The sequence below is a fragment of the Sphingobium sp. ZW T5_29 genome (assembly GCF_044987515.1).
Taxonomy (GTDB): Bacteria; Pseudomonadota; Alphaproteobacteria; order Sphingomonadales; family Sphingomonadaceae; genus Sphingobium.
In genome coordinates this window covers 115,344-169,840 of record NZ_JBJDRM010000010.1, presented here as the reverse complement: position 1 = coordinate 169,840, position 54,497 = coordinate 115,344, and the positions used below count along the sequence as shown (strand labels likewise).

The window sequence follows — 54,497 nt, the reverse complement described above, 5'->3', positions numbered from 1 at the left end:
GTCCCGCCCGCCCCCGCCGGGCGAACCGGGCGAACTGGTTTTCGCCGGACCGCAGATCATGAAGGGCTATTGGCAGCGGCCCGACGCGGACAAGGATGTTTTTCTGGACGGTGGCTGGCTGCGTACTGGCGACGTCGGCGTCATCGACGCGGACGGATATGTAAAGATCGTCGACCGCCTGAAGGACATGATCTCGGTCGGCGGGTTCAAGGTGTTCCCCAGCGAAGTGGAGGCGATCCTTTATCATCATGAAGCAGTAAAAGAGGCGCTGGTGATCGGCATACCGGATGCCTATCGCGGCGAATGTCCCAAGGCGTTTGTCACGCTTCGAGACGGCGTTGGCATCGACGGCGACGCGCTCAAGCAATGGCTCAATCCGCAGTTGGGCAAGCATGAAAGGGTTTGCGACGTCGAAGTGCGGCTGACCCTGCCCAAGACACTGGTGGGCAAATTGTCCCGCAAGGAACTGGTGGCGGAAGAACGGGAAAAGGCGGAAAGATTGTCCCGCCAGTCTGGAAGCGCAGCCTGATCCTTCCTATGTCTGCCGCCAATCAGGATAAGGAATGTTCGATGGCGGCGGAAATCGCGACCCTGGCTGGCGGCTGTTTCTGGTGCACGGAGGCGGTTTACCAGAATCTGAAAGGCGTTCAGTCGGTCGAGAGCGGCTATATCGGCGGAAACAACGCCAATCCCACCTATGAGCAGGTTTGTTCCGGGACGACGGGCCATGCCGAAGCGATACGCATCACTTATGATCCTGCCATGATCAGCTATGCCGACCTGCTCGACATTTTCTTCGCCACCCATGACCCGACGACCCTGAACCGACAGGGCAATGATGTGGGGACGCAATATCGTTCCGCAATTTTCCCGCACTCCGACGAACAGGAAGCTGAAGCGAAGGCAGGGATCGCGCGGGCGCAGGGCGACTATGGCAGCCCGATCGTCACCACGATCGAACCGGACGCGCCCTGGTATCCGGCGGAAGATTATCATCAGAAATATTGGGAGCGGGTAGGGGATCGCAATCCCTATTGCATGGCGGTCATCCCCCCCAAACTGGCAAAATTGCGCAAGGGCTTTGGGGATCGCATCAGCGGCTGAACCCTTGCCCAACCGGCGACCTGTGGAGGATTTTCCGCGGCTTAGGCTTTGGTTCATCTTGCCCATGCCATGGCTGGGGCTGTAAGGGGTCAGGCAATGCATAAAATCTGTCTTATAGGTGCGCCGGTGGCGATGTTGTTGTTGCCGGGGTGTATCGCCAAGACGGCCCTTGACGTCGCGACCATGCCGGTTCGCGCAGGCGCTCAAGCTGCTGACTGGGCAACCACGAGTCAGGACGAGGCGGATCGTAACTATGGCCGCCGCATGCGTGAGCAGGAAGCGCGTGACGCGCGTGAACAGAAAAAGGCTGAAAAACAACGCCGCCGCGAATGTCGCCGTGCCGGATATGATAACTGCTGATCGCTGACGTCGGCAATCAAGGGCAGGCTGGTTTTAGGCCGCCGCTCTACGCAGCCTGTCGTTGATCGCAGCGCCAATGCCGTCGCCGGGAATGGGAGCCACCGCGATCCGCGCGGCGGCGCTGGCGTCCGCCAGATGGAGCGCGGCGAACAGGTTGGCCGCTGCTTCCCCAACGTCAGCTTCCGCGCTCAGGTTCATGTGACAGGGCATCAGGCCAAAACCGATCAGATATTCGTCCTTTTCCGCGTTCAGGGCATTCAGGCGAACGGGTTTGGAGGGGGCATAATGGCTTTCCAACTGTCCTGGAGCCTCGATCTTGGCATCCGTGCCGCTGATCACCGGCAGGCCAGTTGCTTCCTCCAACATGGCTGCAGTGACCGGGCCGGGGCGCAGCAGGCGGATGCGATCCTGCTCCGGTGCGGCGATGGTCGATTCCAGGCCTTCACTGGTCGGGCCTTCATCCAGGATCAGCCGGATTTTGCCGTTCAGGCTGGCAAGGACATGGTCCGCCCGCGTTGGGCTGATCGATCCGCTGCGGTTCGCGGATGGCGCGGCCAATGGGCGACCGCTTTCACGGATCAACGCCCGCATCGCGGGATGGGCGGGCAGGCGTAGCGCCACCGTGGGCAGTCCCGCCATGACCAGAGGGGACAATCCGCTATCTTCGCGGACCGGTAACACCATCGTCAGAGCGCCGGGCCAGAATCGGTCAGCCAGCCCGTTCGCGCTGGGCGAAAACAGCGCAAGCCCTTGCGCCATTTCCCGGTCGGCAACATGAACGATCAAAGGATTGAAACTGGGCCTTCCCTTCGCGGCATATATGGCGGCCACCGCATTGGAATCGGTGGCGTCGGCTGCCAGTCCGTAAACCGTTTCGGTGGGAACGGCGACGGGCTCGCCCGCACGGATAAGCAGCGCCGCTTCACGTAGCGCTTCGGCGTCGTAGCGGCATATTTTGGTGGAAAAGATTGGGTTTGAGATGGTCACGACCCCCGCGATATATAGGCCCCCGTCATTGAGTAAAAGGCCATTGCTACATGGGAATGACAGATTTCCTGCGCTTGCCCGGTTGGTGGGGCAGGGGTAAGCCGGTCGCATGAATGACGCCCTATTGACCCGCATCGCCGACGCTTTGGAGCGGATCGCGCCGCCGCCATTGTCCAGCGCAGACCTTGCCACAGGTCCCGCCTATGTCTGGAATGGATCGACCATCGACGCGGTCGATGCGTTCAGCCCGGTCGATTATGCATTGTTGACCGGCATCGATACGCAAAAGCAGACGTTGCTGGACAATACGCGCCGTCATGCCGCCGGGCATGCCGCCCATGACGTCCTGCTTTGGGGGGCGAGGGGCACGGGCAAATCCGCCGTCGTCGCGGCTGTAGTGCGCAAGCTGCAACAGGAAGGGCAGGACATCGCGTTGCTGCAATGCGCGATCGACGAACTGGCCAGCCTGCCGCGCCTGTTTTCCATCCTTCGGGAAGCCCGGCGGCCCTTCATCCTGTTTCTGGATGACCTTGGCTTCGATGAGAATGGCGTGGGCGACGCCAGGTCGTTGCGGTCGCTGCTTCAGGGCGGCACCGCCGCTCGCCCGGCCAATGTCCGCCTGTATGTGACGTCCAACCGCCGTCACATCGTCCCCCGGCATCTTTCCGAACAGGACGACCCCGTCAATCCGCGCGATGTGGTGGATGACAAGATGGCGCTGTCGGATCGGTTCGGGCTGAGCCTTGGTTTTCACGCCATGGACCAGCAAGCCTATGTCGACATCGTTTCGGGCTACGCGGCAAGCCTTGGCCTTAGCTTCGATCCGCTGGAGGCGATCCAATGGGCGACTCAGCGGGGCAGCCGGTCAGGCCGCGTGGCCTGGCAATATGTTGTCGAGCTTGCCGGGCGGAACGGCATGGCGGTCTGATCACGTCGGTCGAAAACGGGGCGAAACTCTATTTCGCGCCCGTGACGCGCCATACGATCCCGGCCACATCGTCGGTCACCAGCAGCGCGCCCTTGGCGTCCGCGGTGACATCCACTGGCCGTCCGCGCGCATCGCCGTCCCCATTCAGAAAGCCGGTCAATATGTCGATCGGCTTGGCGCGGCTGGCTTCACCATCGGCGGCGAAGGGCACGAAGACGACTTTGTAACCAGCCGCCGGTTTACGATTCCAGCTGCCATGCAAGCCGACGAACGCGCCGTTCTGGAAAGGCGCGCCCAGCTTCACCTTGTCGGCGAAAGCCAAGCCCAGCGGCGCGACATGATTGCCCAGCGCATAGTCGGGCCGCTTGGTATATTCACGAACTTCCGGCCGCTGCGGCTGTACCCGGCGATCTTCATAGCCGCCCCAATAATTCCATGGCCAGCCATAGAAGGCACCGAATTCGATCCGGGTGAGATAATCCGGCACCAGATCGCTGCCCAGCATGTCCCGTTCGTTGACGACGCCCCAGAGCGCGCCGCTATTAGGTTCGAAGGCGAGGCCCACAGGATTGCGCAGGCCCGAAGCAAAGATGCGATAGTCGCCGGTCTTGGGGTCGACCTCCAGCACGGCGGCGCGATTTACTTCGCTGCCCAGGCCATTTTCGCCGATATTGCTGTTCGATCCGATGCCAACATACAGAAGGCCGGTCGGGCCTGCGGCCAGGCTTTTGGTCCAATGTTGATTGGGCGCCTGCGCGGGCAGGTTCAGGATTTTGCGGCCCTTCGCTGCTATCCGGGTCTCACCTGTCTTGTAGGGAAAGGCCAGCAACGCATCGGTGTTCGCGACGTAGAGCGTGTCACCGACCAGCGCCATGCCGTAGGGCGAGTTGAGGCCGGTGAGGAATGCGGTCTTCACTTCGGCCCGGCCATCTCCATCGGCGTCGCGCAGCAGGCTGATGCGATTGGCCGACGGCACGCCCGCACCCGCCTTGTCCATCAGATAGCCCATGACGCGGTCCACGATCCCGCCGACCGGCCGGGGCGGGCTGTTGGTTTCGGCGACTAATATGTCCCCGTTGGGCAGCGTCAGCATCGATCGCGGATGGGCCAGTCCTTCGGCGAAACGTGCAACCGTCAGGCCCTTGGCCGGGACGGGTTTTTCGCCCGCTCGCCATGGCACCACTTCGGCGACGTTGATCGTGGGAAAAATTTCAGTGCGGGGGGAGGTGAGGACCGGCTCCCGCCCGGTGTCCGCTCCGGCAGCCAGCTTGGCCGTATCACCCCGTGCGAAGTAGAAGACGACGCCCGCGATGAGGGCCAGCACGATAAGGCTGATGGCGATCAGATGCTTTTTCATGGTCCCTGTCTATGCTGCCAGCCACTGCCGGGCAAGAAGAGGGAGGGCCGAAAGCTGTCCTATTTTCCACGTTCCCAAAGCCAGAGCAGCAATGCGACCAGCGCGCCCAGCACCGCACCTGCAATCAGCCCGGCGCTAGGTTGGCCGATCAGTCCGCCCACGATCGTGCCGCCCAGGATCAGCAATGCGATGAAGGCGCCTGCGCCTGTTGGGTTCTTTTTGCCTTTGGTCATGTTGCGTCAGCCTTGCCACGCGAAAAGCGGTGACGCCAGCGCCTTATGCCGCGTCACTTTGAAACGCATCGCGTCCCGTTGCGGGATGGTTGTATCGGTTCGGGACTTGGATAACCGCCTGTTCACCTTCGTGACCGGCTGGCGGCCATCAGAATGGCAAAGTGGCACGGGGATTGAAAGGCTTGGCCTGACGGCGGGACGCAGTGCGGGGGGTTCAAATGCAGGTGCCATATCTTTCGGATCGAAAGAGCTACGAGGATGCCGCCGAACTCATTGCGACCTTTGGCGTCAATGCGGGCTATGAAGCGTCTGCACGTGCCGACCGAAGCCGGGACCTGGGCAACCACATCCATTTCTGCCGCTGGCGCCAGATCGAACGGTTGATCGTGCTGCTGACGCAGGACGCGCCCGCAGGCACTGTCCACTGACGGGCCAGAGCGTCAGAGGCGCAGGCCCGCTGTTTCCGGCAACCCCGCCAGAATGTTGAGGTTCTGGACAGCCGCGCCAGCCGCGCCCTTGCCCAGATTGTCCAGCGCCGCGACCAGCCGCACCTGACCGGTCTGTTCATTGCCGAATATGAACAGGGCCAGCCTGTCGGTGGCGCCCACCTGCTCCAGGCTTATTTGGGTCATGGCATTGGCGTCTGCCAACGGCGCGACCTGCACGACTGCCGACCCTTCATAGGCTTTCGTCATCGCTGCATGGATGTCAGCCACCGTAGGCGCGCCCGGCATGGCGTGCAACTGTAGCGGTACTTCCACGATCATGCCGCGATAGGCGTTTGCGACTGCCGGTGCGAACAAGGGCGGATGCTGCAAGCCGGAATAAAGCTGCATTTCCGGGCCATGCTTGTGCGCCAGGCCAAGGCCATAGGGACGAAAAGCGCTGGGCGCTCCGTTCGGGCCTTCAAACTCGGCGATCATAGCTTTGCCGCCGCCCGAATATCCCGATGCGCCCGATACCGTCACCGGCCAGTCGGCAGGCAGCAGCCCGCCAAGCACAAGGGGACGCACCAGCGCCAGAAAGCCGGTGGGCCAGCAGCCGGGATTGGCCACGAACCGCGACTGCGCCAGCTTTTCGCGATGCCCCGGCTCCAGTTCGGGAAAGCCATAGGTCCAGCCGTCAGCTACGCGATGAGCGGTGGACGCGTCGATCACTCGCGTGCGGTCGTTGTCGATCAGCGCCACGGCTTCGCGCGCAGCGTCGTCGGGCAGGCACAATATCACGATGTCGGCGGCGTTGAGCGCCTCTTTCCGCGCGCCCGCATCCTTCCGCCGATCCTCGTCCAGCGTCATCACCGACAATTCAGGGCGACCTGACAGCCGCTCCACGATTTCCAGGCCGGTGGTGCCGACGCCGCCGTCGATAAAGATATTGTGGGTCATGCGCTGATCCTCCGCCGCGCGATGATGGGCTGATCATGGCTTTCCGCCAAGCGCGCAACCACGTCCGCCAGCGGCTCGACTACCGCCGCCATCCAATGGGCGTTGGCATGCAGCAGATTGTCGCCATCGACCATGATGCCGACATGGCCAGGGAAGAAGATGAAGTCGCCACGCTGTAGCGCAGCATCGCCCGGCAGCGGCGACCCGATCCCGTCGCGTTGCAGGTCCGTGTCGCGCGGTGCCTTGATGCCGCACTGGCCCAGCGCGACCTGCACCAGGCCCGAACAATCGACCCCCCTATGGCCCCGTCCGCCCCATACATAGGGTTGGCCGAGATAACGGAGCGCCACCGCGACCCAATCGCTTTCCAGCGCGTCGGCGGCCACCGCGTGCCGATGATGGACATAGCCGTCACTGCACATCAGGAAATCGCCCTGCGCCTCTGCGCCGAACAATGCGCCGCCCGGCCAGTAATCGACGATCGACGCCTTTATGTCGGGTGCGCTGAACAGCGGGGCGGTTCCGGCGAAAATGCGGTGGCTCGTCTGTTCGCGGGTATCCAGTGCGTCGCGGCGCACATAGCCGACATAACCGTCGTGGCCACAAAAGCCCCATGTCCAGTCCGTCGTCACGTCCAGCGCGTGAAAACTCTCGCCGCGCAGCAGTTCACTCACCGCAGTTGCGGTCCCCGACGGCGCGGACAGGATGGGAGCGCCAGGCACTACGCAGGTCAGTTCGACGGCGCGGGCATAATGAGCGGAAAAAAGGACGCCTGCCAGAGACACGTCCGCCAAATCTCCGCGAGCCGCATGAATGCGGCTGTCGAGCTTAACGGAACGGCCTTCCAGTTTGAAACGGGTGCGTTCAGGCGGTGCGTTCCGCGGAGGGGTATTCATTGCTTTCATCGCGGCCGGTTCCTGCGATGAAATGGTGAAAGGCGTCAAGAAATTCCGCGCCTTTGGGCGTGCGAGTGATGAAAATATTCCGCCGGTCAGCCGCATCCCGCTCCCGTCGAAGATAGCCCAGCGCCGACAGCTTGTTTAGCGCGCGCGTGATTACCGGCTTGGAAACATTCAATGCTTCCGCCAGACCGCGCACCGTATGGGGACCTGCGCTGATATAAACGGTCATCATCAGCGCCATCTGGCGGTTGGTCAGGTCCGGCTTTCCCGACCGGACATAATCCACCAGCGTCCGCATCCATTGGCCGAGCTGCTTCAGGCCGGGACGGGTCAGCTCAGCGGCCATCTCGGGGGAGGATGTGGCGTTCATGCCCCCCTAACGCACAATGGCCAATGCGGTTGCGTAACGGACCAGTCCGAACCGATCATTTCTGCGCTGCTGCACCGTAACGTCGTTGCAAAAGATGGAAAACCGACCGCAGGCCAAGCGCCTCTCCGCCCTTCGGGCGTCCGGGGCGCGGGGTTGGACGCCATGCGAAAGTGTCCAGATGCATCCATTTCGTGTCTTCGGGCACAAAGCGCTTTAGGAACAGTGCGGCGGTGATCGCGCCGGCAAAGCCCCCTTCGCCAGCGTTGTTGATGTCGGCAATGTCCGATTTCAACATGTCGGCATAGCTGTCCCACAGGGGCAGTCGCCAGCTGGGATCGTCGGCCTCCTTGCCTGCATCCTCCATGTCCGTGGCCAGCCCGTCGTCATTGGTGAACAGGGCGGGCAGGTCCGGCCCCACCGCAACACGGGCCGCACCCGTCAATGTCGCATAATCGATGATCAGTTCAGGATGATCTTCGCCCGCCAGCGTCAGCGCATCGCCCAGGACCAGCCGTCCTTCGGCATCGGTATTGCCGATTTCCACCGTCAGCCCCTTGCGGCTGCGCAATATGTCGCCGGGGCGAAACGCGTTCGCGCCCACCGCATTTTCGGCGGCGGGTATCAACAGGTGCAGCCGCACCGGCAGTCGTGCGCCCATGATCAGGCGCGCAAGGGCCAGAGCATGAGCAGCCCCGCCCATGTCCTTCTTCATCAGCCGCATCGCGGACGAAGGCTTGATGTCCAGCCCGCCGCTGTCGAAACATATGCCCTTGCCGATCACCGCCAGACGCGGGTGGGCAGGATCGCCCCAGCGCAATTCGATCAGGCGCGGCGCAAAATCCTTGCCAGCGGCGCGCCCGACGGCGTGGATCATCGGAAAGCCCTGTTCCAGCACATCGCCCCGCGTCACGGTCATGCTGGCGTCAAATTCTTCCGCAACGGCGCGTACGGCATCCTCCAGTTGAGAAGGGCCCATGTCAGCGGCAGGCGTATTCACCAGATCGCGGACCAGTGCGACCGCCTGCGCGAGCCTGACCTGCCCGTCGATTTTCGCCACTTCTTCGGTCAACAGGACGCGGGGGCCAATCGCGGCCTCATCCTTGCGATAGCGGTCAAAACGATATTGCGCCGTCATCCAGCCCAGCGCGGCAGGGCCAGCATGGCCTTGCGCGAGGCGATAATGGCCTTCAGGCAATATCTCCGCCAGCTTGGCAAGGCACCAGGCGGAAAGGTTCGCCTGGTTCGCTACGCCCGCGACCACCGACCAATCCCCCGGTCCTTCGCCCGGAATGATCGCATGTTCATAGCCTTTGCCGCTAAATTTCTGGGCCGCGACAATCGTCCGCACGCGATCGGGTTGCGTCGCGAGCCATGGTTCAAAGCCAGTCGCGTCCACGATCTGGATCATATGCGCGGGTTGATTGTTGTCCGCTTTGAGCAGTTCGGCAAATTCGGTCATGTCCATGACTCTGAACAATGGCAGCAATGTTGGAAAGCGCAATTTTCGTCCCTGGTCAGGCTCATTCCGGCTGGCCGCCCTTTGCTAAATGGGCTGGCGGGTTTAGACTGAATTCAACGGCAAAAAAGGAGAGAAGCGATGATGCATAGCGAAGATGGCCGCCTTCAGGCGCTTCGTGCCCGCGCTTATGTGCTGGCTGAAAGCGGGCGCTATGACGGTGCTCATGCAGTCGAACGGGCTTTGGTGGCGGAAGGTTGGCCCAATGCGGGCTTGGCCCTTCAAAGCAGCTATACGCGCAAGGCTATCAGCGAACGTTGTCTGGCGGCTAAAGCGCATTGATGTCGGTATCGATGTGGCGAACAGGGCCGTTCTTGGGAGCGGTCCTGCTGCTTTGCGCCTGCTCGTCCGCTGACACTGTCGAAGTCTCCAATCAGGATGACGCCGCCGACGTCGCCGCCACCAATTTCCTCAATCGCATGGCCGGAGCGGAAGAGGAGCGCGCTGCTCCCGCCGAGCCGTTCGAAGAATCGAACAAGACCGAGGTGCTGGAATTTCTCTATGCATGGCCCGCGCAGGTGTCAGCCGTACCTGACCTGACGGCCAAGTTGCGCAAGGATATGACCGAGGGCAAGGCGGACGCGCTGAAAATGGCGGAGCAGGACAGGAAGTCCGCCCGTGAATCAGGCTTTCCCTTTCACACGCACAGCCTGGAAACCCGCTGGACCGTAAGCGCGGACACGCCCCGGTTCCTGGCGCTACAATCGTCGACCTACAGCTATACCGGCGGCGCGCACGGGATGACCGGCTACAAGGCGTTGCTGTGGGACAAGGCCCGACGCCGAGAAACCAGTTTTCAGGCGCTCATGACCTCACCCGAAGCCTTTGCAGACGCGATCCATGATCGTTTCTGCACCGGGCTGGACAAGGCGCGAGCCGTGAAGCGCGGCGGGCCGGTCGCACCGCGCGGCGATGATCCCTTCTCCGGCTGCATCGATCCGATGAAGGAGGTGCTGACCCTCACGTCAAAGGACGGCAAGCTGATCGAGGGCGTGACCGTGGTGATCGGCCCCTACAGCGCCGGTCCCTATTCGGAGGGCAGCTACGAAGTGTTCCTGCCCGTGGATGCGGCCATGCGGAAAACGATCAAGACCGAATATCAGGACGCCTTCGTCACCCGATAGCGGATCAGGCGTCGGCGGGCACGCCATACAGGTCGTGCTCGTCGGCGTCCTCGATCAGTGCGTTGAATATGTCGCCGGTCTTCCGTCCTTCGCCCACGTCGCGCAGGAAGACATTGCCGTCGATTTCCGGTGCGTCAGCCTGACTGCGCCCGGTAGCGCCGATGGCGCCATCTTCATCCGCTTCGCCCACTTCATCCAGTATCACCGGAAGTACGCGACCGACCTTTGCGCTCAGCTTGGCGGCGCTGATCGCGGCGGTCTTTTCCATGATGCGCTGGTAGCGTTCTTCCTTGACCTCTTCGGGCACAGCGCCCGGCAAGTCGTTGGCGGCGGCGCCTTCGACCGGTTCGAACCGGAATGCGCCCACACGGTCGAGTTGCGCTTCGTCCAGCCAGTCCAGCAAATATTGGAAATCCTGCTCCGTCTCGCCGGGAAAGCCGACCACGAAAGACGATCGGATGGCGATATCCGGGCAGATCGACCGCCAGTTGCGGATGCGATCCAGCACCTTGGCTTCGTTGGCGGGCCGCTTCATCGCTTTCAGCACATTGGGGGAGGCGTGCTGGAAGGGGATGTCGAGATAAGGGGTCAGCAGCCCTTGCGCCATCAGCGGAATGACATGGTCCACATGCGGATAGGGGTAGACATAGTGCAACCGCACCCATGGCGAAATGCCATCCGCGGTGCGCAGCTGCCCAAGTTCGCGCGCCAGGTCGGTCATGTGAGCGCGAACATCCCGCCCCTTCCACGACCGTGTTTCATGCCGGTTGTCGACGCCATAGGCCGACGTGTCCTGGCTGATGACCAGCAGCTCCTTCGTCCCGGCATGGACCAGCTTTTCCGCTTCACGCAGCACTGCATCCACACGCCGCGACACCAGGTCGCCCCGGATCGAAGGGATGATGCAGAAGGAACAGCGATGGTTGCAGCCTTCTGAAATCTTCAGATAGCTGTAATGGCGGGGCGTCAGTTTCAGGCCGCCTTCTGGCACCAGATCGACAAAGGCGTTGGGCACGGGTGGCGATGCTTCGTGCACCGCGTTCACCACCGCCTCATATTGATGCGCGCCGGTCACGGCCAGCACCTGCGGGAATTTCTGGCGGATCATCTCCGCCTCATTGCCCATGCAGCCGGTGACGATGACACGGCCATTTTCGGCGATCGCCTCGCCAATCGCCTCCAGCGACTCCTCCTTCGCCGAATCGAGGAAGCCGCAGGTGTTCACCAGCACGACGTCAGCGCCGGCATAGTCGGCGGACATCTGATAGCCGTCGGACCGCAGCTTTGTCAGGATGCGTTCGCTGTCGACCAGTGCCTTGGGACAGCCCAGCGACACCATGCCGACCTTCGGCGCTTCGGGAATTTTGGTTGCCATGATCGGCGCGCACATAGGGTTTTTTGCGCGCTATGTCACCAAAGCCTTTGTTGCGCCGGATTCAGGCGGGATTGTGCGCCTGATCATGCTCGACCCCAGCCACGATCTCAATGATCATGTCGCCATTGTGCAACTGGGCCGCTTCGGGTTCCCAGAAACCGATCACCCGGCCGCCGCGATAGATGCGCACGCCCAGCCCCGTCCGTATCGCCGACAAAGGCTGGCCGACTTCCTCCGCCAGCACGCAGCGTTCGTGCAGCCGCACCCGGCCACCGGTCGCGGCAAGGTCGGCCATATAGTCGGCGATATGCGGCCCGCTCGTGCTTCCGGCCAGCAACAGTCCGGCAAAGCTGACGGGATTGATCACCGTCGTTGCCCCCGCCTGGCGAGCGGGCAGTTCATTGTCTTCGTTGCGCACCACGATGCTGATGGGAAGGTGCGGGGCCAGATGTCGCGCGGTCAGCGTGATCAGGATGGACGTGTCGTCGCGTCCGGCTGAAACGATCATCGTCCGGGCGCGATGGACCGCTACGTCCTTGAGTGTCTTGTCGCGTGTTGAATCACCGCACAGGACATTGCAGCCCAGCTCTTCGGCCTTCGCCAGCGCCTTTTCTTCAGGGTCGACGACCACGATTTCACGCGGGTTCACGCCGCGCGCCAGCAATTCGTTGACGGCTTCGCTGCCGCTGGTGCCAAAACCTGTCACGATGATGTGATTATGAAGATCGGCCTGAATGCGAGCCATGCGCCACCTGTAAAGGATGTTGCGGAAAAACAGATGATAGGCCGTTCCCAGAAAGATCAGCCAAACGAACAACCGGATCGGCGTCACCAGCAATGCTTCGAACAGCCGCGCTTCCGGGCTGACGGGCACGATATCGCCATAGCCCACGGTCGTCACCGTGACCGTGGTGAAATAAAGGACATCGATAAAGCTGATATGGTTGTCCAGATTGTCCTTCAGACCATCGCGACCGATCCAGTGCAGGACAAGCACCAGCGCGATGAGGCCCAGGACCAGGGCCACGCGCCAGGCCATGTCCGCCCAGACCGGCATGGAAGACCGCCGTCGCAGGAAACCCGCCATGCCGAGTGGGGGGCGCAGGGGCGTGATCCTCACCCGTGGCAGGTCCGTGCGGGGTTGATGCGCGATCGGGAGCATTGGAAGTCGGAAAATCCTGACATCGCGGTCACTCCAGGGCAGCGCATCTTGGGACTCCTGATTTAGCGGGGTTCCAGCCGAACAATCCCGCCCATATAGGGCTTGAGCGCTTCGGGAACGATGACGCTGCCATCTTCCTGCTGGTAATTTTCCAGCACCGCGACCAGCGTCCGACCGACCGCCAGTCCCGATCCGTTGAGCGTATGCAGAAAGCGCGTCTGCTTTTCACCTTCTGGCCGATAGCGCGCGTTCATCCGCCGCGCCTGAAAATCACCGCAGTTGGAGATGGAGCTGATTTCGCGATAGGTCTTTTGGCTCGGCAGCCACACTTCCAGATCATAGGTCTTGGCGGCAGCAAAGCCCATGTCGCCGGTGCACAGAAGCACCCTGCGATAGGGTAGTTCCAGCGCTTGCAGGATACCCTCTGCCGCTGCACACATGCGTTCAAGCTCAGCTTCCGACTCATCCGGGGCGCAGATGGTGACCAGTTCGACCTTTTCAAACTGGTGCTGGCGGATGAAACCGCGCGTGTCACGGCCCGCCGATCCCGCTTCGGACCGGAAGCAGGGCGTCAGCGCGGTGAAGCGCAGGGGCAGGGCGGTTGTCGCCACGATCTGGTCGCGCACCAGGTTGGTCAGGCTGACCTCGGCGGTGGGGATGAGCCAGCGGCCATCCGTCGTGCGGAACAGATCGTCGGCGAATTTCGGCAACTGGCCGGTGCCGAACAGGGCTTCGTCGCGCACCAGCAGCGGTGGGTTTACTTCCTCATAGCCATTGTCGCTGGTCTGACGATCCAGCATGAATTGGGCCAGCGCGCGATGCAGCCGCGCCATCTGTCCGCGCAACGCCGCAAAGCGCGCGCCTGACAAAGCCGCCGCGCCTTCAAAATCCAGGCCCAGCGCGGGACCGAAATCGGCATGATCCTGCGGCGCGAAGGCGAAGTCGCGGGGAACGCCCCATTTTGCCACTTCGACATTGTCCGCTTCGTCCGCGCCCTGCGGCACATCGGATGCGGGCAGATTGGGCAGGGCAGCCAACAGGGTCTGCATCTGTTCATCCAGCGCCCGGTCGTCATTCTCCAGCGCAGGCATGCGGTCCTTCAACGCCGCGACCTCCGCCTTCAGCGCATCCGCCTGGGCCACATCCTTTGCGGCCATCGCCTGTCCGATGGCCTTGCTCAGTTCATTGCGGCGAGCCTGACCCTGCTGCAATTCGGTCTTGATCGCGCGACTGCGTTCATCGAGCGACAAAATCTCCGCACTTTGCGCAGTGAGGCCGCGCAGGGCGAGGCCCGCATCGAAGGCGTCGGGGTTTTCACGGATGAAGCGGATGTCGTGCATGGGTCAGCCCTATGCCGTTCCGCGTTGAACCGCGCAACCCTGCGCTCTCCCGTCCGTTGACCGAAAGCAAACCCAGGAAAGGAAGCTGCGATGTGGATCGATCATGGTGCGATGGTTTTGGTTGCCGATGGGCGCAAGATGCTGTTCTTTCGGAACAAGGGTGACCGATTTGCACCCAATCTGGAAGCGGAAAGCGTGAAGACGCAGGACAATCCGTTCGACCGCGAACAGTCAACCGACATGTCGGGCCGGGCGCCTTCTACTAATGGCGGCCAGGCGACCATGGGCAAGACCGACTATCATGAGCAGGAGGAAGCGCGCTTCGCCGCGGAGGCGAGCGACATGCTCAAGCAGCGGGCACTGGCGAATGATTTCGAAAAGCTGATCGTCGTTGCGCCGCCCAACGCCCTTGGTGAAATGCGCAAACATTATCACAAGGAAGTGCAAAACCGGCTGGTGGGTGAAATCGCCAAGGATCTGGCGAACCACCCGGTTCCTGAGATTGAGCGGATCATCGCCCAAAGCTGAAACGAAACGACATACGAAAAAAAGGGGCGGCGCCGCGAAGGAGCCGCCCCGTTTTTGTGAGCCCTGTTCAGGCCGTCTTGGCTTTGCGTTCGGCAAAGCGCCGACGCGCCACCAGCGCTACCGCTGCTGCGCCGAACAGCAGGACCATGGGCGGCGCGGGAACGTCGGTGCCTCCGGTGCTGGTCGAACTGCCGCCAGAGCTGCTCGAAGAACTGGATGACGAACTGCTGGACGACGTGGACGAGCTGGTGCTGCCAAAGCTGGATGAACTCGAAGAGCCGCCCGACGAGCTGGAAGAGCTGCTCCCGCTGCTCCCGCTCGATCCATGAGGTTTCCCGCCGGAGCTGCTGGAAGAGGAGCTGGAGGACGACGAGGACGAACTGGAGCTGGAACTGGAGGACGAGGAACTGCTCGTCACATTTCCGCTCGAAGTCGACACATTGCCGCTGGAAGTGGAAACGTTACCGCTGGAGGTCGACACATTGCCGCTCGACGTAGAAACGCCGCCGGTCGAAGTGGAGACACCACCGGTTGAAGTCGAAACGCCACCCGTCGTCGAACTGGTGGAACTGCTGATGCCCCCCGTCGAACTGCTGGTGGAGGAAATCACGACCGATCCACCGCTGCTGCCGCCGCCGCTACCGCCGAAGAAGCCACCGACAAAACCGCCGCCTCCGAAACCGGGACCGCCCGCCATCATGATTGGCCCACCGCCACCGCCGGACATCACCGGCATCTCGCTCGCCACCAGTGGAGGAGGCAGGGGCACGGGTGGAGCCTGGGTGGTGACAGAGATTGTCTGCGGGGCGCAGGCGGTTACAGTCTTCACCACCTTGCGCTTCACGGGCCGGGCGGCATAACGCCGGGGCGCGGCCTTGACGCTCTTTGTGCTCTGGACCCCTGCCGGTCGTGCGCTTTCAGCGACATGGACCGCGCCGCCGCCGATAAGGGCGCCGCCGCAGGTGCAGGCGCATAATTTAGCCAATGCCATCCGTACCGACATAGTGATCCACTCTTGTTTGTCTTCCTGTCGTTCAGACCAATCACCGCATGTCGGTGGCCGCTGAATGACAATCGCCTTCATGTAAAAAGGCAAAAGAACATGTTAACTTCAATGGCGTTAACTCTGATTATCGGGGTCACGTCGAGAGAAATTGTTGGAATGCCTCAATCACTATGGTTAACGTCCCATAGTGGAACGGCCCGCGGATCCACCTTTAGCTGGTTTTCGGCCGCCGCCTCTTTTGACAAGCAGGATCGCTGTGTTCCGGTCCCAGACGGGTCGGTGGGTGGTCCAGCGGCGTTTCTTTGATTGGAATGGGCGCTTGTGTCGCCTCGCGCCGCTGGCTATTAGGCGCGCTCAATCATAAGTCACGGCTCCCAAAGCAAAATGCAAAGGGGCCTATCGAGTCGGAGAGCCAGATGGCATCGGTCCTTAATTCCGATAATGACGGCCAAAATCCGCCAAAATCGGCTATATCCCTTCCCGCCGATTATCGACCTTCGCCTGACGAAGAGTTTATGAATCCCCTGCAGCTTGAATATTTCCGGCAGCGGCTGTGGGACTGGAAAAAGCAGATATTGACGGAGGCCGAGGGCACTCTGGCGGTTCTTCAGAACGAACCATTGCGTGAACCCGACCTCAATGACCGCGCGTCGAGCGAAACCGACTGGTCCATCGAGCTGCGCACCCGCGATCGCCAGCGCAAGCTGATTTCCAAGATCGACGCGGCGCTGCGGCGCATCGATGACGGCGAATATGGCTATTGCGAAGTGACCGGCGAACCCATTTCCCTGGGTCGTCTGGAAGCCCGGCCAATCGCCACCATGACGGTGGAAGCGCAGGAACGGCACGAGCGTCAGGAAAAGGTATCTCGCGACGATTAACCCTTTGTCCATCGACCCGTGGCAAGCCGTTGGAAACAGTGGGCATCGCAAGGGTTGATGATGGACAGCGAACAGGAATTGGGTGATCGGGGTCCGGCGCGGGCCGGGCCTAGGGACAGCCTGTTCCTGCTCACTACCCTCGAATCGACTGGCGGCGCTCCGTTGGGGCGCGCCCGCGTCCGTAATCTGTCTGCAACTGGCATGATGGCCGATTGCGAAAGACCTGTGCCGTCTGGCGTCGAGATTTTCATGGACCTGCGCGGTGTTGGCCGGGTGAAGGGCAAGGTCGTATGGGCGCGCGGGGACAAGATCGGCATTGCCTTCGACCGCGAAATCGACCCGCAGTTGGCGCGCAAGCCGGTCTCCGCCGGTAACACGACTCAGTTCCATGCGACCCGACCGCAAGCGCGGCAGCTAAAGCGCTGACATTATGTTTGTCAGGCCTTATGGGCCGACAGGGGTGCGCTCGATAAGCGATGGATGGGCAGGCGATGGCAAAGGGCCGGACGGCTGTCGCGCCGATCCGACCCCATTGCCTATGCGGGCTTAATTCCCGACCGACATTTCCTCTTTCAGCCGCAATTTCTGCTTTTTGAGCGAGGCGACAAGGATCGCATCAGGCATGGGCCGACTCGACTCCGCCTTTATGCGTGCCTCAAGCCCTGCATGTTTGGCCGAAAGTGCTGAAATGTGGCTATTTTCCATGACGTTCTCCTTGTGAAGGTGATGGACGAACGAGTAAATCATGATTCCGCTGCTTTGTCCCTAAGGCTGCATCGCTTTGCGACCGGATGGGCGAAAATTTGCGATGGTCCGATGACCCCGGCCAAGCTATCAGAGGCCTTCGGAAAAGCATGGCCTGGAAAGAGGGTGCGGATTGAGCCGGGAAGACATTATGCGTCGGCTGGAGTTGCTGCGAATCGAGCATAGGGATCTCGACCGCGCCATCGATGCATTGGTCGGCACCGGGGCGAGCGACCAGATGCAGGTGGCACGGCTGAAAAAGCGCAAGCTGCGCCTTCGCGATGAAATCGCCGTGCTGGAAGACGCGCTGATCCCCGACATCATCGCCTGAATCCCCGCCAATGCGGCATTCGTGGTTAATATCATGGCTGATCGGCCCTGAATGGGACAAGCTGGGAGATGGGCGCCACGCGGGCCTGACAAGGCGAATCTTTTATGTCAGGAATGAAGCATGTCTCCTGCGCTTTTCCTTGATCGTGGCCTTCACCGGCGACTGGTCGACGGCCTCTACCTGGAGGCCATGGTCATGGCGGATGAAGCGCGTGCCTATTTCGACCAGCGCGAAACGGAAGAGGGGGAAATGGACGATCCGCTGCGCCGGGTGTCCTTCGCATGCGAATCGCTCAAGGTGACGACCCGGCTCATGCACGTGATCGCCTGGCTGTTGAGCCAACGGGCATGGCAGAGGGGTGAGATTGCGGACGCCGACCTTGCCGATGAAAAATACCGCCTGGGTCGCGCGGCCAGCACCGAAGCAGATGTGGCTTTGGCCTTTCCCTTTGCTGCGCGCGCCCTGATCGAAGCCAGCCAGGAATTATATGACCGGGTCTCCAGGCTGCAGGACAGCATGGACAGGATGGCGCGCCCACCGGCTCAGCAGGCGGCGAACCCAGCGCGCGCATTGATGGATCGGCTGAACCTGGCATTTTGAGCGGTACGTCGTTCAGGCTCGCCGCACGATCCGCTCTGGCGCTCCCCTGCCCATATGGGCTAGATCATTGATATGAACACCGGTTTGCGGAACAACTGCCGCACTTCAGGCACTCCGCAAGCTGCCCGGCTGCTATTGGTGCCGTTGCTGCTGCTATCGTGGCCTGAAGCGCAGGCGCAGAGCGTTGCTCCGCCCGCTGTGGTTGCCGACGATCAACAGATGCCGCTCGACCCCATGCCCGATATCGGGGTCGCCTGGCCCGATCTGGATCAGCCCGACAGCGTCGACCCATTTCCTGCCGATGACATGGCTGACATCCCGGCCGATGACGGTCCCGCCGTGGCGGATGAAGGCGCAACGCCAGTGGAGGCGCAGGCCGCATCAGCCGCCATCAGTCCTCCCGGGGACTTCGCCGACCCGATCAAGGAAAGCCGCTATACCCTGCAGTTGAAGGGCGTGGAGCAGATCGCCGACGCGCAGTTCGACGCCCGCTTCCGCGACCTGTCGGTTTTGCGGCAGGGCGAAGACAAGTCGGCCAATCTGGCGCAGATCAACCGACGCATCGCGGAAGATACGGCGTTGCTGGACCGGCTGCTGCGCGCCAAGGGCTATTATGCGGCCCGCATTCGCTCGTCCGTCGCGCCCGCGGGCGAAGATCGCCTGTCGGTCACGTTCCAGATAGTGCCCGGAACGCTTTACCTGCTGTCCAGCGTGGATCTGGAGGGGCTGTCGGCCGCCGGTGAACGCGAGGCGAAGTTGCGAGCCGCTTTTCCGCTGAAACCCGGCGATGCAGTCGACGCCGATGCAATCCTGTCCGGGCAGGCGGACCTGGCGGTTGCGCTGGCCGAAAATGGCTTTCCCTTCGCAAAGGTTGGTGAGCCGCAAGTCCATATCGATCATGAAGAGCGCAAGGGCGATCTGGACATAGTCGTGACCCCCGGCGCCTATCGGACCTTCGGGTCCATATTATTGGCGAATGACAAGCTGTTCAGTGCCGACCACGTCCAGCGCATCGCCCGTTTCCAGCCCGGCGATACCTATATGGCGTCCGACGTGGAGGATTTGCGCAGCGCGATCATCGCTACCGGCCTCGTATCCTCGGTCAGCCTGACCCGGAAGGATGCCGGCGACGGGGAGCATGTCGATCTGCTGGTCGACGTGCGGCCCGCTCCGCTGCGGACCATCGCCGGGCAATTGGGCTATGGCACCGGCGAAGGGTATCGCGCCGAAGTCAGCTGGCAGCATCGCAACCTGTTTCCCCCGGAAGGGGCCGTGACATTTCGCGGCGTGCTGGGCACGCAGGAGCAGACCGCTTCCGCGACCTATCGCCGCAACAATTTCCGTCGGCGCGATCATGTGCTGACCGGGCTGGTTTCGGTCAGCAACATCAAGCGCGACGCCTATGACGCTCGCACCATCACCCTGTCCGGTGCGATTGAGCGGCAGACCAACATATTGTTTCAAAAGAAATGGGTCTGGCGCGTCGGGGCCGAATTCATTGCATCGGATGAAAAGGACGCCTTCAGCGGGGGCAATCGGCGCACCTTCCTGATCGGGGCCGTCCCGCTCAGCCTTACCCATGATGGTAGCGACGACCTGCTCGATCCGACCAGGGGCTTTCGCCTCGGTGGTCGTTTAAGTCCCGAACTGTCCTTCCAGAACGGCACCTTCGGCTATGCCCGTGTCCAGCTGGACGGCAGCGTCTATCAACCGATGGGTGATCGTGTCGTGCTGGCGGCCCGCGCTCGCTTCGGGACTATATTGGGGTCGACCGTGGATCGCATCGCGCCGTCGCGGCGATTCTATGCAGGGGGCGGGGCTTCGGTGCGGGGCTATGGTTATCAGGCCATCGGCCCGCGCGATTCCGGCAACGATCCCATCGGCGGCAAGAGCCTGGCCGAATTTTCGCTGGAATCGCGGATAAGGTTCGGCAATTTCGGCGTGGTGCCGTTCGTGGATGCAGGCAATATCTCGACCAGTTTCGTGCCTCACTTTCGCGATTTGAGGATCGGGGCGGGCCTTGGACTGCGCTATTATAGCAGTTTCGGGCCGATCAGGGTCGACGTGGGCACACCGCTCAACCCGCAGGAAGGCGATCCCAAGGTCGCGGTCTACGTCTCGCTGGGCCAAGCCTTCTGATGGCGGAAGAACAGGCCCAGTCGCGGTCCCACCCGGCAACCGACCGCCGCCGCGCCTGGGATGGGCCGTGGCAGCGGTGGATCGCTGGGTTGCTTGCTTTGCTGCTACTGGTGGCGGTGGGCGCGCTGGTCTGGCTGGATACGCCGTCGGGCCACCGTTTCCTGATCTCGCGCATAGATCGCATCAGCCCGCCGTCGGGCCTGCACATTCGTGTCGATCGGATAGAAGGCAGCATCTATCGCCGCGCCGTGCTGCATGGCCTGACCCTGTCCGACCCGAAAGGCGCATTTCTGGATGCACCGCGCGTCGAACTGGACTGGTGGCCCTTTGCATGGCTGTCCAATCGGCTGGACATCGACCGCCTGGTCATTCCCGTCGCCACCCTGCATAAATTGCCCAAGCTCAATCCAAGCCAGCGCGAAGGCCCGATCCTTCCGGGTTTCGACATTCGCCTGATGCAGTTTTCAATCGATCGACTGATGATCGACAAAGGCGTGACGGGACGTGCGCGGCAGGCAACCATCTCCGGCGATGCTGACATTCGCGATCGTCACGCCGTGATCGATTTGTCGGCACGGTTGCTGGATGGCGACGACGCGCTGAACATCGCACTGGACAGCCGCCCGGACGACGATCGGTTCGACCTGGACGTCACCGTCAATGCACCCAAAGGCGGGGTGCTGGCGGCGATGGCTGGCCTCAGCCAGAACGCCAATCTGCGCATCCGGGGTCAGGGCAGCTGGACGCAGTGGGATGGTCGGCTGTCCGGCACATTGGACAGCAACCCCGCTGTGGATCTGCGACTGGCGGCGCGGGGCGGGGCTTATTCGGCAACGGGTTCGATTGAAGGATCGGCCATCGCAGGGCAAGGGCTTGTCCGCCGCCTGTCGGCCCCGCGGCTGGCGGTGAGCGCGAAGGGCGCCATGGCCAACCGGCGGATCGACGGCCTTGTTTCACTGCGCTCCGACGCGCTGGAACTTAGCGCGGATGGCGCGCTCGACCTGCGGAACAATGCGCTCGACAATGTGCTGGTCGACCTGAAACTGGCTCGCCCGCAAGCATTGCTGAAATCGATGCGCGGGCGCGATGTGACGGCGCGCATCCGTCTGGACGGGCCGTTCGCGGCCTTTGGCTATGAATATCTGCTGCGCGCCCGACAATTGGCGTTCGACCGCACCTTGATCAGCGACGTGCGCGCCGAAGGGAAGGGACGCAGGGCGAAGAATGGGCCTACGCTGATCCCGGTGCAGCTGAAGGCGCGGCGGCTGGATGGTCAGGGTGATCTGGTCGAAGGCATAGTGCGCAATTTTTCGCTGAACGGCGTGCTGCAAATCAAGGGGCAGCAGATCGTCAGCAATCCCATGTCGATCCGCTCGGACAAGCTGAACGGCAAGTTGCTGATGCTGGCCGACCTCAGGACTGGCCGTTACGATTTTGGATTGGACGGTGAAATCCGCGGTCTCGCCATTCGTGGGCTGGGCGTGGTGGACCTGGTGTCGCGGCTGCGCGCTGTGCCGGATGCGCGCGGTGCGTTCAGCCTTAGCGGCAATGCGGTGGCAAGGATGCGGCGGCTGGACAACAGCTTCCTTAGGTCGCTTGGCGGCGGACTTCCCACCTTACGAAGCGGGCTGTCCCTGGGGCCGGACGGGCGGCTGATTTTTTCCAACCTGTCGCTCGACGCGCCTTTGCTCAAACTGACTGCGCAGGGTTATCGCCTCCCCGATCGCAGCTTTCATTTCGAAGGCAGGGGCAGGCATGGCGCATATGGCCCACTGCGCCTGACGCTGGACGGCCGGATTGAGCGCCCGGCCATCGACTTGGTTCTTGCACGTCCCCTCGACGCCCTGGGCGTCACTAATCTGCATGCCCGCCTGACGCCCAGCGAACCGGGATATGATTTTGTTGCCGAAGGGGGGTCAGCCCTTGGCCCGTTCACCGGCAATGGTGCAATCCTTCTCCCGCCGAACGGACAGGCGGTGGTTCGGGTGGCGCAGCTCGCCGTGTCAGGCGTTACCGCTAGCGGAGACCTCCGCCCTGTGACTGGCGGGCTTGACGGAAGGCTGGTCGTGGCCGGGCCAGTCACAGGCTTCATCGCCTTTGCCCCAGTAAACGGTGCGCAGCAGCTTGTGCTGAAACTCGACGCGACCGACGCGAGCTTTGATGGCCCGGCAGTCATAGCCGTTCGGCGCGGCAAGCTGGACGCGACCGTCCTGCTCGATCCCGCAGGCGCATCCGTCAACGCCGCGCTGCAGGCGCGCGGCCTGCGCGTGGGCGGCATGTTGGTAGGTCGCATGACGGCCAACGCCGAAATGACCGGCGGGCGCGGCGTCGTCAGGGGCAGCCTGTCAGGCCAGCGGGGACGGCTGTTCGATCTTCAGGGGGAAGCGCAGGTCGAACCGGATCGCATCCGTCTGACCGCGAAGGGGACCGTCGACGCCCGGCCAATCCGCTTGACCCGCACAGCGCTTTTCACCCGGATCGACGGTGGATGGCGGCTCGCTCCGACGACCATCAGCTATGCGGGCGGTTCGCTGCAACTGGGCGGGGAATTGAGCGGAGCGACGACCAGGGTCGAAGCGCGGATGAACAAGCTGCCCCTCGCGCTTCTCGACATCGCCTATGATCATTTGGGTCTGGGCGGCACGACCACCGGAACCCTGACCTATGTTCATACGCGCGGCGGTTTGCCCAGCGGCAGGGGCGATCTGCGGGTGCGCGGCCTCACCCGTTCCGGCCTGTCGCTTAGTTCGCGGCCAGTCGATGCTGGCGTCAACATCATCCTGACTCAGGACCGGCTGGCGACCCGCATGGTTTTTGCCGCTGGCGGGCAAACGATCGGACGTGGGCAGGCGCTCCTGACCCCGCTCGGCAGTCAGGGTGGGCTGGTCGAACGGCTGAACAGCGCGCCCCTGTTCGCTCAACTGCGTTTCAAGGGCACGGCGGACACGCTCTGGCGGCTGACCGGGGTGGAAATTGTGGACATTTCCGGTCCGGTCAACATGTCAGCGGACGCGCGTGGCACCTTGGGCAATCCAGTCATTTCCGGTTCGCTTTCAACGGACAGTGCAGCCATTAACAGCCCTGTCACCGGTATGCGTCTGAATGCCGTCAAGGCGCGTGGGCGCTTTTCCGGGGCACAACTCGTCATCTCCGAATTTTCCGCCACCGCGCGCAATGGCGGGGCGGTGACCGGTGCGGGCAATTTCACCTTTGCCGGTATCGGCGGCGTGGCCATGGACCTGCGGCTTCAGGCGGATAACGCGGCTTTGCTCGAACGGGACGATATCGCGGCGACCGTGACCGGCCCGATCACGCTGCGGTCCGACGGGTCCACCGGCACGGTCGGCGGCGATCTGATCCTTAACCGCAGCCGGTTCACCATGGGTCGGGCCGCTGCCGTGGCGCAAATACCCGAATTGCGGGTTACCGAAACACGTCGCAACGGTGATGAAATAGAACGGCCCCGGACCAGCAGGCCGTGGGCGCTGGCGATCAAGGCAAGGGCGCGCGATCGCCTGACCGTCACCGGACTTGGCCTCGACAGCGAATGGCGCGCCAATCTGGACATTGGCGGCACAGTCGCTGCCCCTGCGATTTCGGGCAGGGCGGAACTGGTGCGGGGCGGCTATACCTTTGCGGGTCGGCGGTTCGAACTGCGGGAGGGCCGGATACAGTTCGACGGGCGCACGCCGGTGAACCCATCTCTGGACATCGATGCGGAAGCCGACGTCAACGACCTTACCGCGACGATCCATGTCGGGGGCACGGGCCTGAAACCCGATATCAGCTTCACCAGCATCCCCGCCTTGCCGCAGGATGAGCTATTGTCCCGCATCCTGTTCGGAACGTCCATCACCAACCTGTCCGCGCCGGAGGCATTGCAACTGGCGTCGGCCGTCGGTTCGCTTCAGGGTGAAGGCGGGCTGGACCCGATCAATGCCGTGCGCAAGGCGGCGGGGCTTGACCGGCTGCGGATCATCGCCGCCGATCCGACCCAGGGTCAGGGCACATCGCTGGCGGCGGGCAAATATCTGACCCGCAAAACCTATGTGGAATTGATCACCGACGGTCAGGGCTATTCCGCGACCCGCATAGAATATCAGGTAACACGCTGGCTTTCGCTGCTGGCGGCCATATCGACCATAGGACGTGAAAGCGCCAACGTTCGCATATCGAAGGATTATTGACCCGCCGCCTGAGGGCAGGTCAGCACGAACGTCTGTGCAGTTATAATGTCGCTTCGATTTCCCGTGCAGCCAGGTCTGGATCTTCCGCCAGGCTGATCGGTCGCCCCACCACCAGGATCGATGCGCCGCGATCAAGTGCCTCGCGCGGGGTCACGGCGCGTTTCTGATCGCCCATGGTCCCCCCGGCAGGCCGAACGCCGGGCACGACGAAGAAACCGTCCGGCCATGCCCGCTTCGCCATCGCCACTTCCTCACCGGAACACACGATCCCGTCCAGCCCCGCGCTGCGTGCCAGATCGGCCAGGCGCGCCACCTGATCTTCCGCCTGGCCGCCCACACCGATGTCGGTCAGGTCACCATTATCCAGGCTGGTCAGGACCGTGACGGCTACCACCTTCGTATTGATGCCAGCCGCCGCCTTCGCGTCCTCCAGCATCGCGCGTCCGCCTGCCGCATGCACGGTCAGCACGGCGGGTTCCAGGCCATTCAGCGCCTGCACCGCCTTCGCCACGGTATTGGGAATGTCATGCAGCTTGAGGTCCAGGAAAATCGGAAGGTCGAACTTCATCATCTCCCGCACGCCGTGATGGCCATTGGCGCAGAAAAATTCCAGCCCCAGCTTCAGCCCGCCGACATGATTGTGGACCCGCTGCGCCAGTTCCTGCGCCTTGGCCAGGTCGGGGGTATCGATGGCGACATAGATCGGGCTGCTCATGCTGTTCCTGTTGCAGAAAGGGGAGGGGGCGGCGGGGGTGATATGTCCGCAGAATCGGTCGGGGCTGGCGTGGGCGTGGTGGTCGCGACAATCAAGGCGCGCTCGGTACTGTCCAAGCGACGCTTCATCCGCCAGCGCGTTGCCCGCGCCATGACCCAAAAGGGCAGTGCGCCCAGCAGGAATGCGCCGATCAACAGGACCGGCAGCTTGGTTTCCATCACCATGTCACCCCATAGCCGGACCGTGACGGGCACATAATTCGCCATGCAGAAAAAGGCGAGGGCTACGGCGATGACGACCCAGAAGGCAGTCCGCAGAAATTGCATCGGCATATCGTCCTAGCTGCTGATTTTACGCAGCTTAGGATATTTCACCCGTCTTCGGAAGCGCTTCGTCCGATTTCGCCAGCTGCGCATAGGGGCAGGGCTTCGACTTGCCGACAGCATTGCCGTGGCCCGCGCGGAACTCGCACCCCCGTCCGCGCATTTTTCCATGTCGCAAGGAGGCACATTATCATGGCGGCGCGCGCTTATTGGCAGGGGCAGATCAGGCTGGCTCTCGTGTCCATCCCGGTTGAGATTTATTCCGCGACCAAATCGGGCGCGCAGATCGCATTTCACCAGATTCACGAACCCAGCGGCAAGCGCGTCCGTTATGAAAAGACGGTGCCCGGTCTCGGCGCAGTGAAGCCTGAAGACATTGTCAAAGGCTATGAGGTGAGCAAGGGCGACTATGTCCTGCTGCAACCCGACGAGATCGAGGCGGTCAAGCTTGAGAGCAAGAAGACGCTGGAGCTGACGCAGTTCGTCGACGCCGATGAGATCGACGTGCTCTATTATGAACGGCCCTATTATGTCGTTCCCGCTGACGATCTGGCCGAAGAAGCCTTCATCGTTCTGCGTGAAGCGCTGCGCCAGTCGAAAAAGGTTGGCCTCGGCCAGTTGGCGATGCGCGGGCGTGAATATATCGTTTCGCTCAAGCCTTGCGGTCGCGGCATGATATTGGAAACCTTGCGCTATGCCGATGAAGTTCACCGCGCCCAAAGCTATTTCCGCGAGATTGAGGATGCCAAGCCTGACGCCGAACTGCTCGACCTGGCCCAGGCGCTGATTGAAAAGAAAACCGCCCCATTCAAGCCCGACAGCTTCCATGACCGTTATGTCGATGCGCTGGAACGGCTGATCGAAAAGAAGAAAAAGGCCAAGGGTCGCCGCATCATCGAGGAAGAGGATACAGGCCCGGTCAAGCGGAGCGGCAATGTCATCGACCTCATGGCCGCGCTCAAGAAATCCGTCGATACGGGCGGAAAGGGCGGGTCATCTGCCGCTACCGGCAAAACGGGCACCACAAGAAAGCTCGCGGCGCGGAAGAGCAGCACCGCCAAGACTCCGGCGCGAAAGCGGGCATGACCGATGGCCGACGCCGATCCGCTGACGGTCTATAATCGCAAACGCGATTTCGCCCGGACCAGGGAACCTGCGGGCAAGCGCGGGCGAAGCGGCGGAAACAGCTTCATCGTGCAAAAGCATGATGCGACCCGGCTTCATTTTGATTTTCGATTGGAAATGGATGGCGTGCTGAAAAGCTGGGCGGTGACGAGGGGGCCTAGCCCTGATCCCGCCGACAAGCGGCTGGCCGTGCGGACGGAGGATCATCCCTTGTCCTACGCCAGTTTCGAAGGGACCATCCCGCAGGGCGAATATGGCGGCGGCACGGTGATGCTGTGGGACGAAGGTACGTGGGAGCCCATCCCCGGCAAAAGCGCGAAGGACCTGGCCAAGGGGCACCTTCATTTCATCCTCCACGGTCAAAGGATGAAAGGCGAATGGCTGCTGATCCGGCTCAAACCCCGTCCGGGCGAAAAGCGGGAAAACTGGCTGTTGCGCAAGATCGAGGATGGCTATGCCGGTGCGACCGACGATCTGGTGGCGCGGGAACTTACCAGCATAAGCAGCGGTCGCACCATGACGCAAATCGCCGCGGAAGCACCTCCACTCTCGCTAAAGGGCAAGAAGGGGAAATCCTTCGACGCCGCCATGGCTCAGGCGAAAAAGGCGACGCCGGTTCGCGCATCGCGAAAGCGGGCCACTGGCAAGCCGCCGACCTTTCATGCTCCACAACTTGCGACGTTGGTCGATGCGGTGCCGACCGGCAATGGCTGGATTCACGAGATCAAATATGACGGCTACCGCTGTCTGGTAAGCGTCGCGTCAAACGAGGTGCGCATTTTCACGCGGACCGGTCTCGACTGGACCGATCGCTTCGCCCCGCTTGCCGCCGAACTAGCCGATATGGACCTGCCGCCCGCACTGATCGACGGAGAAATCGTGGCGATGGGCGCTGACGGCAACCCCGATTTTTCCACCCTCCAGCATGTGCTTAAGGGAGAGGACAGCGGTGCGCTCCATCTGTTCGCCTTCGACCTTCTGGAACTGGATGGGCAGGATCTGACCGCGCTTCCCAATGTCGCTCGAAAGGAAAAGCTGGGCGCGCTGATCGGTGATGGAACGCCGCAGGTCCACTTTGCCGATCATGTGGTCGGCGCGGGCGAAAAGCTGTTCCGCGCCATGTGCGACGCCGGTCAGGAAGGCATAATATCCAAGCGGGCGGACGCACCCTATCGCGGCGTGCGGACGAAAAACTGGCTGAAGGTCAAATGCACCCGCCGACAGGAATTCGTCATTGTCGGCTGGACGGCGAGCGGAGCCAGCGGACGCGCCCTGCGCAACATATTACTCGCGCAGAATGGACAGGATGGGCTGGTCTATGCCGGGAAGGTCGGCACCGGCTTCAACGCGCGCAACAGCGAAAGCCTGATGCACGCATTGAAGGCCCGCGCGCGCAAGACGCCTGCCCTGACCGTCCCGCGCGGCGATAGTCGCGGGGCGCAATGGGTGCGTCCCGATCTGGTCGCCGAAATCGCCTTCGCCGAATTTACCGGCAGCAATGTCATTCGGCACGGCAGCTTCCTGGGCTTGCGCGAAGACAAGGCGGCAAAGGATGTCAGCCGGGAGAAACCAGTGGCCACGCCCGAAACCCAATCCGATGTGCCTATCAGCAATCGCGACCGGCTGATCTTTCCAGAAGCGAAGATCACCAAGGGTCAGCTGGCCGACTATTATGCGGCGGCGGGCGCGATCATGCTGCCATGGATTGCGCATCGCCCGATCAGCCTTGTCCGATGCCCTCAAGGGCGGGCAAAAAAATGCTTCTTCCAAAAACATGACAGCGGCAGCTTTGGCGACCATGTGATGCATGTTCCCATTCGCGAAAAGGACGGGGGAGAGGAGGATTATCTCTACCTCGATGATGTCGACGGCCTGCTGGCTTGCGTTCAGATGGGAACCATCGAATTTCACGGCTGGGGATCGCGGGTCGAAGATGTGGAGCGGCCCGACCGCCTGGTTATCGATCTCGACCCGGACGAGGGACTGGATTTTGGCGATGTGAAAAAGGCGGCGCGCGACATTCGCCGGACGCTGGAAGATATCGGCCTCACCAGCTTCGCCATGTTGTCGGGCGGCAAGGGCGTGCATGTCGTCGTGCCCCTGACGCCAGACGCGCAATGGCCGCAGGTCAAGGATTTTGCCGACCGCTTCGCCCGTGCGCTGGCGACGGCGGAACCCGACCGCTTCACCGCGACCATGAGCAAGGCCAAGCGCAAGGGGCGCATCTTCATCGACTGGCTGCGCAACCAGCGCGGCGCGACCGCCGTCCTGCCCTATGTCGTTCGCGCGCGGGAAAATGCGCCGGTCGCCGTGCCGGTCACCTGGGATGAGCTGCAGGATATCGAGCATCCCGGCGCTTTCACAATTGCGAATCTGGACCAATTGATCGATCGCGCCGGTTCGCGCGAGCTGCGCGGTTGGGGGGAGGCCGCCCAAACTTTGCCCGATTACTGAAAGCCGCTTTTCTGCGCGCCCGCTTTATTGCATAGATTCGGATTGTTATGACAAAGCCCGAACATGATGCGCCCACCGATGGCGCCCAAACCCCGGACACCGCCACCCAATCTGATCTGGCGACTGCCGCGCGCAAATCCGCCAGCAAGGGCGTGTTGATGGGGACGGCCGTCGGCATCGGGTCCGCCGCCATCGTCGCGGCGCTGCTCTACGCGAACCGAAAGCGCGGTTAGAGCGATTTCCAAGCGATCGGAAACGATCGCTGATTAAGAAATCGCGGAAACAAGCTCTAACCCGCGGACGACGCAAAAAAGAGGCGGCATGGCCTTCGCTTCATACCGCCTCATATGCGACCCGTTCAGGGTGGTATTGCCTGCATTTTTGCAGGAAACTCTATCTCACTTCGCGCCGCCGTTCAGATAGCTGATCAGTTCGGGCTTGCTGACCGAAACGCTCTTGTCGGCATCAGCGGTCACGAAAGCGCCATCGACCCAGGCCGTGACATCGGCGGCTGGCATCTTGTTCCCCGTAGCCTTCATCTCCTGATCCTTCAGCGCGATCATCCAGCGGGAAAATTCTGCCTTGTCCAGCTGTTCATCGCTGTTGGCATCATAGGCGGGATATTCCCTGTCCACGATTGACGCGACGGAATCTGCCGGGTCCGCAGGTGTGGTGGCGGACGAACCCGCAGCGCCCGCCGGTGCAACAGGCGCCTGTTGGGCCAAAGCCGGGGTCGCCATCAACATCGCCAACGTCAACACGCGGATCATCGCGAACTCCTTGATATAACCGGGTCATGGATAAGACCCGCAGACAGATGAATTGTTCATCGCGATACATGAATATTCGCCGCTTTTCCTGAACATATGTTCATGATGATCGGCTCAACTCCCGTCATGGCTCACTTCATCCGCCCCATCTGCAATATTCACGACGAAAGGCCGCGCGCGATGATCGGCATTGCCCTTCGGCCTGCCTTATTTGCCCTTCGGTAACGGGCCTGCTAGGCGGCGCGGCGATCTTTCACAGCAATCAGGATTCGACCCGATGGTCCCGCGCTATGCTCGCCCCCAAATGACTGCCCTCTGGGAACCAGAGGCCCGCTTTCGCATCTGGTTCGAGATTGAAGCGCACGCGACCGAGGCACTGGGCGAACTTGGCGTCGTTCCCAAATCCGCGCCCAAGGCGCTGTGGGACTGGTGGGCGACCAACCCGTCAATCGACGTGCCCGCCATCGATGCGATCGAAGCAGTGACCAAGCATGACGTGATCGCGTTCCTGACCTGGGTTGCGGAACAGGTCGGCGACGAAGCCCGCTTCATGCATCAGGGCATGACCTCCAGCGATGTGCTCGACACCTGCCTCGCCGTGCAGTTGTCGCGCGCCGCCGACATATTGATCGACGATCTGGACAAGCTGCTGGCCGTCATCAAGCGCCGCGCTTTCGAACATAAGCTGACCCCCACCATCGGCCGCAGCCATGGCATTCATGCCGAACCGGTCACGTTCGGCCTGAAAATGGCGGAAGCCTATGCGGAATTTTCCCGCTGCCGCACCCGCCTGGTCGCTGCGCGTGAGGAAATCGCCACCTGCGCCATATCGGGCGCTGTCGGCACCTTCGCCAATATCGACCCCCGCGTGGAAGAACATGTCGCGGCGAAGCTCGGCCTTGCCATCGAACCCGTGTCCACCCAGGTCATTCCGAGAGACCGCCACGCCATGTTCTTCGCGACGCTGGGCGTCATCGCCAGCTCGATCGAGCGGCTGTCGGTCGAAGTGCGCCACCTTCAGCGCACCGAAGTCCTGGAGGCGGAAGAATATTTCTCCCCCGGCCAGAAGGGCAGCTCCGCCATGCCGCACAAGCGCAACCCGGTGCTGACCGAAAACCTGACCGGCCTCGCCCGCATGGTGCGCAGCTACGCCATGCCCGCGATGGAAAATGTCGCCCTGTGGCACGAACGCGACATCAGCCATTCGTCGGTCGAACGCTATATCGGCCCCGACGCCACCATCACCCTCGACTTCGCGCTGGCCCGCCTGACCGGCGTCATCGACAAGCTGCTCGTCTATCCTGAGCGGATGATGAAGAATCTCGACAAGATGGGCGGCCTTGTCCACTCGCAGCGCGTGCTGCTGGCGCTGACGCAGGCAGGCGTCTCCCGCGAAGACAGCTATCGCTATGTTCAGCGCAACGCGATGAAGGTCTGGGAATCCGACGGCCAGCTATCCCTGCTGGAACTGCTCAAGGCCGACGCCGACGTAACAGCCGCACTGACGGCCGAACAGATCGAGGAAAAATTCGACCTCGACTATCACTTCCGCCAGGTAGACACGATCTTCCGCCGCGTCTTCGGCGAAGCCTGATCCATCTGAAGCGCGAGGACAAGGCCGAGGCGGATCGCCGGGCCTTATCCTCGCGCTAACCTGTTTTCGGTGATGCTACGCCGCTGTCGTTCGGGGGAGGAACGATGGCGCAAGTCGTCGTGCCTGGCGCGCTCGACGCGGCTCGCCATTCGACTCCCTAGAATTGGAAAAAGTTTTTGGTCGGGGAGAGAGGATTCGAACCTCCGGCCCCTGCCTCCCGAAGACAGTGCTCTACCAGGCTGAGCTACTCCCCGACCGTCGGCGGTATCGCTGGGCGATGCCGCTGGGCAGGCGGCGGTCTATAGAGGCGGGTTTTCCGGCTGGCAAGCGGCTGGGCGTGCTTTTTTTGCCCGATCACAGCAGCCCCGCCTGCCGGAAACTGAACCGTCCCTTGCCGCTCAGGATCACATGATCCGCGACCTTCATTTCCATCGGGCGCAGGCGATGGGCGACCCTGCGGGACAGTCGGATATCTTCCCGCCGGGGGATGGGGAAGGGGCCGTCCATGCGCTGCTGCTCTATGATCAGCCATGCACTGTCCATCCGCAGCAACGCCCTGACGATCCCCGGCCAATCGCCTTTGCCATCGATGCGGCCCAACAGGTTCCAGTCGTCGTCAAGCGCGATGATTTCGATGGTTTCCGTAGCGGCCATCAGCAAAGGATGCGGCCAAAGTCCTGCGCCAGCACGCCCTGTTGCGTCCGGTCTGGAGCGGCCACGGCAGCTTTTGATCCAAAATGGCGGAAGCGCATTGTTGCACGCGCGCCTTGTTGCGGCGGCGGGCAGTCGTTAAAGTCGATCCGGCACAGTTGCCCCGGCCGGGGTTACGATCTTGGCGTGGGGCTGCAGGTGGACCATCCTGAATATCAATTTCTGCGATTGCTGGAACGCGTTCTCGACAAGGGGGACGAGCGGCTGGATCGCACGGGCGTCGGCACGAAATCGCTTTTCGGCGAGCTGCTGAGATTTGACCTCAGCGGCGGTCAGGTGCCCATAATCACCACCAAACGCGTATATTGGAAAACCGCCGTCAAGGAGATGCTGTGGTTCCTTACCGGCGGCACCAACATACGCGATCTGCTCGACCAGAATGTCCGTATCTGGAGCGACTGGCCGCTTGCCCGCTATCGTCAGGCCACGGGCGAAGATATTTCCCAAAGCGACTTTGAAGCGCGCATTGTCAGCGATGACGAATTTGCGAGCCAATGGGGCGAACTTGGCCCTGTCTATGGCAAGCAATGGCGGCGCTGGGTCGATGCCCAGGGGCGCGAGCATGATCAGATCGCTACTCTGGTGGAAACGCTCAGGTCCAACCCCGCAAGCCGCAGAATGCTGTTCCACGCATGGAATGTCAGCGATCTGGACCAGATGGCCTTGCCGCCCTGTCACATGGTCTATCAATACCATGTAAACTCCAGGGGGGAGCTTAACTGCCTGCTCTTTCAAAGGTCCTGCGACCTGTTCCTGGGCGCCGCCTTCAATTATGTCGGCGCGTCCACTCTGCTGTTGATGCTTGCGCAGCAGGCGGGGCTTAAGCCGGGGGAGCTGGTCTGGGTGGGCGGCGACGTTCATGTCTATCTGAATCATGCCGATCAGGTCCGTGAACAGATTTCGCGCCAGCCCCGTCCTTTTCCGACCATGCGCCTGACCCGGCATCCCGCGTCGATCGACGATTACAGGATCGAGGATTTTGAAGTGGTGGGCTATGAACCGCATCCGGCCATTCACGGCGACGTCGCGGTTTAGGCTATCCGCTCCGGGCCGATCGGATAAGCCGCGCGGCCGCATGTTTCAAAAGCGGTGACATTCTCAATGGTCACATCCGCGATGGCTTCGACTGCTTCCTGCGTAAAAAACCCCTGGTGGCCCGTGATCAGCACATTGTGAAAGGTCAGCAGCCGCGCGAATATGTCGTCCTGAAGCGTCTGTCCTGACAGGTCCCTGAAGAAAAGGTCTCCCTCCTCTTCGTACACGTCGAGGCCCAGGGAACCGATCTTGCCCGACTTCAGCCCTTCGATCACCGCGCGGGTATCGACCACCGCGCCTCTGCTGGTGTTGATCAACATCACGCCGTCGCGCAGGCTGGCCAGCGCTGCCCTGTCGATCATATGATGGGTTTCGGGGGTCAGCGGACAGTGCAGGCTGATGATGTCCGCAGCCGCAAACAGATCCTCCAGCGACAGATATTCGACACCCGCACTTGCCAGCGATGAGTCGGGATAGGGGTCGTGCGCCACGATCCGGCAGCCGAGGCCGGAAAGGATTTTGACAAGCGCCCCGCCGATCTTGCCGGTCCCGATGATCCCCACCGTGCGGGTCGCCAGATTAAAGCCCAAAAGACCATCGAGCGCGAAATTGCCTTCGCGCACCCGGACATAGGCGCGATGGATTTTCCGGTTCAGGCACAGGATGAGCGCAAGCGTATGCTCCGCTATCGCTTCGGGCGAGTAAGCAGGAATGCGCGCAACGCAAATCCCCGCCGCCTCTGCCGCTTTGAGGTCGACATTATTGAATCCAGCGCAACGCAACACAACCAGGCGCACGCCGATCTGGCAAAGCGCTTCGATGACGGGCCGGTCAAGATGGTCGTTGACGAAGCAGCACACCGCCGCGGACCTCCTCGCGAGTGAGACCGTCTGCAGGCTAAGGCTTGCCTCGAAAAACCTCAGATCGTGCCGATTGCCGCCCTTGGCATTGGCCGCCTCAAGAAAGGTGCGATCATAGGACCGCGTGCTGAAAACGGCGACATCCATGTCCGCTGCCTTTCGTCCTTTGGAACGACATCCATCCGTTCAGTTAAAAAGGGGGGCCGGACCAGCATCAATGTTTCCGCACGAACTCGGCTCGAAGGACCAGGCCCTTGATGTCTTCATGGCGACAGTCGATTTCCTGCGGGTCGCCCGTCAGCCTGATCGATCTGATCACCGTCCCCTTGCGCAACGTCTGGCCCGCGCCCTTTACCTTCAGATCCTTGATCGTGATGACGCTATCGCCATCCGCCAGAAAGTTGCCAGCGGAATCGCGCACTTCAACCCTGGCATCGTCCTGAGCCTTGGCAGCGGCTTCCTGTGAAGTGATCCACTCCCCCGAAGCCTCATCATAGACATAGTCATCGTTGGTATCGTTCATCTGGAAATCCATTCCCTGCCGTCATCTGTGCGCCCGCTGTCCGGGCTTCATGATCTTCTACCACATCGCATAACAGCCCTGTCGCGAGAACTGGTCCTTTTGCCATGGCGCATCCCGGTCGCCGTTGGACAGGTTCAGCCGAGGAACAGTTGCCTTTCCCGCGCGTTGTAATATAGTAATTGCAGCAAGCAATATTATTGCAACATCTGAGAGGGTGCGGGATGAGCGATCAGCGACTTCCGGGGGTTGGCGACGACGGCGGCGGACGTAATCTGAAACCGCTGCGGCTGCATGTGCCCGAACCTCAATTCCGGCCCGGCGACGCCGCCGATTTCAGCGATGTCGATATTCCCGCCGCGGGCGCCGCGTTGCGCCCTGACGAAACGGCGCATCCTGCGTCGATGCAGCAATTGGCCTATGGGCTGGTCCGCGTGCTTGATGATGAAGGCGCGGCGGTTGGCGCCTGGGACCCGCATCTGCCTGCCGAAACCTTGTTGAAGATGCTGCGCGCCATGGCGCTGACCCGTGCGTTCGACACGCGTATGTTTCGCGCGCAAAGGCAGGGCAAGACCAGCTTCTACATGAAGTCCACGGGTGAAGAGGCGGTGTCGATCGCCGCCGCGACCGCGCTGGCAAGCGATGACATGTGCTTCCCCAGCTACCGCCAGCAGGGCATTTTGATCGCGCGCGGCTGGTCCATCGTCGACATGATGAACCAGATCTATTCGAACAAGGGTGACCGGCTGAAGGGACGGCAGTTGCCGATCATGTATTCGGCGCGCGACGCCAGCTTCTTTTCGATATCGGGCAACCTGACGACGCAATATCCGCAGGCGGTAGGGTGGGCGATGGCCAGCGCCGCGCGGGGAGACACGCGGATCGCGGCCACCTGGTGCGGGGAAGGGTCGACGGCGGAGGGCGACTTCCATTCCGCCTGCACCTTCGCCAGCGTCTATCGCGCGCCGGTCATCCTGAACATCGTCAACAATCAATGGGCGATCAGCAGCTTTTCCGGGTTCGCCGGGGCGGAAGCGACGACCTTCGCCGCCCGCGCGCTGGGCTATGGCATTGCGGGCCTGCGGGTGGATGGCAATGATGCGTTGGCCGTCTACGCCGCCACTCGCTGGGCCGCCGACCGGGCGCGAGCCAATGCGGGGCCGACGCTGATCGAACATTTCACCTATAGGACGGAAGGGCACAGCACATCGGATGACCCCAGCGCCTATCGCTCTGCGGATGAAGGCAGTCATTGGCCGCTGGGCGATCCGATTGCGCGGCTGATGCAGCATTGCATCCGCCTGGGCATCTGGGACGAAGGTCGGCAGGCGGCGATGGACAAGGAACTGGCCGAACAGGTGCGCGACGCCGCGCGGGAAGCTGAAAAGAACGGCATCCTTGGCCATGGCCTCCACCACCCGATGGAATCGATGTTCGAAGACGTATTCGAAGACATGCCCTGGCATCTGCGCGAACAGCAACGGCAGATGCTGGACGAAGCGAAGGCGGCGGGGCTGTGATGCTGGATCAGGGCGCATGAGCGAAGACAGCCAGCAGATGACCATGATCCAGGCGATCAACAGCGCCCTGGACGTGATGATGGACCGCGACCCCGATGTCGTCGTGATGGGGGAGGATGTCGGCTATTTCGGCGGCGTATTCCGCGCGACGGCGGGGCTTCAGGACAAATATGGCAAAAACCGGGTGTTCGACACACCCATCACCGAAATCGGCATCATCGGCGTCGCCATCGGCATGGGGGCCTATGGGCTTCGGCCCGTGCCTGAAATCCAGTTCGCCGATTATATCTACCCGGCGCTCGACCAATTGGTGAGCGAGGCAGCGCGGCTACGCTATCGGTCGGCGGGGGAGTTTGTCGCGCCGATGACGGTGCGTTCGCCCTTCGGCGGCGGCATCTTCGGCGGGCAGACGCATAGCCAGTCGCCGGAGGGCATCTTCACCCATGTGTCGGGCGTCAAGACGGTGATCCCGTCCACCCCCTATGATGCCAAGGGGCTGCTGATTTCCGCTATCGAGGATAATGACCCCGTCATCTTCTTCGAACCCAAGCGCATTTATAACGGCCCGTTCGATGGCCATTATGACCGGCCTGCCAAGGGGTGGGCCGGCCACCCCGGCGCGATGGTGCCGACCGGCCATTATCGTGTGCCCCTGGGTCAGGCGCGGATAGTGCGTCCCGGCGAAGCGCTCACCATATTATGCTATGGCACGATGGAACATGTGGTCGAAAGCACGGTCGCCGACATGGGCGTGGATGCAGAGATAATCGACCTGCGCACCTTGATCCCGCTCGACATCGATGCGGTCGAGCGTTCGGTGAAAAAGACCGGACGCTGCCTGATCGTGCATGAAGCGACCAGGACGAGCGGCTTCGGCGCGGAATTGAGCGCTCTGGTGCAGGAACGATGCTTCTACCATCTGGAAGCACCGATCGAACGCGTGACCGGCTTCGACACGCCCTATCCGCACAGCTTGGAATGGGCCTATTTTCCCGGACCGGTGCGCATTGCGAAAGCCATCGACAAGATCATGAAGGATTGAACCGCCATGGCCCTGTTCACGTTCAAGCTGCCCGACATAGGCGAAGGCATTTCCGCAGCCGAAATCGTCGCCTGGCATGTGAAGGCGGGCGATCATGTGGAGGAAGATCAGCCGATTGCCGACATGATGACGGACAAGGCGACGGTAGAGATGGAAAGTCCCGTGACGGGAACCGTCCTGCGCCTGGCGGGCGAAGTGGGCGATCAGGTCGCAATCGGGTCCATGCTGGTGGAGATCGACACGGAAGCCGAAGGAGAAGCGGTCGCGCCGCCGCCGCCACCAGAGAATGTGATAGAGGCTGAGACTCCGGGGGAGCGGTTGATAGAGGGGAGCGGTTCCGATGAAGCATGCGCAGCTCCGGCGGCCGATCAACATGGCCCGGCACACCATATCCTCGCCTCACCCGCCGTCCGTGCGCGGGCGAAGGCGCTGGGGGTTGATCTTTCCCAGGTAAAGCCCGCGGGCGAACATGTGCGCCATGGCGATCTGGACGCCTTCCTGCTCTACAACGCGGGGCAGGGCTACCGACCGGCTGGGGCATCGGCGCGCCGGGCCGATGAACAGGTCAAGGTCATCGGCCTGCGCCGCCGCATCGCCGAAAACATGGCGGCGTCCAAACGGCATATCCCGCATTTCACCTATGTCGATGAAATCGATGTCACCGAACTGGAACGCCTGCGGGATCAGTTGAACGCCAACCGGGGCGATCGTCCCCGGCTGACGGTTCTGCCGCTGCTGATCGTCGCGATCTGCCGGTCCTTGCCGGGCTTCCCGATGCTGAACGCGCGCTATGATGATGAAGCGGGGGTCGTGACGCGGCACGGATCGGTGCATATGGGCATTGCGACGCAGACCGACGCCGGATTGATGGTGCCAGTGATCCGCGACGCGCAGGACAGCAACGTCTGGCAACTGGCGGCGGAAATCACGCGCCTGGCCGAAGCGGCCCGTGCCGGACAGGCAAAAGCGGAGGAACTGTCAGGATCCACGCTCACCCTCACATCATTAGGGCCGCTGGGCGGAGTGGTGACGACGCCCGTGATCAACCGGCCGGAGGTCGCGATCATCGGACCGAACCGCATCATCGAAAGGCCGGTATTTCGGGGCAAGGAAATCGTTGCGGCAAAGCTGATGAACCTGTCGATCAGCTGCGACCATCGTGTGGTGGACGGCTGGGACGCGGCCAACTTTGTCCAGGCGGTCAGGAAACTGCTGGAATCGCCGGTGCTGTTGTTCGCTGACTGAGCGCGAAACGGCCTAACGCACCGTTGCGCGGTAGCTCAGGCGACCGCTCTCACCAGGGGAAATATCATCCGCCATCGTCCAGCGGACATGCGTGATATCGGCCGGAACAGCGCGTCGCGTGCCGCCCAGCGGCGTCGGCAGCCAAAGGTCCTGAATTCGACCCCATCGTTGCCCGCCATCGATGGAAACTTCGACATCGGGGTCGGATGCGGCCAGGCGCATGCCGCGCGGGACCGGGTTGGTCACCGCCAGCCCGCGCACAGGCTGGCTCCCCTCATTGCGCCAGTTGACGACCAGGATCAGCTGGTCGCCCGGCGCGACGCGATCGGCGCTGGCCAGTATGCGGCGAGGCCGCCCGTTGATGTCGGTGTGCACCCGCTCCACGAACATCTGGGTTTCCAGCCTGATGTCCTGCCGCGCCATCGCCCCATCAGGCGCCATTGCCGCCACAATCGCACAGGCAAATGCCGCCCAACCCCTGATCATGCCGAAAATCCCGTTCTGCATAAGGCGGATCGTTAGGGGGGATCGCCGAATATTTGGTTAATCCTGAATTGTTTATATGTCCGCTCAGCAACATGAAATTGACGAGCCTTAACTGGCGGTACAATGACAGGTTAGAGCAGCGGGGCCGATGCCATCGGATCGGAAACTGCTCCAGCGCAGGGAAAGATCGAACGTGACACCCCATGAACAGCATGAGATCAGTCGGCGGCGCGACCGCCTGCTCGCGTCGATCGCGCTGACCGCTGGCATCGGCCTCATCCTGGCGCTGCCCTTTGCCCTGCGCGAAGGGGCGGAATTCTTCCTGCCGCTCGCCGCCGCGTTGGTGATCGCCATTGCATTGGTGCCTTTCCTCGAATGGATGGAACGGCGTGGCGTGCCGTCGCCGCTGGCGGCGCTGGTCGCGGTCGTCGCTTTCCTGCTGGTGGCGAACATGGCTATCGTCCTGATCGTCGTCCCCGCCGCGGATTGGTTCAGGCTGCTTCCCGAACGCCTGCCAAAGATCCAGAATAACCTCGCGCCCCTGATCGACCTTTATTCCCAGCTGCAACGCTTCGTCGATGGAACGGTGCAGATGCTGGCGAGCGGTCCCGGCGCTGCTGCCAGCCCGATTTCGGTGGATGCCCCGCGGTCGCTGCTTCAATTTGCCGCGACTTCAGCGCCATCGGCGATCGTTCAGATGGTCTTCGCATTGCTCATCATCTATTTTTTCCTGGCTGGCTGGACGCGCCTGCGGCGGCGGACGATCAACAGCCGGGGCAGCTTTGACGGCGCTCTGGCGGTCGCGCGGGTCATCCAGAATGTCGTGGATGCCACATCCGCCTATGTGCTGACCATCGCGGTCATCAACCTGTGCCTGGGCCTTTCGGTCGCCGTTGCGCTCTGGCTGATCGGCATGCCGTCGCCGCTGATGTGGGGCGGGATTGTCGCGATGCTGAACTTTGTCCCCTATTTCGGGCCGATGCTGGCTGCGGTGCTGCTGGGGCTGGGCGGCCTGATGGTGTTCGACGATGTGTGGATGGCGCTGCTGCCCGCCGCGATTCAGGTCGGCTTCCACCTTGTCGAAGCGAACGCGATCACGCCGACCGTGCTGGGACGGCGGCTGACCATGAACCCGCTGCTGATTCTGGTGGCCTTGACCTTTTGGGGATGGGTTTGGGGAACGCCCGGCGCGCTGCTGGGTGTGCCTTTGCTTATCATCATCCAGACGGTGGTTTCGGCGGCGGGCATGCCCGATATCGCCGGTTTCCTGTTCGAACGGGGCACGTTGACGATCCCGCCGACCAGAGAAAATGACGAGAAAGAAGAAAGTGGCGAAAGAGCCGGTTGACAGGTCCGGCGGTCCCGCATAGATGCCCGCCCACACCGAACGCGGGTGTAGCTCAGTTGGTTAGAGCGCCGGCCTGTCACGCCGGAGGTCGCGGGTTCGAGCCCCGTCACTCGCGCCACTCTTTAGGAAGAGTGAATGGTCCTTTAGGACCAGAAATTCCTGAAAATTATACTTGTCGTCACGCCAGCGGAAGCTGGCATCTCAGGCCCTTACGCGCGGCCTACTCTCACGAGATTCCAGCCTGCGCTGCGACGACGGAAGTGGGCGCTTTTGAGCGGCGGATTTGCACCCCTTGGCCGCGCCGAACCTATGGCGGGTTAGCCGCGCCGCCAGCGCCCTGTTTCCATCCAGGCCAGCAGGCGCTTCAAAGGCAATATCCACAGCCAGACAAGCCCCAGAAAAATATACACCGGCACCTGCGCGACCATCGGCAGGCGACCGATCAGGCCCGACAGGCTGCCGATCATGATCGCCCACAGCGCAATCAGCCCGACAATGGCGAACGTGCCCACAGGCTTGCGCCAACTGGGCTGATAGGGGGTAGGCTGGCGGTTCACGCGTCGGGTCCTTCGATCAGTTCGACTTCAGTCAATATAATGTCCAGCGGCAGGTCCCAAGGGTCGGCGGGCAGGGCGTCATGTTCCTGCACCGACCAGGCCAGGCCGATCCGCAATGCGTCGGGGTGCCGGGCAAAGGCGCGGTCATAATAGCCGCCGCCCTGACCCAGCCGGTTCATCGCCCGGTCGAATCCCAGCAGTGGCGCGATTATGACGTCCGGCGCCACAGGCGGTCCGCTCGGTTCGGGGTGATGGGTGCCGTAGAGTCCGGGCAAAAGCCGGTCTTCGGGCAACCATGCCAGGAAATCCATGGTGCCGATCCGATCCAGAACGCGGGGCAGGGCGATGACCTTGCCCATCGCCTGCAGAGGCGCGGCAAAGCGCTGCGCCGGGGCTTCGTCATCCAGGCCCATATAGATGGCGACCGTCCGCGCATTCTCGAGCCGCCGGGTAAGGGGGGAAGGGATCGCCTTGAACGCCAGCCGGTGCGCAATCTGATCCAGCGACGCAACAAAGGCGCGGCGGCGGTCGCGGGCGATGGCGCGCAGGGCAGTCTTGTCTGGATCGTCGCTCATGCCTTGCGTCCGCTGTTTCGGGGCGGGACGTGCTCCTGCGAAGGCAGGAGCCCAGACCCGCCGTCTGAACCAATCTCCTGCCTTCGCAGGCGCGCGTTGATGGTTCAACCGGCGGATGGAAAAAAAAGGTGACGGGACCGCCTTGGCCGTTTGCTGGAATATCCTCTGACGCCTCAACGTCAGGTGGGGACCATGTAGATCGGGCCTGAGCCCGCCCAGGGACAGCCCCCTTGGATGTGATTATCGCCTCAGGGATGTTCGCTAAAGCTCGTACCAGGCAGTGCCCGTCACCTTCTATCTAGGCGTCAGGCGCAGGCGCGGCAAGCCTGTCGCTCAGCTTTTCTATGCGCGCGGCCAGTGCTTCGATGGCGCGGGTCGCCGATTCGTCCTCATCATCCAGCGCCAGCTGCTGCTGCCGACCGGCGGCCTCTCGCTCCAGGTCGTTCAGCTCGTCGGCCATGAACAGCGCGGCAAAGAGCAAGGTGCGCACTTCGGTCAGGCCGGGCGTGTTCTGCTGGGCCAGACGAGCCTTGCGCTCGATCAGGCTGGCCAGGTGGGCAAGATGCGCCTCTTCGCCATCGCGACAGCGCACCGTATAATGACGACCGGCAATCTGGAGCGATGTTTCAGCCATTGGCCTGTTCCTTGATCTCGCGCCCCTTCATCTCCGCGATCAGTTCGTCGAGCGAGCGGAGCGCTTCCCGCGCGGCCGCCGCATCCACGCCGGTCGTGGTGGGAGCGGGGGCTGCCCGCTTTAACCCGTCCACCTGCTGTTCCAGCCTGCCGACTGCGCGCTCCAGCGCACCGATCGCCTGCTTCATGCCGTTGCTTGCCATGTCCTACGCATAGACAAAGTTTTCGCCGCGCAAAAGCGGTCATTGGACCGCGATGGGCGGCGTTGCGCCCTGCTGCGGTTGACGCCCCGTGCGTGAGGCGACAAAGGGGACCCGATTTCGATTCGTCGGCTCGGCAGGGGGCCGTGAGCCAAGCAGGAAAGAAGCCAGCCTAGATGACCGTTTCCGAAAAGTCGCTCGCCAGCGCCATCCGGGCGCTTTCCATGGACGCAGTGCAGGCGGCGAACAGCGGCCATCCGGGCATGCCAATGGGCATGGCGGACGTCGCGACGGTGCTATTCAAGGATTATATCAAGTTCGATCCGACCCAGCCCAAATGGGCCGACCGCGACCGCTTCGTGCTGTCGGCGGGCCATGGATCGATGCTGATCTACTCGCTGCTGCACCTGACCGGCTATGCGCGCCCGACGATTGAGGACATCCGCAATTTCCGTCAGCTGCACAGCCCTTGCGCGGGTCATCCCGAAAATTTTGAGCTGGCGGGCGTGGAAGCGACTACCGGGCCGCTGGGTTCGGGCCTTGCCACCGCCGTCGGTATGGCGATTGCCGAACGGCACCTGAATGCCCAGTTCGGCGACGACCTGGTCGATCACCGCACCTGGGTGATCGCAGGCGACGGTTGCCTGATGGAAGGCATCAACCATGAAGCCATCGGCCTGGCAGGGCATCTCAACCTTGGCCAGCTGATCGTCCTGTGGGACGATAACAAGATCACTATCGACGGCGCGGTCGACCTGTCGAGCAGCGAAGATGTGCGCGCACGCTATGCCGCGACCGGCTGGCACGTCGTATCCTGCGACGGCCACGACGTCGCCGATGTGCGCCGCGCAATTGACGAAGCGCTGGCCGATCCGCGCCCGTCTCTGGTCGCCTGCGCCACCAAGATCGGATACGGCGCGCCTAACAAGGCGGGCACTTCGGGCGTCCATGGTTCGGCGCTTGGCACCGAAGAAGTCGCGGCGGCTCGCGAATTTCTGGGCTGGACCGCCGAACCTTTCGTCATTCCCGAAGACGTCGCCGCCGAATGGCGTCGCATCGGTGCGCAGGGTGCGGACGTGCGTGCCGCTTGGGAAGCCCGTCTCGCCGGCAATGGCCAGAAGGCGGAGTTTGAACGTCGCATGGCAGGCGACCTGCCCGCCGACTTCTCGCTCAGTGCCTATATCGACACGCTGATCGCCAACCCGCAAAAGGTCGCGACCCGCAGGGCGAGCGAGCTGGCGCTGGGCGCGATCAACGATCTGTTGCCCGAAACGCTGGGCGGTTCGGCGGACCTCACCGGCTCCAACAATACCAAGACCAAATCGACCGGCCCGCTGACCAAAGACGACTATTCTGGCCGCTATATCTATTATGGCATTCGCGAATTCGGCATGGCCTGCGCGATGAACGGCATGGCTTTGCACGGCGGCGTCATCCCCTATGGCGGCACCTTCCTCGTCTTTTCCGACTATATGCGTGGCGGCATCCGCCTGGCCGCGCTTCAGCAGCAGCGCGTCATCCATGTGCTGACCCATGACTCCATCGGCCTTGGCGAGGATGGCCCGACCCATCAGCCGATCGAACATGTCATGACGCTGCGCATGATCCCCAACCTGGACGTATACCGCCCGGCGGACATTGTCGAAACGGCGGAATGCTGGGAACTGGCGCTGAAGGACAGCGACGGCCCATCGGTCCTGGCGCTGACCCGCCAGAACCTGCCGCAGCTGCGCACCGAAAAGTCCGAGAATCTGTCGGCGAAGGGCGCCTATCGCCTCCGCGCGGCGACCGCCGACCGCAAGGTAGTGCTGATCGCCACCGGCTCCGAAGTCGAGATCGCCGTCGCAACCGCCGAGTTGCTGGAATCGCAGGGCATCGGCGCGGACGTGGTGTCCATGCCCAGCTGGGCGCATTTCGATGCGCAGCCGCAGGCGTATAAGGATGATCTCCTTCCACACCATGTGCTGCGCGTGTCGATTGAGGCAGGTACGACTTTCGGCTGGGAACGCTATGTCGGCATTGCTGGCCTGCGTTTTGGCATCGACACTTTCGGCGCGTCGGCCCCCGCAGAAGCGCTTTACGACCATTTCGGCCTGACCGCCGCAAAGATCGCGCCGCAAGTTGCGGCCGCGCTCGATCATTAAGAACAACTACCCAATCAGGAGGCTAGTGCAGTGGCAACGAAGGTAGCAATAAACGGTTTCGGACGTATCGGTCGCCTGGTGGCGCGCGCAATCCTGTCGCGCACCGACCATGACCTGGAACTGGTCAGCATCAACGACCTGGGCGATGCAAAGGCCAACGCCCTGCTGTTCAAGCGTGACTCGGTTCATGGCAACTGGGCTGGCGACGTCAGCGCCGAAGGCGACGCGCTGATCATCAACGGCAAGCGTATTGCCGTCACCGCCGAACGTGATCCCGCCAAGCTGCCGCACGCCGCGCAGGGCGTCGACATCGCGCTGGAATGCACCGGCATTTTCGCCAGCAAGGAAAAGGCGAGCGCGCATCTGACCGCCGGCGCCAAGCGCGTCGTCATCTCGGCTCCCGCAACGGGCGTCGACAAGACCATCGTGTTCGGCGTGAACCATGATGCGCTGACCGCCGACGATGTGGTCATTTCGAACGCCAGCTGCACCACCAACTGCCTGGCCCCGCTCGCCAAGGTCCTGCACGACGCCATCGGCATCGAAAAGGGATTCATGACGACGATCCACAGCTACACCAACGATCAGAACACGCTGGACCAGCTGCACAGCGACATGCGCCGCGCCCGCGCCGCTGCGCTGTCGATGATCCCCACCACCACCGGCGCCGCCCGCGCCGTGGGTGAGGTTCTGCCGGAATTGAAGGGCAAGCTGGACGGCTCGTCAGTGCGCGTGCCGACCCCGAACGTCTCGGTCGTGGATTTGAAGTTCATCGCCAAGCGCGGGACGACCAAGGATGAAGTGAACCAGCTGCTGAAGGCCGCTTCGGAAGCGGGGCCGCTCAAGGGCGTGCTGGGCTATTCGGACGAACCGCTGGTGTCGATCGACTATAATGGCGATCCGCGCAGCTCGACCGTGGACAGCCTGGAAACGGCCGTCATCGACGGCAATCTGGTTCGCGTCCTTAGCTGGTACGACAATGAATGGGGCTTTTCGAACCGCATGATCGACACAACGGGCGTCGTGGCGAAGTTCCTCTAAGACCCGCAGCCCCGCCGGACCATCCGGCGGGGTTTTCATTCACTACCCAATCAGCGCGCGACAGGGACCGATCATGGCAAAGCCGTTCAAGACACTCGACGACATGGGGGACATCACCGGCAAGGTGGTGCTGGTGCGTGAGGATCTGAACGTGCCGATGCAGGACGGATCGGTGAGCGACGACACACGCCTGCGGGCGGCGATGCCGACGGTCCTGGAACTGGCGGATCGCGGCGCGAAGGTATTGATCCTGGCGCATTTCGGACGGCCAAAGGGACAGAAGAACCCCGAATATTCGCTCTCCAAAATCACCCGCCCGCTGACGCAGGTGCTGGGCCGCGATGTGCAGTTCATCCCCGATTGCTGCGGCGAAGCGGCGGTCGACGGCATAGCCGTGATGCGTCCGGGCGACATTTCCATCCTGGAAAACACCCGCTTCCACCCCGGCGAGGAAAAAAATGATCCGGCGCTGGCGGAAGCCATGGCCGCGATCGGCGACCTTTATGTAAACGACGCTTTCTCCGCCGCGCATCGCGCCCATGCCTCGACCGAAGGTCTGGCGCACAAGCTGCCTGCCTTTGCGGGCCGTTCCATGGAAAAGGAACTGGATGCGCTGCAGGCTGCGCTGGGCGAGCCGGTGAAGCCGGTTGCGGCGGTCGTCGGCGGGGCCAAGGTTTCGACCAAGCTCGATGTGCTGAACAACCTCGTCGCCAAGGTCGATCATCTGATCATCGGCGGCGGCATGGCCAACACCTTCCTCCACGCGCGCGGCGTCGATGTCGGCAAATCGCTGTGCGAGAAGGATTTGGCCGAGACAGCCGAGGCGATCTTCGACAAGGCCGAGGCTGCGGGCTGCACCATCCACTTGCCCTACGACGTGGTGGTGGCGAAGGAGTTTGCCGCCAATCCTCCCTCCGTCCGCACATGCAACGTGCATGAAGTCGCCGCCGACGAAATGATCCTGGACGTCGGCCCAGCCGCTGTGGAAGCGCTGGGTGACGCGCTCAAGAACTGCCGCACGCTGGTATGGAACGGCCCGCTGGGCGCGTTCGAAATCGCGCCGTTCGACAAGGCGACAGTGGCGCTCGCAAAGACGGCGGCGGCGCTGACCAAGGAAGGTGGCCTGACGTCCGTGGCCGGTGGCGGCGACACCGTCGCGGCGCTCAACCATGCGGGCGTGGCGAGCGACTTCACTTTCGTCTCCACGGCAGGGGGCGCCTTCCTCGAATGGATGGAAGGCAAGGACCTGCCGGGCGTCAGCGCATTGATGGTGTGAACTTCGGGCCGCCATCCCCAAAAATGGCGACCTCTTTCAAATTTCGAAGCCGCCGATGGGGCGGCGCAAACCCAACAGAGAAGGTATGTGCAGATGCTGGATCAGGATATGATGAACAAGATTGCGGGCGGCAACGGCTTTATCGCCGCGCTCGACCAGAGCGGCGGTTCGACGCCGAAGGCGCTCAAGGGCTATGGCATTGAAGACGGTGCGTGGAGCAATGATGAGGAGATGTTCGGCCTCATCCACGACATGCGCAGCCGTATCATCACCTCGCCCTGCTTCAGCGGCGAAAAGGTGATCGGCGCGATCCTGTTCGAACGGACCATGGACGGTCAGGCGGGCGGCAAGTCCGTGCCGCAGGCGCTGATCGAGCGTGGCGTCGTGCCCTTCATCAAGATCGACAAGGGCCTGGAAGATGAAGCGAACGGCGTTCAGCTGATGAAGCCCATGCCGGAACTGGATACGCTGCTCAAGCGCGCCAAGTCGCTCGGCGTGTTCGGGACCAAGGAGCGTTCGGTTATCAATCTCGCCAACCGCGAGGGTATTGCCGCCATCGTCAAGCAGCAGTTCGAGGTTGGCGCGCAGGTGCTTGCCGCAGGGTTGATGCCGATGCTGGAGCCGGAAATCAACATCAAGAGCGCCGAGCGCGCCGATTGCGACCAGATCCTGCTCGAAGAACTGCTGAAGGCGCTCGATGCGCTGCCGGGCGATGACAAGGTGATGTTGAAACTGTCACTCCCCACCAAGGCCGGGCTGTTCGATCCGCTGGTCGACCATCCGCGCGTGTTGCGCGTCGTGGCCCTGTCGGGCGGCTTCTCCCGCGCCGAAGCCTGTGTTGAGCTGGCCAGGAATCGCGGCATCATCGCCAGCTTCAGCCGCGCGCTGCTGAACGATCTGCGTCACCAGATGAACGATGATGAGTTCAACGCCTCGCTCGGTCAGGCGATTGGCGAAATCTACACCGCCTCCACGAACAAGGCGGCGTAAGCCATGGGTTAGTGACGGCAGGAGAGGCGACCTTAAGCGCCTTTCTATGCCGTCACCGATTCCTTGTGCAGCCAGTCCAGCGCTTCCGCGCGAGAGTCGAACAAGGCAGCATTGGCGCGGCTGAGCGCACGCTGGGCCTGCATACGCGCGAGCGAACTGGGGCGGACCAGCGCCACTCGACGGGGACTGCAGGACGTGGTCGTTATATTATGCTGGAAAGCCGCGACGACGTCCTGCGCCTGGATGTCGCATTGCGTGGTATCGACCAGAATGTCGAATTCCCCACCGCCCATGCTTTCCACGATCGCTATTTTCTTGCGTTCGTAATCGGCGACGTCCTCAAGAGACAGAAAGCCTGAGAATTCGGCGATCACCAATCGCCGAAAAGGGAGTGACGAAATCTGAAGCATCACAGCTTCATGAATTATTGCGATGAAGAAATGATTAAATGGGCATGGCTCCGTCGCTCGACAAATATGCCCAGCTTTCCTAATCCGTCATCATGACCGACTTTACCGACGAAGAGCTGGCGCTCGATCCCCATTTTGCCGAGCAGTTTGAAAAGGGATTTCGACCGCCCTGCCAGCTGTACCTCATCTCGCCGCCTGTGATCGGCGACGGCTTTGTGCAGCAGTTGGCCGATGCGTTGGACGGCGGCAAGGTTGCAGCGTTTCAGCTGCGGCTGAAGGGCGTCGATGAAGATGCGATCGCCCGCGCCGCCGAACCCCTCCAAAAACTGTGCGCAGATCGGGAGGTCGCCTTCATCATCAACGACAGCGTCGCGCTGGCGCAGCGGCTGGGCGCTGACGGCGTGCATCTGGGTCAGGGCGATGGCGACCCACGTGATGCACGCAAGATACTGGGGCCTAAGGTGCAGATCGGCGTCACCTGCCATGACAGCCGCCACCTCGCGATGGAAGCGGGAGAGGCCGGGGCGGACTATGTCGCGTTCGGGGCGTTCTATCCGACCACGACCAAGGATACGCACCACCGTCCCGAACCGTCTATCCTGGGCTGGTGGACCACGCTGTTCGAACTTCCCTGCGTCGCGGTCGGCGGGATCACGGCGGACAATGCCGCACCGCTGGTCGCAGCGGGCGCGGACTTCCTCGCCGTGAGCGGAGCGGTGTGGAACCATCCTGAGGGCCCCAAAGCAAGTGTCGCTGCCTTTGCAAAGATTCTGGGCGCAGACTGAAGGAAACCAGCACCGGCTACCATGGCCGACGCACGACATAGGCAGCTTTCTTCTCCTCCGCGCGTTTCTCCTCCCGAACTTAGGGAGAGTATCGCCTTGAAAATCCATCTGCTCGCGCTCACGCTGCTTTGCACCGCTTGCAAGGTGTCCGTCACCGACGCCAACGAAAGCGCGCCTTCTCCGCAGGGCAATGCCGCGCAAACCCCCGCACAGCAGGCGCAGGCCGGGGGTGATCCCTATGCCTTCACCATCGTTCCTGAGCCTCAGGGCGCTCCGGCCCGCGTGGAAGCGATATTGCAAGCGCAAGTGGCGCTAGATCGCGCAGGCTTCTCCCCCGGCGTCATCGATGGAAAGGAAGGCATGTCCTTCACCGCCGCCCTGCGCGGGTTCCAGCAGTCGCGGGGACTGCCCGAATCCGGTAAATATGACGATGCCACGGCAAAGGCTCTCTTGGGCAGCGCTCCGCCACCTGCCACCTGGCTGGTGAAAATTCCGGACGGCTTTGCGCGCGGGCCGTTCGTGGATGTTCCCAAGGATCTGGGTGAACAGGCGAAGCTGCCCTTCATCGGCTATCGCAACCTGCTGGAAAAGCTGGCGGAGCGCTTCCATACCAAAGCGGAAGTGCTGGTCGCCCTGAATGCGCCCAATACGAAGGTCGGACCGGGCGCGACCATCCGCGTTCCTGCTATCGGCAACCAGCCAGTCGCCAAAATCGACGGCGATGAGCGTGGCTGGGGCGCTACACTTGCCAGCCTGGCGGTGGCAAAGGAACAGCCGCAGGCCGATCATATCATCGTGGACAAATCCGAAGGCGTGTTGCGAGTGTTCGATGCGCAGGACAAGTTGATGGCCCAATTCCCCGCCACCATGGGGTCGCAACATGATCCGCTGCCGATCGGGACGTGGGAAATAAAGGGCGTCAGCCGCAATCCCGACTTCCACTATAACCCCGACCTGTTCTGGGATGCCGACGCAAAGGATGAAAAAGCGCTCTTGAAACCAGGCCCCAACGGCCCGGTCGGGGTCGTGTGGATCGACCTGTCGAAACCCCATTATGGCATCCATGGCACGCCTGAACCCCGGACGATTGGCCGCACCGAAAGCCATGGCTGCATCCGCCTGACCAATTGGGATGCGGCGCGACTGGCGCAGATGGTCAAGACCGGGGTGAAGGCGATATTCCAGGCATGATCCGACCGGGGCGGCGGCGCTGGGCTGGCTTGGCGCTCGCCATCCTGCTGTTGCTCCTGTTCCTGCGGATGTGCGTGCGGATCGTGCCTCGCGATGCGCCTATGAACAACGACGTTCCGCCGAACATAGCGCCGTCGACCGAAGCCGGGTCGCTGCTCATCCCGGTGGAGGGCATTTCTGCTGCCGCCCTGTCCGATACCTTTACCCAATCCCGCGCGGGCGGCGCACGGCCCCACGATGCCATCGACATCATGGCGGATCAGGGCAGGGCGGTGGTCGCCGCAGCCGATGGTCGCATTGAAAAGCTCTTTTCCAGCGTCGATGGCGGGCTGACCATTTACCAACGGTCCAGCGACGGTCAGCGCATTTACTATTATGCGCATCTGGACGCCTATGCGCAGGGCTTATCCCAAGGACAGCAGGTGCGCCGCGGGCAGAAAATCGCCACGGTAGGCAGCAGCGGCAACGCCGATCCGGTAGCGCCGCACCTGCACTTTGCCGTGCATCGGCTACAGCCCGGCGAACCTTGGCATGGCGGGCGTCCGATCAATCCCTATCCGTTGCTGGCGGAACCGCTTCCTTGACCCCACTTGCCCTTCGCGGCGGCACGATGTAGAGGCGCGGCCAGCCTTCTAAAGGCCGGCTCTTTTCACCTCAGACATATAGGCAGGCTCTTCCCATGAAGATCAGCGGCGTCGAGATTCGTCCCGGCAACAATATCGAATATGACGGAAGCCTGTGGCGTGCCGTCAAGATCCAGCACACCCAGCCCGGCAAGGGCGGCGCCTATATGCAGGTTGAGCTGAAAAATCTGATCGACGGGCGCAAGAACAACGTCCGTTTCCGCTCGGCTGAAACGGTGGAGCGCATCCGCCTCGACACCAAGGATTTCCAATATCTCTATGCCGAAGGCGACATGCTCGTCTTCATGGACACGGAAACCTATGAACAGATCAACCTGCCGCTGGACCTGGTCGGCGACGCTTCGGCCTTTCTGCAGGATGGCATGATGGTCATGCTCGAAATGTATGACGAACGCCCGATTTCCGTCCAGCTGCCCGAAACGGTTGAAGCGACCGTTGTCGAAGCGGACGCCGTCGTGAAGGGCCAGACCGCATCGGCAAGCTACAAGCCCGCGATCCTGGACAATGGCGTGCGCGTCATGGTGCCGCCGCACATCGTGTCCGGCACCCGCATCGTCGTCGATGTGTATGAGCGGGAATATGTGAAGCGGGCAGACTGACCTGTTAATAAGTTCCCCTCCCGCAGGTGGGAGGGGTTAGGGGTGGGCGCGAGCGTCAGCGAGCCTTCGGCCTGTTCCAAATCATTGCAAGCGATTGCTGCGCAATCGTGCCACCCCCGGCCCCTCCCGCCTGCGGGAGGGGGGAGATAGAGTAAATGGTATCCCATTCCGGCCTTCTCACCGTCATGGAGCGCGCCGCCCGCAAGGCTGGCTCGAAACTGCGCCGCGACTTTGGCGAAGTCGAACATCTGCAGGTGTCTCGCAAGGGACCGGCGGATTTCGTGTCCAAGGCCGACCAGCAGGCGGAACGGACCCTGGTCGAAGAATTGCAGAAGGCGCGGCCGGACTGGGGCTTTCTGTTGGAAGAAGGCGGCGTGATCGAAGGCGATCCCAACAAGCCGCGCTGGATCATCGACCCGCTCGATGGCACCAGCAACTTCCTGCACGGCATTCCGCATTTCGCGATCTCCATCGCGGTGGAAGAACCGCTATACGGCGCTCAGAAGCGGGAGGTCACGACCGGCCTGATCTATCAGCCGTTCACCGATGAAAGCTATTGGGCGGAAAAGAACCGGGGCGCGTGGCGTCACGACCAGCGGCTGCGCGTGTCGGCTCGCCGGGACTTGGGCGACTGCCTCATAGCGACTGGAATCCCCTTCATGGGGCATGGCGATTTCGCGCAGTGGACCCGCATCTTCGGCGCGGTCGCGCCTTCGGTGGCGGGCATCCGGCGGTTCGGTGCGGCGTCGCTCGACCTCGCCCATGTCGCGTCGGGCCGCTATGATGGCTTCTGGGAAAGCGGGCTTCAGCCCTGGGACGTCGCCGCCGGGCTGTTGCTGGTGCGCGAAGCGGGCGGCTTTGCCACGGACTTCAGGGGTGGGGACCAGCCGATCGAACGCCGCGAAGTGATCGCTGGCAATGACGCCATCCATAGCAAATTGCACAAACTTGTGGCTGGAGCGCTGCGCTGATCTCCAAATTGTTGCTGCGTTCAAGAAGCAAAGTTTTGCGAATCATTCTCATGCTTCCGGGCCTTGCTTCGCTTATGCGGCAGGCCTAAAGCGCGCCCATAGCCATCTCGCCCAGGGGATTTCGTTGGTCGATCTAGCCCAATATCTGCCGATCCTGATTTTCCTCGGGATCGCCTTGCTGCTTTCGGGTGCATTCGTGTTCCTGCCGATGCTGGTTGGTCGCCTGACGGGCGCGCACAAGCCTGATCCGGCCAAGCTCAGCGAATATGAATGCGGTTTCCCGGCCTTTGAAGAACCGCGCAGTCAGTTCGACGTGCGCTTCTATCTCGTCGCGATCCTGTTCATCATCTTCGATCTGGAAGCGGCGTTCCTCTTCCCCTGGGCGGTCAGCCTTGACCAGATCGGCTGGGCGGGCTGGGCGACCATGATGATCTTCATAGCGGAACTGGTGCTTGGCCTCGTCTATGCGTGGAAGAAGGGAGCCCTCGATTGGGAGTAGAACTTGACCGTCCCATCCCCGGCACCCTGCCGCCGGTGGGAACGCAGCCCGACCAGAATTTCTTCAACGCGCTGAACGGCGAAGTCAGTGACAAGGGTTTCCTGGTCACATCGACTGAGGAACTGTTCCAGTGGGCGCGCACAGGCTCGCTCTGGTGGATGACCTTTGGTCTCGCCTGCTGCGCTGTGGAGATGATCCACGCGAACATGCCGCGTTACGACATGGAACGCTTCGGCGCCGCGCCACGCGCTTCTCCGCGCCAGTCGGACGTGATGATCGTCGCTGGCACGCTCTGCAACAAGATGGCGCCTGCGCTCCGCAAGGTCTACGACCAGATGTCGGAACCGAAATATGTCATCTCCATGGGCTCCTGCGCCAATGGCGGCGGCTATTATCATTACAGCTATTCGGTCGTGCGCGGCTGTGACCGGATCGTGCCGGTCGACATCTATGTGCCCGGCTGTCCGCCGACCGCCGAAGCATTGCTGTATGGCGTGATGCAATTGCAGCGGAAGATCCGCCGGATCGGGACGATTGAGCGCTGATATGGGTCATTCTGCACCGAAGATCGTAACGGCCCCCGGCCTGGCGGAAGAAATCGCCGCCATTCTGGGTCCCATGCTGATCGAAACCGTCGATCATGCCGACGAACTGAGCTTCACGGTCGTTCGCGAACAGCTGGCCGACGCCTTGCTGCTGCTGCGCGATCAGGCGCATTATCAGCAGTTGATGGAGATTGCGGGCGTCGATTATCCCGACCGGCCCGAACGCTTTGAGGTCTGCTATCACCTGCTGTCCCTCACGCGGAACCACCGCATCCGGGTGAAGGTGTCGACCGACGAAGATACGCCGGTTCCCACCGTCACGCACATCTGGCCGGTCGCTGGCTGGCTGGAACGCGAAGTGTTCGACATGTACGGCGTGATCTTCGCGGGCAACCAGGACCTGCGCCGCATCCTGACGGACTATGGGTTCAAGGGGCATCCGCAGCGCAAGGACTTCCCGCTGACCGGCTATGTCGAAATGTGGTACAGCGAAGAAGACAAGCGCGTGGTCTACAAGCCCGTTCGCCTGGCGCAGGATTTCCGCAGCTTCGACTTCATGAGTCCGTGGGAAGGCGCGCAATATGTGCTGCCCGGTGATGAAAAGGCGCCCCAGGCGCCCGGCGCGCCGTCTCCCGTCCCGGCGCCCCCGCCGCCGCCCGCTGCGCCCAAGGGCCAGCCTGCCGGCGCGACGCCCAAGGTGACGGAAAAGTCCGAAGACACGGGCGCAGGTGAGCCGGCCAACAGCAAGGGCGCGGAAAAGTCGCCCAACGCCCCGGTCAAGCCCGAACAGCATACTGACGAAGGCAAAGGTGCCGCCAAGCCCGAGGACAAAGCCTGATGTCCACCTATCTCGACGAACTTGAGCACAAGACCAGCGTGGACGATCCCACGCTGGGCGATACGCAGATTCAGAATTACACGATCAACTTCGGGCCTCAGCACCCTGCGGCGCACGGCGTTCTGCGCCTTGTCATGGAACTGGACGGCGAAATCGTCGAACGCTGCGACCCGCATGTCGGGCTGCTGCATCGCGGCACCGAAAAGCTGATCGAGCACAAGACCTACCTTCAGGCGCTGCCCTATTTCGACCGGCTCGACTATTGCTCGCCGCTCAGCATGGAGCACAGCTA

At 62.3% G+C, this 54,497-nt stretch carries 61 protein-coding genes and 2 tRNA genes (1 of these 63 only partly in view); 39 read left to right on the top strand and 24 right to left on the bottom strand.

Translation table 11 applies throughout. From position 1 onward, the window contains the following. The 3 genes from ACI3KQ_RS10705 to ACI3KQ_RS10695 form a co-directional block, all read left to right on the top strand. The coding region (locus tag ACI3KQ_RS10705) for an AMP-binding enzyme (protein ID WP_404957404.1) at positions 1–529 on the top strand (529 nt) is incomplete at its 5' end. Between the two features lie 41 nt (positions 530–570). Beyond that, a complete protein-coding gene (gene msrA, locus ACI3KQ_RS10700; RefSeq protein ID WP_404957403.1) occupies positions 571–1,104 on the top strand; it encodes a peptide-methionine (S)-S-oxide reductase MsrA in 534 nt (177 codons plus the stop codon). 96 nt (positions 1,105–1,200) lie between these two features. Further along, positions 1,201–1,464 (top strand): hypothetical protein, encoded by a 264-nt coding sequence (locus ACI3KQ_RS10695; protein ID WP_404957401.1) that lies wholly within the window; start codon positions 1,201–1,203, stop codon positions 1,462–1,464. A gap of 33 nt (positions 1,465–1,497) precedes the next feature. On the opposite strand, the gene ACI3KQ_RS10690 is transcribed toward ACI3KQ_RS10695, so the two are convergent. Next, entirely contained in the window at positions 1,498–2,451 is a 954-nt protein-coding gene (locus ACI3KQ_RS10690) for an L-threonylcarbamoyladenylate synthase (RefSeq protein ID WP_404957399.1), read from the bottom strand. A 109-nt stretch (positions 2,452–2,560) separates the two neighbouring features. On the opposite strand from ACI3KQ_RS10690, the gene ACI3KQ_RS10685 reads away from it, so the two are divergent. Continuing rightward, positions 2,561–3,379, top strand: a complete 819-nt coding sequence (locus tag ACI3KQ_RS10685) for an ATP-binding protein (protein ID WP_404957397.1) — start codon at positions 2,561–2,563, stop codon at positions 3,377–3,379. Between the two features lie 28 nt (positions 3,380–3,407). Here the strand turns inward: ACI3KQ_RS10685 and ACI3KQ_RS10680 are convergent, their stop codons facing one another. Together ACI3KQ_RS10680 and ACI3KQ_RS10675 are read right to left on the bottom strand one after the other, a co-directional pair. Next, the gene (locus ACI3KQ_RS10680; protein WP_404957396.1) at positions 3,408–4,736 is read right to left on the bottom strand and encodes a PQQ-dependent sugar dehydrogenase; all 1,329 of its coding nucleotides are present in this window, start codon (positions 4,734–4,736) and stop codon (positions 3,408–3,410) included. 59 nt (positions 4,737–4,795) lie between these two features. Beyond that, positions 4,796–4,969: a hypothetical protein gene (locus tag ACI3KQ_RS10675; protein WP_404957394.1), complete on the bottom strand. Its 174-nt coding sequence runs from the start codon at positions 4,967–4,969 to the stop codon at positions 4,796–4,798. A 218-nt stretch (positions 4,970–5,187) separates the two neighbouring features. Between ACI3KQ_RS10675 and ACI3KQ_RS10670 the strand changes: the two genes are divergently transcribed. Then, the gene (locus ACI3KQ_RS10670) at positions 5,188–5,397 is read left to right on the top strand and encodes a hypothetical protein (RefSeq protein ID WP_208404885.1); all 210 of its coding nucleotides are present in this window, start codon (positions 5,188–5,190) and stop codon (positions 5,395–5,397) included. A gap of 12 nt (positions 5,398–5,409) precedes the next feature. On the opposite strand, the gene argC is transcribed toward ACI3KQ_RS10670, so the two are convergent. The 4 genes from argC to ACI3KQ_RS10650 are packed head-to-tail and all read right to left on the bottom strand — an operon-like array spanning position 5,410 to position 9,085. Then, positions 5,410–6,354, bottom strand: coding sequence for an N-acetyl-gamma-glutamyl-phosphate reductase (argC, locus tag ACI3KQ_RS10665; protein WP_404957392.1), 945 nt, complete (start codon positions 6,352–6,354; stop codon positions 5,410–5,412). Continuing rightward, complete coding sequence (locus tag ACI3KQ_RS10660) at positions 6,351–7,259, bottom strand: NlpC/P60 family protein (protein WP_404957390.1); 909 nt, start codon at positions 7,257–7,259, stop codon at positions 6,351–6,353. Before ACI3KQ_RS10660 ends, argC begins: the two co-directional genes overlap by 4 nt. After that, positions 7,219–7,626: a MarR family transcriptional regulator gene (locus ACI3KQ_RS10655; protein WP_404957389.1), complete on the bottom strand. Its 408-nt coding sequence runs from the start codon at positions 7,624–7,626 to the stop codon at positions 7,219–7,221. The genes ACI3KQ_RS10660 and ACI3KQ_RS10655 overlap by 41 nt, the downstream gene beginning before the upstream one ends. 55 nt (positions 7,627–7,681) lie before the next feature. Further along, the gene (locus ACI3KQ_RS10650) at positions 7,682–9,085 is read right to left on the bottom strand and encodes a leucyl aminopeptidase family protein (protein WP_404957387.1); all 1,404 of its coding nucleotides are present in this window, start codon (positions 9,083–9,085) and stop codon (positions 7,682–7,684) included. A gap of 138 nt (positions 9,086–9,223) precedes the next feature. Here ACI3KQ_RS10650 and ACI3KQ_RS10645 point away from each other — a divergent pair, with 138 nt between their 5' ends. Both ACI3KQ_RS10645 and ACI3KQ_RS10640 read left to right on the top strand, forming a co-directional pair. After that, positions 9,224–9,424 carry a hypothetical protein gene (locus ACI3KQ_RS10645; protein WP_404957386.1) on the top strand — a complete coding sequence of 67 codons (201 nt, stop codon included), beginning with the start codon at positions 9,224–9,226 and terminating at the stop codon, positions 9,422–9,424. Continuing rightward, positions 9,424–10,266: a DUF4163 domain-containing protein gene (locus ACI3KQ_RS10640; RefSeq protein ID WP_404957384.1), complete on the top strand. Its 843-nt coding sequence runs from the start codon at positions 9,424–9,426 to the stop codon at positions 10,264–10,266. Before ACI3KQ_RS10645 ends, ACI3KQ_RS10640 begins: the two co-directional genes overlap by 1 nt. 4 nt (positions 10,267–10,270) lie before the next feature. Here the strand turns inward: ACI3KQ_RS10640 and rimO are convergent, their stop codons facing one another. The 3 genes from rimO to serS form a co-directional block, all read right to left on the bottom strand. Further along, complete coding sequence (gene rimO / locus ACI3KQ_RS10635) at positions 10,271–11,656, bottom strand: 30S ribosomal protein S12 methylthiotransferase RimO (protein WP_404957382.1); 1,386 nt, start codon at positions 11,654–11,656, stop codon at positions 10,271–10,273. Positions 11,657–11,702: 46 nt separating this feature from the next. Beyond that, positions 11,703–12,728 carry a potassium channel family protein gene (locus tag ACI3KQ_RS10630; RefSeq protein ID WP_404957431.1) on the bottom strand — a complete coding sequence of 342 codons (1,026 nt, stop codon included), beginning with the start codon at positions 12,726–12,728 and terminating at the stop codon, positions 11,703–11,705. Between the two features lie 137 nt (positions 12,729–12,865). Further along, the gene (gene serS, locus ACI3KQ_RS10625) at positions 12,866–14,143 is read right to left on the bottom strand and encodes a serine--tRNA ligase (RefSeq protein WP_404957380.1); all 1,278 of its coding nucleotides are present in this window, start codon (positions 14,141–14,143) and stop codon (positions 12,866–12,868) included. Positions 14,144–14,233: 90 nt separating this feature from the next. Between serS and ACI3KQ_RS10620 the strand changes: the two genes are divergently transcribed. The 5 genes from ACI3KQ_RS10620 (at position 14,234) to ACI3KQ_RS10600 (ending at position 16,984) form a co-directional block, all read left to right on the top strand. Beyond that, a complete protein-coding gene (locus ACI3KQ_RS10620; protein ID WP_404957379.1) occupies positions 14,234–14,671 on the top strand; it encodes a host attachment family protein in 438 nt (145 codons plus the stop codon). Positions 14,672–14,727: 56 nt separating this feature from the next. After that, on the top strand, positions 14,728–15,000 hold the full coding sequence (locus ACI3KQ_RS10615) for a hypothetical protein (RefSeq protein WP_404957377.1): 273 nt from the start codon (positions 14,728–14,730) through the stop codon (positions 14,998–15,000). A gap of 123 nt (positions 15,001–15,123) precedes the next feature. Next, positions 15,124–15,531 (top strand): hypothetical protein, encoded by a 408-nt coding sequence (locus ACI3KQ_RS10610; RefSeq protein ID WP_404957375.1) that lies wholly within the window; start codon positions 15,124–15,126, stop codon positions 15,529–15,531. Between the two features lie 562 nt (positions 15,532–16,093). Continuing rightward, on the top strand, positions 16,094–16,558 hold the full coding sequence (dksA, locus tag ACI3KQ_RS10605; RefSeq protein WP_404957373.1) for an RNA polymerase-binding protein DksA: 465 nt from the start codon (positions 16,094–16,096) through the stop codon (positions 16,556–16,558). A 60-nt stretch (positions 16,559–16,618) separates the two neighbouring features. Beyond that, the gene (locus ACI3KQ_RS10600) at positions 16,619–16,984 is read left to right on the top strand and encodes a PilZ domain-containing protein (RefSeq protein ID WP_404957430.1); all 366 of its coding nucleotides are present in this window, start codon (positions 16,619–16,621) and stop codon (positions 16,982–16,984) included. Positions 16,985–17,104: 120 nt separating this feature from the next. Here ACI3KQ_RS10600 and ACI3KQ_RS10595 read toward each other — a convergent pair whose 3' ends face one another. After that, a complete protein-coding gene (locus ACI3KQ_RS10595; protein ID WP_404957371.1) occupies positions 17,105–17,263 on the bottom strand; it encodes a YdcH family protein in 159 nt (52 codons plus the stop codon). Positions 17,264–17,453: 190 nt separating this feature from the next. On the opposite strand from ACI3KQ_RS10595, the gene ACI3KQ_RS10590 reads away from it, so the two are divergent. The 4 genes from ACI3KQ_RS10590 (at position 17,454) to ACI3KQ_RS10575 (ending at position 24,559) form a co-directional block, all read left to right on the top strand. Beyond that, positions 17,454–17,633 (top strand): YdcH family protein, encoded by a 180-nt coding sequence (locus ACI3KQ_RS10590; RefSeq protein WP_404957428.1) that lies wholly within the window; start codon positions 17,454–17,456, stop codon positions 17,631–17,633. Between the two features lie 120 nt (positions 17,634–17,753). Beyond that, positions 17,754–18,233: a DUF1465 family protein gene (locus ACI3KQ_RS10585; RefSeq protein WP_404957369.1), complete on the top strand. Its 480-nt coding sequence runs from the start codon at positions 17,754–17,756 to the stop codon at positions 18,231–18,233. Between the two features lie 72 nt (positions 18,234–18,305). Next, the gene (locus tag ACI3KQ_RS10580) at positions 18,306–20,372 is read left to right on the top strand and encodes an autotransporter assembly complex family protein (RefSeq protein ID WP_404957368.1); all 2,067 of its coding nucleotides are present in this window, start codon (positions 18,306–18,308) and stop codon (positions 20,370–20,372) included. Further along, entirely contained in the window at positions 20,372–24,559 is a 4,188-nt protein-coding gene (locus ACI3KQ_RS10575) for a translocation/assembly module TamB domain-containing protein (protein ID WP_404957366.1), read from the top strand. The genes ACI3KQ_RS10580 and ACI3KQ_RS10575 overlap by 1 nt, the downstream gene beginning before the upstream one ends. A 40-nt stretch (positions 24,560–24,599) precedes the next feature. On the opposite strand, the gene pyrF is transcribed toward ACI3KQ_RS10575, so the two are convergent. Further along, on the bottom strand, positions 24,600–25,274 hold the full coding sequence (gene pyrF, locus ACI3KQ_RS10570) for an orotidine-5'-phosphate decarboxylase (RefSeq protein ID WP_404957364.1): 675 nt from the start codon (positions 25,272–25,274) through the stop codon (positions 24,600–24,602). After that, positions 25,271–25,600, bottom strand: a complete 330-nt coding sequence (locus ACI3KQ_RS10565) for a lipopolysaccharide assembly protein LapA domain-containing protein (RefSeq protein WP_404957426.1) — start codon at positions 25,598–25,600, stop codon at positions 25,271–25,273. The genes pyrF and ACI3KQ_RS10565 overlap by 4 nt, the downstream gene beginning before the upstream one ends. Before the next feature lie 189 nt (positions 25,601–25,789). Here ACI3KQ_RS10565 and ACI3KQ_RS10560 point away from each other — a divergent pair, with 189 nt between their 5' ends. From ACI3KQ_RS10560 to ACI3KQ_RS10550, 3 genes are read left to right on the top strand one after another with little or no spacing between them, the layout of a single operon-like run. Beyond that, a complete protein-coding gene (locus ACI3KQ_RS10560) occupies positions 25,790–26,683 on the top strand; it encodes a Ku protein (RefSeq protein ID WP_404957362.1) in 894 nt (297 codons plus the stop codon). A 3-nt stretch (positions 26,684–26,686) separates the two neighbouring features. Beyond that, positions 26,687–29,176: a DNA ligase D gene (gene ligD / locus ACI3KQ_RS10555; RefSeq protein WP_404957360.1), complete on the top strand. Its 2,490-nt coding sequence runs from the start codon at positions 26,687–26,689 to the stop codon at positions 29,174–29,176. A gap of 47 nt (positions 29,177–29,223) precedes the next feature. Further along, positions 29,224–29,409, top strand: a complete 186-nt coding sequence (locus tag ACI3KQ_RS10550; protein ID WP_404957358.1) for a hypothetical protein — start codon at positions 29,224–29,226, stop codon at positions 29,407–29,409. A 165-nt stretch (positions 29,410–29,574) separates the two neighbouring features. Here ACI3KQ_RS10550 and ACI3KQ_RS10545 read toward each other — a convergent pair whose 3' ends face one another. After that, positions 29,575–29,946, bottom strand: a complete 372-nt coding sequence (locus tag ACI3KQ_RS10545) for an EF-hand domain-containing protein (protein WP_404957356.1) — start codon at positions 29,944–29,946, stop codon at positions 29,575–29,577. A gap of 277 nt (positions 29,947–30,223) precedes the next feature. On the opposite strand from ACI3KQ_RS10545, the gene purB reads away from it, so the two are divergent. Beyond that, positions 30,224–31,540, top strand: coding sequence for an adenylosuccinate lyase (purB, locus tag ACI3KQ_RS10540; protein WP_404957355.1), 1,317 nt, complete (start codon positions 30,224–30,226; stop codon positions 31,538–31,540). Positions 31,541–31,717: 177 nt separating this feature from the next. Here the strand turns inward: purB and ACI3KQ_RS10535 are convergent. Continuing rightward, positions 31,718–31,794: transfer RNA gene (locus ACI3KQ_RS10535), tRNA-Pro, on the bottom strand. Between the two features lie 100 nt (positions 31,795–31,894). After that, complete coding sequence (locus tag ACI3KQ_RS10530) at positions 31,895–32,194, bottom strand: JAB domain-containing protein (protein ID WP_404957353.1); 300 nt, start codon at positions 32,192–32,194, stop codon at positions 31,895–31,897. Between the two features lie 183 nt (positions 32,195–32,377). Here ACI3KQ_RS10530 and ACI3KQ_RS10525 point away from each other — a divergent pair, with 183 nt between their 5' ends. Next, positions 32,378–33,286 (top strand): thymidylate synthase, encoded by a 909-nt coding sequence (locus tag ACI3KQ_RS10525; protein WP_404957351.1) that lies wholly within the window; start codon positions 32,378–32,380, stop codon positions 33,284–33,286. Here ACI3KQ_RS10525 and ACI3KQ_RS10520 read toward each other — a convergent pair. Together ACI3KQ_RS10520 and ACI3KQ_RS10515 are read right to left on the bottom strand one after the other, a co-directional pair. Continuing rightward, the gene (locus ACI3KQ_RS10520) at positions 33,283–34,293 is read right to left on the bottom strand and encodes a 2-hydroxyacid dehydrogenase (protein WP_404957350.1); all 1,011 of its coding nucleotides are present in this window, start codon (positions 34,291–34,293) and stop codon (positions 33,283–33,285) included. The genes ACI3KQ_RS10525 and ACI3KQ_RS10520 overlap by 4 nt on opposite strands. A 67-nt stretch (positions 34,294–34,360) precedes the next feature. Further along, positions 34,361–34,669, bottom strand: a complete 309-nt coding sequence (locus ACI3KQ_RS10515) for an alkylphosphonate utilization protein (RefSeq protein WP_404957348.1) — start codon at positions 34,667–34,669, stop codon at positions 34,361–34,363. A 221-nt stretch (positions 34,670–34,890) separates the two neighbouring features. On the opposite strand from ACI3KQ_RS10515, the gene ACI3KQ_RS10510 reads away from it, so the two are divergent. Genes ACI3KQ_RS10510 through ACI3KQ_RS10500 form a run of 3 tightly spaced genes read left to right on the top strand, consistent with a single transcriptional unit; the run spans position 34,891 to position 38,473 of the window. Further along, positions 34,891–36,186 (top strand): 3-methyl-2-oxobutanoate dehydrogenase (2-methylpropanoyl-transferring) subunit alpha, encoded by a 1,296-nt coding sequence (locus tag ACI3KQ_RS10510; protein ID WP_404957346.1) that lies wholly within the window; start codon positions 34,891–34,893, stop codon positions 36,184–36,186. 37 nt (positions 36,187–36,223) lie between these two features. Continuing rightward, positions 36,224–37,228, top strand: a complete 1,005-nt coding sequence (locus ACI3KQ_RS10505; RefSeq protein WP_404957424.1) for an alpha-ketoacid dehydrogenase subunit beta — start codon at positions 36,224–36,226, stop codon at positions 37,226–37,228. Positions 37,229–37,234: 6 nt separating this feature from the next. After that, positions 37,235–38,473 (top strand): dihydrolipoamide acetyltransferase family protein, encoded by a 1,239-nt coding sequence (locus ACI3KQ_RS10500; RefSeq protein ID WP_404957344.1) that lies wholly within the window; start codon positions 37,235–37,237, stop codon positions 38,471–38,473. A gap of 12 nt (positions 38,474–38,485) precedes the next feature. Here ACI3KQ_RS10500 and ACI3KQ_RS10495 read toward each other — a convergent pair whose 3' ends face one another. Continuing rightward, positions 38,486–38,959 carry a hypothetical protein gene (locus tag ACI3KQ_RS10495; RefSeq protein ID WP_404957342.1) on the bottom strand — a complete coding sequence of 158 codons (474 nt, stop codon included), beginning with the start codon at positions 38,957–38,959 and terminating at the stop codon, positions 38,486–38,488. A 193-nt stretch (positions 38,960–39,152) separates the two neighbouring features. On the opposite strand from ACI3KQ_RS10495, the gene ACI3KQ_RS10490 reads away from it, so the two are divergent. Both ACI3KQ_RS10490 and ACI3KQ_RS10485 read left to right on the top strand, forming a co-directional pair. Next, positions 39,153–40,307: an AI-2E family transporter gene (locus ACI3KQ_RS10490; RefSeq protein ID WP_404957340.1), complete on the top strand. Its 1,155-nt coding sequence runs from the start codon at positions 39,153–39,155 to the stop codon at positions 40,305–40,307. Positions 40,308–40,348: 41 nt separating this feature from the next. Beyond that, positions 40,349–40,425: transfer RNA gene (locus ACI3KQ_RS10485), tRNA-Asp, on the top strand. A gap of 199 nt (positions 40,426–40,624) precedes the next feature. Here the strand turns inward: ACI3KQ_RS10485 and ACI3KQ_RS10480 are convergent. The 4 genes from ACI3KQ_RS10480 to ACI3KQ_RS10465 all read right to left on the bottom strand — a co-directional run bounded on the left by ACI3KQ_RS10480 (position 40,625) and on the right by ACI3KQ_RS10465 (position 42,275). Then, positions 40,625–40,864 carry a DUF2842 domain-containing protein gene (locus ACI3KQ_RS10480; RefSeq protein WP_404957338.1) on the bottom strand — a complete coding sequence of 80 codons (240 nt, stop codon included), beginning with the start codon at positions 40,862–40,864 and terminating at the stop codon, positions 40,625–40,627. Further along, the gene (locus tag ACI3KQ_RS10475) at positions 40,861–41,439 is read right to left on the bottom strand and encodes a 5-formyltetrahydrofolate cyclo-ligase (protein ID WP_404957336.1); all 579 of its coding nucleotides are present in this window, start codon (positions 41,437–41,439) and stop codon (positions 40,861–40,863) included. Before ACI3KQ_RS10475 ends, ACI3KQ_RS10480 begins: the two co-directional genes overlap by 4 nt. A 298-nt stretch (positions 41,440–41,737) precedes the next feature. After that, positions 41,738–42,073: a cell division protein ZapA gene (locus tag ACI3KQ_RS10470; protein ID WP_404957334.1), complete on the bottom strand. Its 336-nt coding sequence runs from the start codon at positions 42,071–42,073 to the stop codon at positions 41,738–41,740. Further along, complete coding sequence (locus tag ACI3KQ_RS10465; protein WP_404957332.1) at positions 42,066–42,275, bottom strand: hypothetical protein; 210 nt, start codon at positions 42,273–42,275, stop codon at positions 42,066–42,068. Before ACI3KQ_RS10465 ends, ACI3KQ_RS10470 begins: the two co-directional genes overlap by 8 nt. 173 nt (positions 42,276–42,448) lie before the next feature. Here ACI3KQ_RS10465 and tkt point away from each other — a divergent pair, with 173 nt between their 5' ends. The 4 genes from tkt (at position 42,449) to ACI3KQ_RS10445 (ending at position 47,723) form a co-directional block, all read left to right on the top strand. Next, on the top strand, positions 42,449–44,416 hold the full coding sequence (tkt, locus tag ACI3KQ_RS10460; RefSeq protein ID WP_404957330.1) for a transketolase: 1,968 nt from the start codon (positions 42,449–42,451) through the stop codon (positions 44,414–44,416). A gap of 30 nt (positions 44,417–44,446) precedes the next feature. Continuing rightward, positions 44,447–45,457 carry a type I glyceraldehyde-3-phosphate dehydrogenase gene (gene gap, locus ACI3KQ_RS10455; protein ID WP_404957329.1) on the top strand — a complete coding sequence of 337 codons (1,011 nt, stop codon included), beginning with the start codon at positions 44,447–44,449 and terminating at the stop codon, positions 45,455–45,457. A gap of 73 nt (positions 45,458–45,530) precedes the next feature. Continuing rightward, entirely contained in the window at positions 45,531–46,733 is a 1,203-nt protein-coding gene (locus tag ACI3KQ_RS10450; RefSeq protein WP_404957327.1) for a phosphoglycerate kinase, read from the top strand. 93 nt (positions 46,734–46,826) lie between these two features. Then, on the top strand, positions 46,827–47,723 hold the full coding sequence (locus ACI3KQ_RS10445; RefSeq protein WP_404957423.1) for a fructose bisphosphate aldolase: 897 nt from the start codon (positions 46,827–46,829) through the stop codon (positions 47,721–47,723). 44 nt (positions 47,724–47,767) lie between these two features. Here the strand turns inward: ACI3KQ_RS10445 and ACI3KQ_RS10440 are convergent, their stop codons facing one another. Further along, the gene (locus tag ACI3KQ_RS10440) at positions 47,768–48,097 is read right to left on the bottom strand and encodes a hypothetical protein (protein ID WP_404957325.1); all 330 of its coding nucleotides are present in this window, start codon (positions 48,095–48,097) and stop codon (positions 47,768–47,770) included. A 128-nt stretch (positions 48,098–48,225) separates the two neighbouring features. On the opposite strand from ACI3KQ_RS10440, the gene thiE reads away from it, so the two are divergent. The 9 genes from thiE to ACI3KQ_RS10395 form a co-directional block, all read left to right on the top strand. After that, positions 48,226–48,918 carry a thiamine phosphate synthase gene (thiE, locus tag ACI3KQ_RS10435; protein WP_404957324.1) on the top strand — a complete coding sequence of 231 codons (693 nt, stop codon included), beginning with the start codon at positions 48,226–48,228 and terminating at the stop codon, positions 48,916–48,918. 96 nt (positions 48,919–49,014) lie between these two features. Further along, entirely contained in the window at positions 49,015–50,109 is a 1,095-nt protein-coding gene (locus tag ACI3KQ_RS10430; protein WP_404957322.1) for a L,D-transpeptidase, read from the top strand. Beyond that, the gene (locus ACI3KQ_RS10425) at positions 50,106–50,693 is read left to right on the top strand and encodes a M23 family metallopeptidase (RefSeq protein WP_404957320.1); all 588 of its coding nucleotides are present in this window, start codon (positions 50,106–50,108) and stop codon (positions 50,691–50,693) included. The genes ACI3KQ_RS10430 and ACI3KQ_RS10425 overlap by 4 nt, the downstream gene beginning before the upstream one ends. A gap of 95 nt (positions 50,694–50,788) precedes the next feature. Then, positions 50,789–51,352 carry an elongation factor P gene (efp, locus tag ACI3KQ_RS10420; protein ID WP_404957318.1) on the top strand — a complete coding sequence of 188 codons (564 nt, stop codon included), beginning with the start codon at positions 50,789–50,791 and terminating at the stop codon, positions 51,350–51,352. Between the two features lie 155 nt (positions 51,353–51,507). After that, a complete protein-coding gene (locus ACI3KQ_RS10415; RefSeq protein ID WP_404957316.1) occupies positions 51,508–52,323 on the top strand; it encodes an inositol monophosphatase family protein in 816 nt (271 codons plus the stop codon). 124 nt (positions 52,324–52,447) lie between these two features. Continuing rightward, positions 52,448–52,822, top strand: coding sequence for an NADH-quinone oxidoreductase subunit A (locus ACI3KQ_RS10410; protein WP_404957314.1), 375 nt, complete (start codon positions 52,448–52,450; stop codon positions 52,820–52,822). Then, positions 52,813–53,367 (top strand): NADH-quinone oxidoreductase subunit B family protein, encoded by a 555-nt coding sequence (locus ACI3KQ_RS10405; RefSeq protein ID WP_167303694.1) that lies wholly within the window; start codon positions 52,813–52,815, stop codon positions 53,365–53,367. Before ACI3KQ_RS10410 ends, ACI3KQ_RS10405 begins: the two co-directional genes overlap by 10 nt. 1 nt (position 53,368) lies before the next feature. After that, positions 53,369–54,205 carry an NADH-quinone oxidoreductase subunit C gene (locus tag ACI3KQ_RS10400; protein WP_404957312.1) on the top strand — a complete coding sequence of 279 codons (837 nt, stop codon included), beginning with the start codon at positions 53,369–53,371 and terminating at the stop codon, positions 54,203–54,205. Continuing rightward, on the top strand, positions 54,202–54,497 hold the 5' end (the start) of the coding sequence (locus ACI3KQ_RS10395) for an NADH-quinone oxidoreductase subunit D (RefSeq protein ID WP_404957421.1). 943 nt of this gene lie beyond the right edge of the window; only the first 296 of its 1,239 coding nucleotides appear in the window; the start codon lies at positions 54,202–54,204; the stop codon falls past the right edge of the window. Before ACI3KQ_RS10400 ends, ACI3KQ_RS10395 begins: the two co-directional genes overlap by 4 nt.

Coding starts and splice junctions, on each gene's coding strand:
- ACI3KQ_RS10445 (WP_404957423.1), top strand. CDS start 46,827: ATGCTGGATCAGGATATGATGAACAAGATTGCGGGCGGCAACGGCTTT.
- ACI3KQ_RS10450 (WP_404957327.1), top strand. CDS start 45,531: ATGGCAAAGCCGTTCAAGACACTCGACGACATGGGGGACATCACCGGC.
- thiE (WP_404957324.1), top strand. CDS start 48,226: ATGACCGACTTTACCGACGAAGAGCTGGCGCTCGATCCCCATTTTGCC.
- ACI3KQ_RS10670 (WP_208404885.1), top strand. CDS start 5,188: ATGCAGGTGCCATATCTTTCGGATCGAAAGAGCTACGAGGATGCCGCC.
- pyrF (WP_404957364.1), bottom strand. CDS start 25,274: ATGAGCAGCCCGATCTATGTCGCCATCGATACCCCCGACCTGGCCAAG.
- ACI3KQ_RS10585 (WP_404957369.1), top strand. CDS start 17,754: ATGTCTCCTGCGCTTTTCCTTGATCGTGGCCTTCACCGGCGACTGGTC.
- ACI3KQ_RS10470 (WP_404957334.1), bottom strand. CDS start 42,073: ATGGCTGAAACATCGCTCCAGATTGCCGGTCGTCATTATACGGTGCGC.
- ACI3KQ_RS10465 (WP_404957332.1), bottom strand. CDS start 42,275: ATGGCAAGCAACGGCATGAAGCAGGCGATCGGTGCGCTGGAGCGCGCA.
- ACI3KQ_RS10495 (WP_404957342.1), bottom strand. CDS start 38,959: ATGATCAGGGGTTGGGCGGCATTTGCCTGTGCGATTGTGGCGGCAATG.
- ACI3KQ_RS10660 (WP_404957390.1), bottom strand. CDS start 7,259: ATGAAAGCAATGAATACCCCTCCGCGGAACGCACCGCCTGAACGCACC.
- rimO (WP_404957382.1), bottom strand. CDS start 11,656: ATGTGCGCGCCGATCATGGCAACCAAAATTCCCGAAGCGCCGAAGGTC.
- ACI3KQ_RS10685 (WP_404957397.1), top strand. CDS start 2,561: ATGAATGACGCCCTATTGACCCGCATCGCCGACGCTTTGGAGCGGATC.
- ACI3KQ_RS10415 (WP_404957316.1), top strand. CDS start 51,508: ATGGTATCCCATTCCGGCCTTCTCACCGTCATGGAGCGCGCCGCCCGC.
- ACI3KQ_RS10425 (WP_404957320.1), top strand. CDS start 50,106: ATGATCCGACCGGGGCGGCGGCGCTGGGCTGGCTTGGCGCTCGCCATC.
- ACI3KQ_RS10400 (WP_404957312.1), top strand. CDS start 53,369: ATGGGTCATTCTGCACCGAAGATCGTAACGGCCCCCGGCCTGGCGGAA.
- ACI3KQ_RS10545 (WP_404957356.1), bottom strand. CDS start 29,946: ATGATCCGCGTGTTGACGTTGGCGATGTTGATGGCGACCCCGGCTTTG.
- ACI3KQ_RS10530 (WP_404957353.1), bottom strand. CDS start 32,194: ATGGCCGCTACGGAAACCATCGAAATCATCGCGCTTGACGACGACTGG.
- ACI3KQ_RS10595 (WP_404957371.1), bottom strand. CDS start 17,263: ATGGAAAATAGCCACATTTCAGCACTTTCGGCCAAACATGCAGGGCTT.
- ACI3KQ_RS10505 (WP_404957424.1), top strand. CDS start 36,224: ATGACCATGATCCAGGCGATCAACAGCGCCCTGGACGTGATGATGGAC.
- ACI3KQ_RS10600 (WP_404957430.1), top strand. CDS start 16,619: ATGGACAGCGAACAGGAATTGGGTGATCGGGGTCCGGCGCGGGCCGGG.
- ACI3KQ_RS10630 (WP_404957431.1), bottom strand. CDS start 12,728: ATGGCGGGTTTCCTGCGACGGCGGTCTTCCATGCCGGTCTGGGCGGAC.
- serS (WP_404957380.1), bottom strand. CDS start 14,143: ATGCACGACATCCGCTTCATCCGTGAAAACCCCGACGCCTTCGATGCG.
- ACI3KQ_RS10520 (WP_404957350.1), bottom strand. CDS start 34,293: ATGGATGTCGCCGTTTTCAGCACGCGGTCCTATGATCGCACCTTTCTT.
- argC (WP_404957392.1), bottom strand. CDS start 6,354: ATGACCCACAATATCTTTATCGACGGCGGCGTCGGCACCACCGGCCTG.
- ACI3KQ_RS10550 (WP_404957358.1), top strand. CDS start 29,224: ATGACAAAGCCCGAACATGATGCGCCCACCGATGGCGCCCAAACCCCG.
- ACI3KQ_RS10620 (WP_404957379.1), top strand. CDS start 14,234: ATGTGGATCGATCATGGTGCGATGGTTTTGGTTGCCGATGGGCGCAAG.
- ACI3KQ_RS10560 (WP_404957362.1), top strand. CDS start 25,790: ATGGCGGCGCGCGCTTATTGGCAGGGGCAGATCAGGCTGGCTCTCGTG.
- ACI3KQ_RS10650 (WP_404957387.1), bottom strand. CDS start 9,085: ATGACCGAATTTGCCGAACTGCTCAAAGCGGACAACAATCAACCCGCG.
- dksA (WP_404957373.1), top strand. CDS start 16,094: ATGGCATCGGTCCTTAATTCCGATAATGACGGCCAAAATCCGCCAAAA.
- ligD (WP_404957360.1), top strand. CDS start 26,687: ATGGCCGACGCCGATCCGCTGACGGTCTATAATCGCAAACGCGATTTC.
- ACI3KQ_RS10655 (WP_404957389.1), bottom strand. CDS start 7,626: ATGAACGCCACATCCTCCCCCGAGATGGCCGCTGAGCTGACCCGTCCC.
- ACI3KQ_RS10500 (WP_404957344.1), top strand. CDS start 37,235: ATGGCCCTGTTCACGTTCAAGCTGCCCGACATAGGCGAAGGCATTTCC.
- ACI3KQ_RS10680 (WP_404957396.1), bottom strand. CDS start 4,736: ATGAAAAAGCATCTGATCGCCATCAGCCTTATCGTGCTGGCCCTCATC.
- ACI3KQ_RS10695 (WP_404957401.1), top strand. CDS start 1,201: ATGCATAAAATCTGTCTTATAGGTGCGCCGGTGGCGATGTTGTTGTTG.
- purB (WP_404957355.1), top strand. CDS start 30,224: ATGGTCCCGCGCTATGCTCGCCCCCAAATGACTGCCCTCTGGGAACCA.
- ACI3KQ_RS10675 (WP_404957394.1), bottom strand. CDS start 4,969: ATGACCAAAGGCAAAAAGAACCCAACAGGCGCAGGCGCCTTCATCGCA.
- ACI3KQ_RS10510 (WP_404957346.1), top strand. CDS start 34,891: ATGAGCGATCAGCGACTTCCGGGGGTTGGCGACGACGGCGGCGGACGT.
- ACI3KQ_RS10580 (WP_404957368.1), top strand. CDS start 18,306: ATGAACACCGGTTTGCGGAACAACTGCCGCACTTCAGGCACTCCGCAA.
- ACI3KQ_RS10515 (WP_404957348.1), bottom strand. CDS start 34,669: ATGAACGATACCAACGATGACTATGTCTATGATGAGGCTTCGGGGGAG.
- ACI3KQ_RS10590 (WP_404957428.1), top strand. CDS start 17,454: ATGCGTCGGCTGGAGTTGCTGCGAATCGAGCATAGGGATCTCGACCGC.
- tkt (WP_404957330.1), top strand. CDS start 42,449: ATGACCGTTTCCGAAAAGTCGCTCGCCAGCGCCATCCGGGCGCTTTCC.
- efp (WP_404957318.1), top strand. CDS start 50,789: ATGAAGATCAGCGGCGTCGAGATTCGTCCCGGCAACAATATCGAATAT.
- msrA (WP_404957403.1), top strand. CDS start 571: ATGGCGGCGGAAATCGCGACCCTGGCTGGCGGCTGTTTCTGGTGCACG.
- ACI3KQ_RS10645 (WP_404957386.1), top strand. CDS start 9,224: ATGATGCATAGCGAAGATGGCCGCCTTCAGGCGCTTCGTGCCCGCGCT.
- ACI3KQ_RS10475 (WP_404957336.1), bottom strand. CDS start 41,439: ATGAGCGACGATCCAGACAAGACTGCCCTGCGCGCCATCGCCCGCGAC.
- ACI3KQ_RS10640 (WP_404957384.1), top strand. CDS start 9,424: ATGTCGGTATCGATGTGGCGAACAGGGCCGTTCTTGGGAGCGGTCCTG.
- ACI3KQ_RS10575 (WP_404957366.1), top strand. CDS start 20,372: ATGGCGGAAGAACAGGCCCAGTCGCGGTCCCACCCGGCAACCGACCGC.
- ACI3KQ_RS10565 (WP_404957426.1), bottom strand. CDS start 25,600: ATGCAATTTCTGCGGACTGCCTTCTGGGTCGTCATCGCCGTAGCCCTC.